General features: G+C 66.2%; 46 protein-coding genes, 1 tRNA gene, 2 pseudogenes and 1 riboswitch. Of the genes and pseudogenes, 26 read left to right on the top strand and 23 right to left on the bottom strand.

The features are described 5' to 3' along the window. The 5 genes and pseudogenes from Q8M13_RS02940 to Q8M13_RS02920 form a co-directional block, all read left to right on the top strand. Positions 1–512 (top strand): annotated as a pseudogene (locus Q8M13_RS02940) (P-type conjugative transfer protein TrbL); the annotation flags it as partial. Further along, positions 512–1195 carry a conjugal transfer protein TrbF gene (gene trbF / locus Q8M13_RS02935; protein ID WP_305298119.1) on the top strand — a complete coding sequence of 228 codons (684 nt, stop codon included), beginning with the start codon at positions 512–514 and terminating at the stop codon, positions 1193–1195. The pseudogene Q8M13_RS02940 and the gene trbF, both read left to right, overlap by 1 nt. Then, a complete protein-coding gene (trbG, locus tag Q8M13_RS02930) occupies positions 1192–2241 on the top strand; it encodes a P-type conjugative transfer protein TrbG (protein WP_305298118.1) in 1050 nt (349 codons plus the stop codon). Before trbF ends, trbG begins: the two co-directional genes overlap by 4 nt. Further along, positions 2238–3464, top strand: coding sequence for a TrbI/VirB10 family protein (locus Q8M13_RS02925; protein WP_305298117.1), 1227 nt, complete (start codon positions 2238–2240; stop codon positions 3462–3464). Before trbG ends, Q8M13_RS02925 begins: the two co-directional genes overlap by 4 nt. 1 nt (position 3465) lies before the next feature. Beyond that, on the top strand, positions 3466–3708 hold the full coding sequence (locus Q8M13_RS02920; protein ID WP_305298116.1) for a DUF2274 domain-containing protein: 243 nt from the start codon (positions 3466–3468) through the stop codon (positions 3706–3708). Here Q8M13_RS02920 and Q8M13_RS02915 read toward each other — a convergent pair. The 3 genes and pseudogenes from Q8M13_RS02915 to Q8M13_RS02905 all read right to left on the bottom strand — a co-directional run bounded on the left by Q8M13_RS02915 (position 3681) and on the right by Q8M13_RS02905 (position 5033). Continuing rightward, entirely contained in the window at positions 3681–4355 is a 675-nt protein-coding gene (locus Q8M13_RS02915) for a LysR family substrate-binding domain-containing protein (protein WP_305298115.1), read from the bottom strand. The two genes, Q8M13_RS02920 and Q8M13_RS02915, sit on opposite strands and share 28 nt — an antisense overlap. Positions 4356–4463: 108 nt before the next feature. Next, positions 4464–4571, bottom strand: a pseudogene (locus Q8M13_RS20925) (LysR family transcriptional regulator); the annotation flags it as partial. Positions 4572–4886: 315 nt separating this feature from the next. Further along, positions 4887–5033 (bottom strand): type IV toxin-antitoxin system AbiEi family antitoxin domain-containing protein, encoded by a 147-nt coding sequence (locus Q8M13_RS02905; protein ID WP_305298113.1) that lies wholly within the window; start codon positions 5031–5033, stop codon positions 4887–4889. 275 nt (positions 5034–5308) lie between these two features. Here Q8M13_RS02905 and Q8M13_RS02900 point away from each other — a divergent pair. Together Q8M13_RS02900 and Q8M13_RS02895 are read left to right on the top strand one after the other, a co-directional pair. Further along, positions 5309–5384: transfer RNA gene (locus Q8M13_RS02900), tRNA-Asn, on the top strand. Positions 5385–5486: 102 nt separating this feature from the next. Further along, a complete protein-coding gene (locus Q8M13_RS02895) occupies positions 5487–6107 on the top strand; it encodes a peptidylprolyl isomerase (protein WP_305298112.1) in 621 nt (206 codons plus the stop codon). A 9-nt stretch (positions 6108–6116) separates the two neighbouring features. Here the strand turns inward: Q8M13_RS02895 and Q8M13_RS02890 are convergent, their stop codons facing one another. Beyond that, a complete protein-coding gene (locus Q8M13_RS02890) occupies positions 6117–6485 on the bottom strand; it encodes a hypothetical protein (RefSeq protein ID WP_305298111.1) in 369 nt (122 codons plus the stop codon). A gap of 9 nt (positions 6486–6494) precedes the next feature. Next, a complete protein-coding gene (locus Q8M13_RS02885; RefSeq protein WP_305298110.1) occupies positions 6495–7868 on the bottom strand; it encodes a PLP-dependent aminotransferase family protein in 1374 nt (457 codons plus the stop codon). 138 nt (positions 7869–8006) lie between these two features. Between Q8M13_RS02885 and Q8M13_RS02880 the strand changes: the two genes are divergently transcribed. Then, positions 8007–8867: a DMT family transporter gene (locus tag Q8M13_RS02880; RefSeq protein WP_305298109.1), complete on the top strand. Its 861-nt coding sequence runs from the start codon at positions 8007–8009 to the stop codon at positions 8865–8867. A 19-nt stretch (positions 8868–8886) separates the two neighbouring features. Here Q8M13_RS02880 and efp read toward each other — a convergent pair whose 3' ends face one another. Continuing rightward, positions 8887–9456 (bottom strand): elongation factor P, encoded by a 570-nt coding sequence (efp, locus tag Q8M13_RS02875; RefSeq protein WP_305298108.1) that lies wholly within the window; start codon positions 9454–9456, stop codon positions 8887–8889. Between the two features lie 137 nt (positions 9457–9593). Here efp and epmA point away from each other — a divergent pair, with 137 nt between their 5' ends. From epmA to Q8M13_RS02860, 3 genes are all read left to right on the top strand, one after another. Continuing rightward, positions 9594–10655: an EF-P lysine aminoacylase EpmA gene (gene epmA / locus Q8M13_RS02870; RefSeq protein WP_305298107.1), complete on the top strand. Its 1062-nt coding sequence runs from the start codon at positions 9594–9596 to the stop codon at positions 10653–10655. A gap of 62 nt (positions 10656–10717) precedes the next feature. Continuing rightward, entirely contained in the window at positions 10718–11758 is a 1041-nt protein-coding gene (locus tag Q8M13_RS02865; RefSeq protein WP_305298122.1) for a lysine-2,3-aminomutase-like protein, read from the top strand. 84 nt (positions 11759–11842) lie between these two features. Beyond that, on the top strand, positions 11843–12298 hold the full coding sequence (locus tag Q8M13_RS02860; RefSeq protein WP_305298106.1) for a hypothetical protein: 456 nt from the start codon (positions 11843–11845) through the stop codon (positions 12296–12298). Here the strand turns inward: Q8M13_RS02860 and Q8M13_RS02855 are convergent. From Q8M13_RS02855 to Q8M13_RS02825, 7 genes are all read right to left on the bottom strand, one after another. After that, on the bottom strand, positions 12295–12657 hold the full coding sequence (locus tag Q8M13_RS02855; protein WP_305298105.1) for a hypothetical protein: 363 nt from the start codon (positions 12655–12657) through the stop codon (positions 12295–12297). The genes Q8M13_RS02860 and Q8M13_RS02855 overlap by 4 nt on opposite strands. 4 nt (positions 12658–12661) lie before the next feature. Beyond that, positions 12662–13720, bottom strand: coding sequence for a glycosyltransferase family 2 protein (locus tag Q8M13_RS02850; protein ID WP_305298104.1), 1059 nt, complete (start codon positions 13718–13720; stop codon positions 12662–12664). Next, positions 13720–14322: a hypothetical protein gene (locus Q8M13_RS02845; RefSeq protein WP_305298103.1), complete on the bottom strand. Its 603-nt coding sequence runs from the start codon at positions 14320–14322 to the stop codon at positions 13720–13722. Before Q8M13_RS02845 ends, Q8M13_RS02850 begins: the two co-directional genes overlap by 1 nt. Further along, on the bottom strand, positions 14319–15971 hold the full coding sequence (locus tag Q8M13_RS02840) for a hypothetical protein (RefSeq protein ID WP_305298102.1): 1653 nt from the start codon (positions 15969–15971) through the stop codon (positions 14319–14321). The genes Q8M13_RS02845 and Q8M13_RS02840 overlap by 4 nt, the downstream gene beginning before the upstream one ends. A 131-nt stretch (positions 15972–16102) precedes the next feature. Next, positions 16103–17728, bottom strand: a complete 1626-nt coding sequence (locus tag Q8M13_RS02835) for an NAD(P)/FAD-dependent oxidoreductase (RefSeq protein ID WP_305298101.1) — start codon at positions 17726–17728, stop codon at positions 16103–16105. Between the two features lie 46 nt (positions 17729–17774). Beyond that, positions 17775–18557, bottom strand: coding sequence for an SDR family NAD(P)-dependent oxidoreductase (locus Q8M13_RS02830; protein ID WP_305298100.1), 783 nt, complete (start codon positions 18555–18557; stop codon positions 17775–17777). Then, the gene (locus tag Q8M13_RS02825) at positions 18554–18994 is read right to left on the bottom strand and encodes a VOC family protein (protein WP_305298099.1); all 441 of its coding nucleotides are present in this window, start codon (positions 18992–18994) and stop codon (positions 18554–18556) included. Before Q8M13_RS02825 ends, Q8M13_RS02830 begins: the two co-directional genes overlap by 4 nt. A 247-nt stretch (positions 18995–19241) precedes the next feature. On the opposite strand from Q8M13_RS02825, the gene Q8M13_RS02820 reads away from it, so the two are divergent. Together Q8M13_RS02820 and Q8M13_RS02815 are read left to right on the top strand one after the other, a co-directional pair. Further along, positions 19242–20312 carry an efflux RND transporter periplasmic adaptor subunit gene (locus Q8M13_RS02820; RefSeq protein WP_305298098.1) on the top strand — a complete coding sequence of 357 codons (1071 nt, stop codon included), beginning with the start codon at positions 19242–19244 and terminating at the stop codon, positions 20310–20312. Between the two features lie 31 nt (positions 20313–20343). Beyond that, positions 20344–23580, top strand: a complete 3237-nt coding sequence (locus tag Q8M13_RS02815) for an efflux RND transporter permease subunit (protein WP_305298097.1) — start codon at positions 20344–20346, stop codon at positions 23578–23580. Between the two features lie 20 nt (positions 23581–23600). Here the strand turns inward: Q8M13_RS02815 and Q8M13_RS02810 are convergent, their stop codons facing one another. The 3 genes from Q8M13_RS02810 to Q8M13_RS02800 form a co-directional block, all read right to left on the bottom strand. Further along, positions 23601–23897 carry a hypothetical protein gene (locus Q8M13_RS02810; RefSeq protein WP_305298096.1) on the bottom strand — a complete coding sequence of 99 codons (297 nt, stop codon included), beginning with the start codon at positions 23895–23897 and terminating at the stop codon, positions 23601–23603. 73 nt (positions 23898–23970) lie between these two features. After that, positions 23971–25770, bottom strand: a complete 1800-nt coding sequence (locus Q8M13_RS02805; protein ID WP_305298121.1) for an ABC transporter ATP-binding protein/permease — start codon at positions 25768–25770, stop codon at positions 23971–23973. A gap of 49 nt (positions 25771–25819) precedes the next feature. Beyond that, on the bottom strand, positions 25820–26569 hold the full coding sequence (locus Q8M13_RS02800) for a hypothetical protein (RefSeq protein ID WP_305298095.1): 750 nt from the start codon (positions 26567–26569) through the stop codon (positions 25820–25822). Between the two features lie 146 nt (positions 26570–26715). Between Q8M13_RS02800 and Q8M13_RS02795 the strand changes: the two genes are divergently transcribed. Continuing rightward, the gene (locus Q8M13_RS02795; protein ID WP_305298094.1) at positions 26716–27318 is read left to right on the top strand and encodes a TIGR00730 family Rossman fold protein; all 603 of its coding nucleotides are present in this window, start codon (positions 26716–26718) and stop codon (positions 27316–27318) included. A 109-nt stretch (positions 27319–27427) separates the two neighbouring features. Beyond that, on the top strand, positions 27428–28246 hold the full coding sequence (locus Q8M13_RS02790) for an outer membrane protein (RefSeq protein ID WP_305298093.1): 819 nt from the start codon (positions 27428–27430) through the stop codon (positions 28244–28246). A gap of 43 nt (positions 28247–28289) precedes the next feature. Here the strand turns inward: Q8M13_RS02790 and Q8M13_RS02785 are convergent, their stop codons facing one another. The 6 genes from Q8M13_RS02785 to Q8M13_RS02760 form a co-directional block, all read right to left on the bottom strand. Beyond that, on the bottom strand, positions 28290–28814 hold the full coding sequence (locus Q8M13_RS02785) for a GNAT family N-acetyltransferase (RefSeq protein ID WP_305298092.1): 525 nt from the start codon (positions 28812–28814) through the stop codon (positions 28290–28292). Continuing rightward, complete coding sequence (locus Q8M13_RS02780; RefSeq protein ID WP_305298091.1) at positions 28811–30475, bottom strand: NAD+ synthase; 1665 nt, start codon at positions 30473–30475, stop codon at positions 28811–28813. The genes Q8M13_RS02785 and Q8M13_RS02780 overlap by 4 nt, the downstream gene beginning before the upstream one ends. 39 nt (positions 30476–30514) lie before the next feature. Continuing rightward, a complete protein-coding gene (locus Q8M13_RS02775) occupies positions 30515–31570 on the bottom strand; it encodes a histidinol-phosphate transaminase (RefSeq protein ID WP_305298090.1) in 1056 nt (351 codons plus the stop codon). 7 nt (positions 31571–31577) lie between these two features. Beyond that, positions 31578–33983 carry a TonB-dependent siderophore receptor gene (locus Q8M13_RS02770; RefSeq protein ID WP_305298089.1) on the bottom strand — a complete coding sequence of 802 codons (2406 nt, stop codon included), beginning with the start codon at positions 33981–33983 and terminating at the stop codon, positions 31578–31580. Positions 33984–34127: 144 nt separating this feature from the next. After that, complete coding sequence (gene dksA, locus Q8M13_RS02765; protein WP_305298088.1) at positions 34128–34556, bottom strand: RNA polymerase-binding protein DksA; 429 nt, start codon at positions 34554–34556, stop codon at positions 34128–34130. A 99-nt stretch (positions 34557–34655) separates the two neighbouring features. Beyond that, entirely contained in the window at positions 34656–35087 is a 432-nt protein-coding gene (locus tag Q8M13_RS02760) for a flagellar assembly protein FliX (RefSeq protein ID WP_305298087.1), read from the bottom strand. 200 nt (positions 35088–35287) lie between these two features. Here Q8M13_RS02760 and Q8M13_RS02755 point away from each other — a divergent pair, with 200 nt between their 5' ends. From Q8M13_RS02755 to Q8M13_RS02735, 5 genes are all read left to right on the top strand, one after another. Continuing rightward, positions 35288–36394 (top strand): flagellar basal body P-ring protein FlgI, encoded by a 1107-nt coding sequence (locus tag Q8M13_RS02755; protein WP_305298086.1) that lies wholly within the window; start codon positions 35288–35290, stop codon positions 36392–36394. A gap of 77 nt (positions 36395–36471) precedes the next feature. Then, positions 36472–36714: a rod-binding protein gene (locus tag Q8M13_RS02750; RefSeq protein WP_370869925.1), complete on the top strand. Its 243-nt coding sequence runs from the start codon at positions 36472–36474 to the stop codon at positions 36712–36714. Between the two features lie 11 nt (positions 36715–36725). Further along, on the top strand, positions 36726–37169 hold the full coding sequence (locus tag Q8M13_RS02745; protein WP_305298085.1) for a flagellar basal body protein: 444 nt from the start codon (positions 36726–36728) through the stop codon (positions 37167–37169). A 90-nt stretch (positions 37170–37259) separates the two neighbouring features. After that, positions 37260–37428, top strand: a riboswitch (FMN riboswitch). Positions 37429–37524: 96 nt separating this feature from the next. Then, positions 37525–38028 (top strand): 6,7-dimethyl-8-ribityllumazine synthase, encoded by a 504-nt coding sequence (locus Q8M13_RS02740; protein ID WP_305298084.1) that lies wholly within the window; start codon positions 37525–37527, stop codon positions 38026–38028. Positions 38029–38036: 8 nt separating this feature from the next. After that, positions 38037–38462, top strand: a complete 426-nt coding sequence (locus Q8M13_RS02735) for a PaaI family thioesterase (RefSeq protein ID WP_370869924.1) — start codon at positions 38037–38039, stop codon at positions 38460–38462. 40 nt (positions 38463–38502) lie between these two features. Here the strand turns inward: Q8M13_RS02735 and Q8M13_RS02730 are convergent, their stop codons facing one another. After that, positions 38503–40092 (bottom strand): ABC-F family ATP-binding cassette domain-containing protein, encoded by a 1590-nt coding sequence (locus tag Q8M13_RS02730; protein ID WP_305298083.1) that lies wholly within the window; start codon positions 40090–40092, stop codon positions 38503–38505. A gap of 236 nt (positions 40093–40328) precedes the next feature. Between Q8M13_RS02730 and ada the strand changes: the two genes are divergently transcribed. The 6 genes from ada to uvrA form a co-directional block, all read left to right on the top strand. Continuing rightward, positions 40329–41384: a bifunctional DNA-binding transcriptional regulator/O6-methylguanine-DNA methyltransferase Ada gene (gene ada / locus Q8M13_RS02725; RefSeq protein WP_305298082.1), complete on the top strand. Its 1056-nt coding sequence runs from the start codon at positions 40329–40331 to the stop codon at positions 41382–41384. Next, positions 41381–42112, top strand: coding sequence for a 2OG-Fe(II) oxygenase (locus tag Q8M13_RS02720; RefSeq protein WP_305298081.1), 732 nt, complete (start codon positions 41381–41383; stop codon positions 42110–42112). Before ada ends, Q8M13_RS02720 begins: the two co-directional genes overlap by 4 nt. 17 nt (positions 42113–42129) lie before the next feature. Then, positions 42130–42600 carry a DUF1203 domain-containing protein gene (locus Q8M13_RS02715; protein ID WP_305298080.1) on the top strand — a complete coding sequence of 157 codons (471 nt, stop codon included), beginning with the start codon at positions 42130–42132 and terminating at the stop codon, positions 42598–42600. A 61-nt stretch (positions 42601–42661) separates the two neighbouring features. Next, positions 42662–43882 carry a dipeptidase gene (locus Q8M13_RS02710; RefSeq protein ID WP_305298079.1) on the top strand — a complete coding sequence of 407 codons (1221 nt, stop codon included), beginning with the start codon at positions 42662–42664 and terminating at the stop codon, positions 43880–43882. A gap of 72 nt (positions 43883–43954) precedes the next feature. Next, positions 43955–44758 carry an enoyl-CoA hydratase/isomerase family protein gene (locus Q8M13_RS02705; RefSeq protein WP_305298078.1) on the top strand — a complete coding sequence of 268 codons (804 nt, stop codon included), beginning with the start codon at positions 43955–43957 and terminating at the stop codon, positions 44756–44758. 345 nt (positions 44759–45103) lie between these two features. Continuing rightward, a partial coding sequence (gene uvrA, locus Q8M13_RS02700) for an excinuclease ABC subunit UvrA (protein WP_305298077.1) occupies positions 45104–47080 on the top strand: 1977 nt, incomplete at its 3' end.

The following is a 47080-nucleotide window of genomic DNA, read 5'->3' as shown; positions in this document are numbered from 1 at the left end:
TCGCCGCCGGCGCCGGTGCGGTCGGCGCGGTCGCGTCCGGCGGTGCCGCCCTTGCCGGAGGTGCTGCCGCAGCCGCCCGCGGCGGCGCCGCAATGGCTGGCGGAGCATCCACAGCCTACAGCCTCGGCGCCGCGGGCCATTCGGGCGCCAGCGGCGTTGCATCGGGGCTCGCTGGCGTCGCCCGAGCCGGCGGTAGCGCGGCCGTGTCGCCGTTCCGCCGTGCCGCCTCTCGCGCCACCGACAGCATGCGCTCGAGCTTTGATGCCGGCGGTAAGGCCGCGTTCGAAGCCACCGGCGGTTCCTCGACGATGGGTTCGGTCGGCGGTGACGCGGCCGGAGACGGTGGCGGTTCAACCGCCACCTCACCCGCGGGCGGGCCGCCGGACTGGGCGAAGCGCATGCGCCGCTCGCAGCGGGTGACCCACGCCGTCCAGGCCACTGCCCACGCCGTCCGCTCCGGCGACGCCCATGGCGGCGGCTCCTCCGTCAATCTCTCCGAAGGGGACCGCTGATGTTCAAACGACCTTCCACCCACTACGGCAAAGCCATCGAACCCGAGACGCCTTACCAGCGCGCTGCGCAGGTCTGGGACGAGCGCATCGGGGCCTCGCGTGTCCAGGCGAAGAACTGGCGGCTCATGGCGTTCGGCTCGTTGATTCTATCGGCCGGCTTCGCCGCCGCGCTGGTCTGGCAATCGGCGCGCGGCACGATCGTGCCCTGGGTGGTGCAGGTCGACCGGCTCGGCCAGGCCCAGGCCGTGGCGCCGGCTGTTGCCGACTATCGCCCGACCGACCCCCAGATCGCCTTTCACCTCGCGCGATTCATCGAGCAGGTCCGCTCGATCCCCGCCGACGCGATCATCGTTCGGCAGAACTGGCTGCGGGCCTACGACTTCACGACCGATCGGGGCGCGGCTGCGCTCAATGACTATGCGCGCGCCAACGACCCCTTCACCAAGGTCGGCCGCCAGCAGATCGCCATCGAAGTCTCCAGCGTCATCCGCGCATCCCCGGACAGCTTCCGCGTCGCGTGGATCGAACGTCGTTACGAGAACGGCCAGCTCGCCACGACCGAACGCTGGACAGCGATCCTGACGATCGTCGTCCAGGTCCCGCGCAATGCCGACCGGCTCAGGGCGAACCCGCTCGGCATTTACGTCAACGCAATCAACTGGTCACGGGAGCTTGGTCAATGAAGCCGTCTTTCCGTAAAGCCGGAAACCCGGCTTCGCACATTTCCGCAGTCCCGGCTTTGCGCAGAAGAGCATTGCCGATCCTCATGCTGGCAACGACGGCGCTCGCCGGCTGCGCCACCACCAATCCGCCACCGGAGATCTCCTACGACAACGCCGCGCCAGCGGTGCAGACGGTCGATCCGCCCGCGCCGGTGACCGTCGTCGAGATACCGCGGCCGCTGCCGCTGCCCGGACAAATGCAGCGCGTCGAGCCGTCCCGATCGACACCCGAACCAACCGACCCGACGGCACGCGTCAATCAGGCGAACGCCGCGGCCCGCATCCAGCCCGTGCGAAACGGCTTCATCAACTCGATGCAGGTCTATCCGTTCACGCAAGGCGCCCTCTATCAGGTCTACACCGCCGTCGGGCAGATCACTGACATCGCGCTGCAGCCTGGCGAACAGCTCGTCGGCTCCGGGCCAGTCGCAGCCGGCGACACGGTGCGCTGGATCATCGGCGACACGCAGAGCGGCGCCGGGCCGACGTTGCAGGTTCACATCCTGGTCAAGCCGACCCGTCCGGATTTGATGACCAACCTCGTCATCAACACGAACCTGCGCACCTACCATATGGAGCTGCGTTCGACCGAGCGGACCTACATGGCCTCGGTCTCCTGGCAGTATCCGCAGGATCAACTCATCGCGCTGCGACGGCAGAACGCCGAGGCCCAGGCCGCGCAACCGGTCGCATCCGGCGTCGACCTCGCCAACGTCAACTTCCGCTATGCGATCGATGGGGACCGCGCGCCCTGGCGGCCGCTGCGCGCCTTCGACGACGGCCGCCAAGTCTTCATCGAATTCCCGCGCGGCATCGGCCAGGGCGAGATGCCGCCGCTCTTTGTCGTCGGCCCCGAGGGCAATACGTCCGAGCTGGTGAACTACCGCGTTCGCGGCCATCACATGATCGTCGACCGGCTCTTCGCGGCCGCCGAACTGCGCTTTGGCTCCGGTGACCGCCAGAGGCGCGTCCGTATCGTGCGCACCGACGGGAGGCCCGCATCGTGAGCGAGTCCGAGCCCCGGAACGACGAAGGGCCAGACGACGAGGCCCGGCCGCTGACCGGCGAGCCTGCCGGTCCCGCGCCAATGCGGCTGCGCGCGGAGCCGCCGCGCGTCACCCGCCTGTCGCGGAAGGTGCTGGCAGGTCTAGGCCTACTCGCCAGCGTCGGGATCGGCGGCGCGCTCGTCTATGCGCTTCAGACTCGCGATGGCGGTCGTCCGAACGAGGAACTCTACTCGACCGAGAACCGTCCAACCGCTGACGGCATCGCCGGTCTGCCGCGCGATTATAGCGGTGTGCCGCAGCTTGGCCCGCCACTTCCCGGCGACCTCGGCCGACCGATGCTCGGCGCTCAGAACAGAGGCCAACCCGTTCCCACGCCAGGCGTGGCCGCCCCCAATCCTGGCCTCAGCGCGGAGGAGCAACGCCGGCTCCAAGAATTGGAGTCGGCACGAACCGCGCGCCTGTTCGCCGCGACCGAGACCCGCACGGCCAGTCCGGCGCCCGCGGCGTCAACTGGCGCCGTAGCCCCGGCCATCCCGAATCTCACCGGGCTCGGTCTCGCGCCGCCTCCGGCGACGCCGACGGCCCAGGATCGGCAAAACGCCTTCCTCAACGCCGCCGCCGATCGGCGCACCGTCGCGCCCGATCGCATCGCGGCTCCGGCGTCGCCGAACATCCTGCAGGCGGGCGCCGTGATCTCCGCCGCGCTCATCACCGGCATCCGCTCCGATCTTCCGGGCCAGATCACCGCGCAAGTGACAGAGAACCTCTATGACAGCCCGACGGGTCGCATCCTCCTTGTCCCCCAGGGCACCCGCATCATTGGCCAATACGACAACAATGTTCAGTTCGGCCAAAACCGCGTGCTGCTGGTCTGGAACCGGCTGATTTTCCCGAACGGCCGCTCAATCGTGCTCGAGCGTCAACCTGGCGCTGATGCCGAAGGTTATGCCGGCCTTCAGGACGGCGTCGACTATCACTGGTGGGATCTGGCCAAAGCGGCGGGCTTGTCCACGCTGCTGAGCATCGGGGCCGAGCTCGCCACCAACGACGACGATCGCCTGATCCAGGCGATCCGCAACGGCGGGCAGGACACCATCAACGATGCCGGTCAGCAGATCGTTCGCCGCCAGTTGAACATCGCCCCGACCTTGACGATCCGTCCCGGGTTCCCCGTTCGCGTCATCGTCACCCGCGACCTCGTCCTCGAACCCTACGGAGGCTGACATGGCAAAGCTGAAGCTCGGGGTGGTCGCCGACGACAAACCGATCAAGCTCGTGATCGAATTTCCAGCGACCGTTCATCGCGACTTGGTCGCTTACGCGGAGATTTTGGCCCGCGAGACCGGCCATCCGGTAAGTGACCCGGCTAAGTTGATCGTCCCTATGGTGGAGAGATTCATGGCCACCGATCGCGGCTTCGCGAAGGCGCGCCGGCCGCGTCAGTCGCCTGCAGGCAGCGAGGGATAGCGCTCTTGCAGCAGGTTGATGAAACCCGCCAGCGCCGGATTGTCGTTGTCGCGCTGCCAATAGGCCGCGTAGTTGATCCGGCTCGGGCCGATTCCGTCCCGCGCCTCACGGTAGACTACGCCTGTATAAGAGGCCCCTACGCAGGCTTCGCACATCAGGCTGACGCCGAAGCCCGCTCCCACGAGGCTCTTGATGTTCTCGCGGGTGACATCGTGACTGATGACCTTGGGCCGCTCGCCTGGCGCGGCGAGCTTCGCCAGCAAGATGTCCTGGATCTCCGGCCCGGGATCACGCTGGCTGAAAAGGAAGATCTCGTCCTTCAGATCGGTCCAATAGACGATGTTGTTGCCCGCCAATCGGTGACCTTCGGGCAGCGCGACCATGATGCGCTCGCTCCAAAGACTCATGACCTTCCCCTCGCGAGAGATCGGATCACCCGTCACGATGGCGATATCGAGCCGGCCAGCATCGACGCCGGCGAACAGGCATGCGCGTGCGCCTTCATACGTCTGGATTTCGACCTTCGGAAACCGCGACGCATACTCGATCAAGCTGGCCCGCAGGTTCCCCGCCGACAGAGAGGTGTAGAATCCCACCGTGAGACTGCCGGCTTCGCCCCTGCCGATGGCCTTGGCGGTCGCGGCCATATGATCGACCGTTTCGACAAGATGACGGGACGTTCGCAATATTTCTGCACCAGCCGTCGTCAGCCGGACGCCCCCGCTGGTTCGTTCGAACAACACGACCCCCAGACGCTCTTCCAATTGCGAAATGCCGCGGCTCAGAGTCGATTGCTTGACCCCAAGAGCTTCAGCCGCTCGCCGAAAGCTGCGGTAATGCGCAGCGGCGACCGCAAAACGCAGATGTCTCAGTTCGATTTGTGCTTCCAGGGACCGGAACTCCTCCTGTGACTCCGGCTACCTCCAGTCATGGCACCCCCGGAATATGTGTGCCCGGCCGAGCAGCAACCGCCTCACCCAATATGGGAACTGTGCGCCGGATTTTGACTGTCCGAGCGCACAACAGACTCGGATCGGCGGAGCTGCTGACAAGAATGTAGTGAGGCTAGGAAGAGAATGCTATTGCGACGCGTTTGCAGAATTTCCATCCAAAATGGTTCAAACTTTCCTTTTGGTTGCGGCATGGTTCCTTGGCGCCGTGCGAGCGTCCCCCATGCATCAGGCCGCCTGACGATCGGCCGCGCGATACTGGCCATAGCCAACCTTTATAAGCAGCCCCTCTTCACACATGCGGGCCAGGTAGCAGCGAGGTACGCCGATGTCCGTTAGATCGCGGGTCCGCACGACGCCACGCTCATTCGCCAAGGCAACGGCGCGGTCCCTCAGCGAGGGTTTTGGGCCGCCGGCGAGGCGTAGCGCTTCTGCGCGATCCCGGTCACGCTTGCGGATTTTGGGCAGTATTGGCGTAGTTGGGAGTAGCGAAATCGAGAACTCGTAGTTCGCATCTTCGACGACCCCGGCGAGCCACCTTGGATTTTCACTTCAGCCGTAGAGATACTCTTCCCCCTTCCGGGAGCGACTTTGATCGTGGCTGATTGCACACCCGACCAAGGCTGGGTATATCGCCGCCTCCAACGTGATCCTCGATAGCTCAGTTGGTAGAGCAGTCGGCTGTTAACCGACTTGTCGCAGGTTCGAGTCCTGCTCGGGGAGCCACCTTGGATTTCCATTCCAACTGGTAGAGACGCCCGCCCCGCTGGGGAGCGGCGCTTCGTCTTGGCCGATTGCAAGCATGGCTCGCGACGGTAAGCTCGGCTCATGTCCGAGCCCCGACCCATCAAACGCCGCACGTTCCTCGCCGCCGCGGTCGCGACCGCCGCCTCCCCGGCCGTAGCCCAGGCTCCGGCCTCGCCGGTTCGGGTCAAGCTGGAGACCGGCGATGGGCCGATCGTCCTGGAGCTCTATCCAGACAAGGCGCCGATCACCGCCGGCAACTTCCTGCGCTATGTCGACGGCAAGCGATTCGATGGGGCGACCTTCTATCGGGCGTCCAAGGTGCCCAATGCGCCGGAGTTCGGGCTGATCCAGGGCGGAGTGCAGAACGATCCGGCCCGGGTCCTGAAGCCCATCGCCCACGAACCGACCACCAAGACCGGCCTGTCGCATACCGATGGAGTGATCTCGATGGGCCGGACCAATCCCGGCACGGCCACCTCAGACTTTTTCATCGTCTTGGGCGACATGACCTACATGGACGCCGATCCGAAACAGCCTGGCGACAATCTGGGCTTCGCGGCCTTCGGCAAGGTCGTCGAGGGGATGGACACGGCGCGCAAGATCCTGGCCGAACCCACATCCCAGACCGCTGGCGTCGGGGTGATGAAGGGCGAAATGCTGGCCAAGCCGGTGAAGATCATCAGCGCCCGCCGGGTAAACTGAAATCCGCGCTCAGTGCCCGCCTTCTACCCAGGGCACGCCCGCCGCGCGGAACGCCTCCGCCAGCGCCGCTTCCAGGTCCAGCGCCTCCCAGCGGCGCATCGGATTGAGGTGCGCCACGAGATCCGGCAATAGCCGCACGCCGAAGCGGCGGGCCGCGCCGCTCGCCTTGTAGCCGGTCTTGTGCTGGTCGAAGCGCAGGTCCGGATCACGCGAAGTCTGGCCTACATAGAGGCCCCAGGGATCGGCGCGGCGGCTGTCGTGGAGCAGGACGACATAGACCGACTGGCCGCCTCGGGATGCTCCACGGGTGGTCGCCTTCAGCGTGAGGGCGGCCCGCTGCGCCTTCCCCAACCACGGCGGGCCAAGATCTCGAGACACAGCCAGAGCCTAGGCCGCTGGGCGGCGAGCGGCCGCTCCGTCCATCGCCGAGCTGAGGACCTCGTAGACACGCGGATCGGCTGACTGCGCCGCATTGAACCGCAAGTAGCTTCCGGCCGATTGCGACAGGCTGAAAGCGTTTCCGGGGGCCAGCACCACGCCTTGCGCCAAAGCACGCTGGGCCACCTCGCCGGAGTCCAGGCCATCTGGCAGTACGCACCACAGGAACATGCCGGCCGTCGGCTGCGTCCAGGGCGTCAGCCCGAGCGCCACGAGCCGGGCGGAGGTCTCGCCCCGCGCCCTGGCCAGGCGCTCGCGCAGACTGTCGAGATAGCGGCGATGACCGCCGTCCTTGAGGATCGCCAACACCAGCTCGGCCGCCAGATGCCCGCCGCCGAACGAGGTCGCCACCTTCAGGTCGATCAAGCCCTCGATCCAGGCCGGCCGCGCGGCGATGTAACCGCAGCGGGCGGCGGCCGAGAGCGTCTTGGAAAAACTGCCGATGCTGATCACGCGGTCTAGCCCGTCGAACGCCGCTAGGCGCGGGGCCGGCTCGTGTTCGAAGTCGGCATAGATGTCGTCCTCGACGATCAGCAGGTCGTGGCGTTCGGCGAGCTTCAAGATGCGATGGGCGGTGACCGGCGACAGCGAGGCGCCGGTAGGGTTCTGCGGCCCGGAGTTGGTGATGTAGAGCCGCGGCGAGTGCTCTGCCAAGACATCGGCGAACGCCTCGACATCGGGCCCGGTCTGCGTGCAGGGCACGCCGACAACCTTCACCCGGTGCGCTCGCAGCATGGCGTGGAAGTTGAAGTAGCAGGGATCGTCGACCAGCACGGTGTCGCCCGGTTCCAGCAGGAAGCGGCAGACGAGGTCGATGGCCTGGGTGCCCGACTCGGTCAGCATGATCTGGTTAGGTGAAGCCTCGACGCTGTGTTCGGCCATCCGCCGGGCCAGGAGCTGACGCAGGGCCGGCGAGCCCAGCGGCGGTCCGTAGTCGGTGAGGTTCTGTGCGTCGGCCCTGGCCAAGGTCCGCAGACCACGGCGTATCCCCTCCTCCGGCATCCAGGAGACAGGCAACCAGCCGCAGCCCGGCTTGAGGGCGTCTGGGCCGGCCTCCAGAGACTGGCGCGAAACCCACAACGGATCGATGGAGCGATCGCGGCGTGGCTCCAACTCCGAAAGCGCCAAGGGCGGCGTGTGGCCGGCGACATAGAACCCGGACCCGCGCCGAGGCTGGATCACGCCCTCGGCCGCCAGACGGTCATAGGCTTCCACCACCGTGGATTTGGATACGCCCATCGCTGTGGCGAAGGCGCGGATCGACGGCGCCTTTGCGCCCGGCGCCAGGGCGCGGCGGGCGATCCGTTGGCGGACCTCGGACATGGTTCGTTCAACGAGGGTGTGTTCAAGCGCCATCCGTACCGGCCCTATGAGCAATACAGTTTGGCGTAATTGTACTGCACTGTGCCTGGATTGGCCAACCCATCGCCGCGATACCCGCCGCACGACAAGGAGCGTGAGATGGACGTCAGGACCAGCGGCTGGATCAACGGATTTCTCGGGGTCTTCATCTTCAGCGGATCACTGCCGGCGACGCGGGTCGCCGTAACCGATTTCGACCCGGTGTTCCTGACCGCCGCCAGGGCCTCGATCGCCGCCCTGATGGCGCTGGCGTTGCTGCTCGCCCTGCGCGCCAAGCGCCCGGACGCAAGCGACCTTGGCTCGCTGGCCATAATCGCCGCCGGCGTGGTGTTGGGCTTTCCATTGCTGACCGCGTTCGCACTGCAACACATCACCTCGGCGCATTCGATCGTCTTCATCGGCCTGCTGCCTCTGGCGACCGCCATCTTCGCGGTGATGCGAGGCGGCGAGCGACCAAGGCCGTCGTTCTGGCTGTTCGCCGGATTTGGCGCGGCCCTGGTGGGCGGATTCGCCCTGACGCGGGGCGCGGAGGCCTCGACGGTCGGCGACAGCCTGATGATCGCCGCGGTGATCGTTTGCGGCCTGGGCTATGCGGAGGGCGGACAACTCTCGCGCCGACTCGGCGGCTGGCAGGTAATCTGCTGGGCGCTGGTGATCGCCCTCCCCGTTATGCTGCTAATCGGCTGGATCGCCCGTCCGGCGACGCTGATAGGCGTGAGCGCGCCGGCCTGGCTGGGCCTGGCCTACATCTCGCTGTTCAGCATGCTGATCGGGTTCATCTTCTGGTACCGCGGCCTGGCCGAGGGCGGCGTGGCGGCGGTCGGACAACTACAGCTTCTGCAGCCGTTCTTTGGCCTGGCCCTGGCGGCGAGCCTGCTGCACGAGCCGGTAGGCTGGTCGATGGCGGCGGTGACGCTCGCCGTCGTGGTCTGCGTCGCGGGCGCCAAGCGGTTCGCCTGACACCCGCGCATAAGCAGACTTAGTCCTTGGCGCGTTCCTGATAGGAGCCGTCCTCGGTGAGGATGACCACGCGGGTGCCGGCCGCGATGTACGGCGGCACCAGGATGCGCGCGCCATTGGTCAGGATGGCGGGCTTGTAGGAGGACGAAGCGGTCTGGTTCTTCACCGCCGGTTCGGTCTCGGCGATCTCGAAGGTCACCAGACGCGGCAGCTCCATGGCGATCGGAACGCCTTCGTGGGTGGAGAGCTGGACGGTCATGCCATCCTGCAGCCACGACGCGTTGTCGCCGACAACGTCTTCCGACACCACGACCTGGTCGTAGGTTTCGGGCTGCATGAAGTGGAAGCCCTCACCGTCCTGGTAGAGGAAGTTGTAGTTGCGGTCGTCGACGAAGGCGCGTTCGACCTGCTCGGTCGTGCGCCAGCGTTCGGAAACCTTCACGCCGTCGGAGATGCGGCGCATGTTGAGCTGGGTCACCGGCGTGCCCTTGCCGGGGTGGATGTTCTCCGCCGTCAGAACGACATAGAGCTTGCCGTCCATGTCTACGACGGCGCCTTTCCGGAGCGAGCTGGCAGCTACCTTCGTCAAGTGGTTAGTCCTCGAACCTATTGGGGAGCCGAAAAGCGGCCCCGCGCGATTCCGCACGCCGGCGGTTTGTCGCGCACCTATACGATTGGCGGCCAGTTCGCCAGACATGTTCGTTTTCGTCGCAGAGGGAAACCGCCTTGCAGAGCCCTGTTTCGTCCTCCTGGTGGCGCGCCGACCTCCACGCCGAGCGTCGCGGTTTCCTGCTGGCGCGCAATGCGATCAAGCGCGCCTTCCGCGACTGGTTCGAGGCGCAGGGCTTCTTGGAAGTCGAGTGTGCGGCGCTGCAGGTCTCGCCCGGCAACGAGACTCACCTGCACGCCTTCGCCACCGAAGCAGTCGGTATGGGCGGCGAACGCACGCCGCTCTACCTGCACACCTCGCCGGAGTTCGCGGCCAAGAAGCTGCTGGCGGCGGGCGAAACCCAGATCTTCGATTTCGCCAGGGTATGGCGCAATCGCGAGCGCGGTCCCTTGCACCATCCCGAGTTCACCCTGCTGGAATGGTATCGGGCCGGCGCCCCCTATGAGACGCTGATGGCCGATTGCGCGAACCTGATGGCTCTGGCGGCCGAGAGCGCCGGCGCCAGGCTGCTGACCTTCCGCGGCCATGATGCCGATCCGTTCCTGGAGCCGGACCGTGTGACCCTGGCCCAGGCCTTCGATCAGTTCGCCGGCATCGACCTGTGGGCCAGCGTGTCAGCGGAAGGCTCCACCGATCGCGAGGGGCTGGCTGCGGCCGCCAAGAGCGCCGGCGTCCGAGTGTCGGACGACGACAACTGGGCCGACATCTACAGCAAGGTGCTGGTCGAGCGGATCGAACCCAAGCTTGGCATGGGCCGACCGACCATTCTCTGCGAGTACCCGATCAGCGAAGCGGCCTTGGCGCGTCCGAAGGCCGCCGATCCGAGGGTGGCCGAGCGTTTCGAGCTCTATGCCTGCGGCGTCGAACTCGCCAACGCCTTCGGCGAGCTCACCGAGCCCGTGGAGCAACGGCGACGTTTCGAAGCCGAGATGGACGAGAAGGACCGCGTCTATGGTGAGCGCTATCCCATAGACGAGGACTTCCTGGCCGCCCTGCCTCACATGCCGGACGCCTGCGGATCGGCTCTTGGCTTCGACCGGTTGGTGATGCTGGCGACGGGCGCGGAGCGCATCGAGCAGGTGCTCTGGACGCCGCTCGCACCGACGCCGGGGCTATAGGCCGCCGCGCCGTCCAACGCGCCGAATTTGCGGGACGGCCCGGCATGGGCCATATGCGCGCCATGACCGCCGCCTCCACCCTGCGCAGCCCGCAAGCGCTAGCCGACGCCGGCCTGATCGCGCCTGAGCGGCTGCCCGCCCTCGAAAGCGTGGCGGCGCAGTATGCGGTGGCCATCACTCCGGCCCTGGCCGAGCTGATCGATCCGGCCGACCCCGCTGACCCCATCGCTCGCCAGTTCCTGCCCGCCGAGGCCGAGTTGGAGATGAACGATCTGGAGAGCGCCGACCCGATCGGTGACTTCACCCACAGCCCGGTCGAAGGGATCGTCCATCGCTACCCTGACCGCGTGCTGCTGAAGATCACCCACACCTGCGCGGTCTATTGCCGGTTCTGCTTTCGGCGCGAAATGGTCGGCCCCGACGGCCTCAAGCCACTGACGCCCAAGGCGCTCGACGCAGCGCTGGCCTATGTGGCCGAGCACCCCGAGATCTGGGAGGTGATCGTCACCGGCGGCGATCCCCTGGTGCTGTCGCCGCGGCGACTGGCTGAGTTGACGGAGCGGCTGGCCAAGATCGACCATGTGAAGGTGGTCCGCTTCCATACCCGCGTCCCGGCCGTCGATCCGCAGGCGATCACCGACGACCTGGTCGAGGCGCTGAAGTGCCCTGGCAAGGCGGTCTATGTTGCCCTGCACGCCAATCACCCCCGGGAGATGACCGCCGAGGTCCGCGCCGCCTGCGCCAAGTTCGTGGACGCCGGCCTGCCGATGATCAGCCAAACCGTCCTTCTGAAGGGCGTGAACGACGATCCGGCCGTGCTCGGCGCCCTGATGCGGGCCTTCGTCGAGACGCGGATCAAGCCCTACTACCTGCACCAAGGGGACCTGGCGCCCGGCACCGGCCACCTGCGCACCAGCGTGGAAGAAGGCCGGGCGGTGATGCGCGAGATGCGCGGCCGGTTCTCGGGCCTATGCCAGCCGACCTACGTGCTCGACATACCCGATGGCCACGGCAAGGTCCCGATCGGGCCGGACTATCTGGCGCAGGGCGGAGAAGTCGAGGACCCGAACGGCGTGTCGCACCCCTATCCGCCGCGCAGCTAGGGCACCTCGACACCGTTGAGCAAACGCGGTTCTTAGCCTAGCCTCTGCTATCCGCGCACGCGGTCGGCCGAGGGGGGACCTCGCATGGCGTCACGAAATTCGGTCCTGGCCGCGATCGTGCTGGGCGGCCTGGTCGCCGGCACGGTGGATATCGGCGCGGCCATGCTGATCAGCGGCAAGAGCATGGCCTTCATCCTGCAGTTCATCGCCAGCGGCGCGGTGGGAAAAGGCGCTTTTGACGGTGGCACTGGAACCGTGGTGCTGGGCGCGCTTCTGCAATGGGCGATGTCGCTGATCATCGCGGCGATCTTCGTGCTCGCAAGCCTTAGACTGCCCTGCATGCGGCGGCGCTGGTTGGCGGCTGGCCTGGCGTTCGGCGTGGCGACCTATTTCGTCATGACCTATGTGGTGGTGCCGCTTTCAGCCGTCGGCGGCGGCTGGCATTTCTCGCCCCTGCCCTTCATCAAGAACCTGGCGGCCATGCTGGTTTTTGGCCTGATCGTTTCCGCCTTCGCCCGCCGGTACGTGAAGCCAGCTTAGGCGGGGCTCTGGCTCACCACGACGACCAGCCCGGCGAGCATCAGGCCATAGCCAATCGCCATCTGCCAGGAGAACGCCTCCTTGAACATCAGCCACGCCGCCAGCGGCACCAGCGCCGAGCCGACCAGCGAGAACATGTAGGCGCTGGAGAGCGGCACGCGGGTGAGGACGTAGAACCAGAATAGGGCCGTCACGCCGTACCAGGCGAAGGCTCCCATCAACGGCCAGTTCTGCAAGACGCGCAAGATGAATGGCCCTTCAAGCCGGGCATTGTAGATCGACGCCCACTTGAACATCACCTGGCCGACCGGCAGGGCGACGGCGAAGACGGAGCAAAGCAGCGCGTCCTTCCAATGCATCAGTCTACTCGTCGGCTATGCGCTCAAGCGTGCGCAGATAGGGGTGGATGGGACGCGACGGCACGTTCATGACGTCGAAATTGATCGCCTGCAGCAACAACTGCACGCCCACGATCACGGGCAGAGCCGCGGTCATGACCACGCCCGCCGACGCCACCTGACCAGGATCACGCACAGCCAGCCAGTTCAGGCCGTAGAGCGAGCCGAACGCCAGCAGCGCCCCCCCGGCCAGGGTCTCGAGCGTGGCGACGTTGAAGTCCCGGACGAAATATTGGCCAAAGACCCGACGGACGAAATTCCGCAGGTGCCGGAAGAAGAACGGCCCCACCACCGCGCTGATCCGCAGATTGGACACCTCGTCCCCATACCGCGCAGGCATCGGGACGTCGCGGACCACCGCGCGCAGCGTGCCGAGGTGGTAGAGCAGATCGGTCTCGAAAAAGAACCGACGCGCGACGTCTCGTTTGATCACCTGCTTGGCCACGCTCGCCTCGATGGCGGTGAAGCCATTGGTGGGATCAAAGACATTCCAGTAGCCGGTCGAGACCTTGGCGGCGAAGGACAGGACCGCGTTCCCGAACGCCCGCACGCCCGGCATGGTCGTCAGGTGGCTGAGCGAGGTAAACCGGTTTCCCTTGGTGTAGTCCGCCTCGCCAAGCAGGATCGGGGCGACAAGATGCGGCAAGTAGCCGAGGTCCATCTGATCGTCGCCGTCCACCTTGACCAGGATCCGGCCGCCACGTCGTTCCGCCTCGGCGTAGCCGGCCATGACCGCCCCGCCGACCCCGCGGTTCTCGGGCAACCGTACGACGACCACCCGGCCGTCTAGGTCTTGGGCCTCCAGGAAATCGGCCGAGCCTTGCGGACAGGCGTCGTCGACGCAGACGATGCCTTCGATCCAGGAAGGCGCGTGCGAAATCACCTGCAGGATGTGATCGCGAACCTTGTAGCAGGGGATGACCAGCCAGACGCCGGCCTCCCGCAGCGCGGTCTGCAATGGGGCGCTGAAGTCGTGTTGTGGAGCCAGATTGGCGCTCGACAACGCTGAACCAACGCTGGCCATCAGAACGGCTCCCAGACCAGAGCGACTTGGTGAATGAGCACTTCTCCCCCTGCACCATCATCCAAATCGAGGCGGATGTGCTTGATCATCGACTTCATCCAATCATCGCCGCCGGCGCGCAGAGCTTCCATGTCGTACACCAGCACAACGGGGACGCCGGTCGGCGGGACGACAGAGCCCGCGGGACGGCTCATGAAACGCGCGGATTCGGGATGCTGTTCGGTGGCGTAGTAGACCGCCCCATCCCAGTTCGCCGTGGCCTTCACGCGCGTCAACCGCACAACCAGCAAGCTCGCCTCGGATCCGCGTAGGCCGTCGGTGGGAAGACGCAGCCCCGGATCGGAAGCCACGCCCGAAACCAACAAGCCTTGACCCGGGACGAGCTTGGCCTTCGCATTGAGCAACTCGAGACCTATTGGCGCCTGGCTGAAGTCCCAGCTTTTCACAACGCGAGCCGGTTTCTCCCCAAGCATGAGGGTCTGGCTCGCCGCACCCCACTTCACGAGCGAGGCTAAGTCGCGCTCCGACTCGGGATAGTTGGGCTTGTCGCAGGCGGTCAGGACAAAGGCCGCCAGCAGACCCCCAAGGATCGAGCGGCTCATTGCGCAGGCTCCCGGATATAGGCCGCGATCTCCCGGCCGCTGAAGACCTTACGCCACTGTGGACCCGGCGTTCGGTCCCCGAATACGATGGCGCTCTGGGCGTCCAGGAGAGCGGACTCGGGGAGCGGTCCGAGCGGCTCGGTCCGAACGATCACCTTGCCCCGCAGACGTAGGAAGGCGACGTGGCCTTGGTTCCCGTTGTCGATGATCACCACCGCCGGGATGGTGTGGCTGGTGAGCGCGCTGGCGACATGCAGTTCGTGCTCGATCGCCTGCCGCTGCGTCGCGATCTCGCCAACCCAGGCGTCATCGGCCTTCGTCGACAACAGGCCAAGCGCCACGAAATAGGCGGGCCACGCGCGCCGAAGCGGGACGGCCATCAGGGTCGCGAGCGCAACGCCAAGCGTCGCAAGGGTCGCCAGAACCCGCGAGCCGCCTGGATAGCCGAACAGGAACGGCATCACGTCCGGCGAAGCAAAGGCCGTAACCGCCGTGCCGTCCCAAGGGTTGAGCTGCACGCCCAGCGCCAGGACCCCGAGTAGGCCCGCCAGACCGACCAGTATGGCCCCGGCGGCGAGCACGCGGCTCTTGTAGGCGCCGGACGCCTCCCACGTGCTCAGCGGACGGGCGGCCAACAGCCAGAGCATCGGGACGAAGAACTCGAAGTAACGTCCCCAGAGCCGCTTGGTCTCGGTCTCTATCACCGCCATCTTGAACGAGAAGATCGTGACCATGGCCAGGGTTCCAGCCAGGCAGAGGGCCGCAAACAGGAAGGTCAAATCGCCTGCATCGGCGCGACGCCAACCACGCTGGTGGATCACGACCGCCGCCGCGATCACCGGGACCGCGACCAGCACCGCCGTCAAGGACAGCATGGCCGTAGCCGAGAGCGCCGCTATGCCGACCGCGTTCGCGGCCGGCTCGCGGCCGAGGTGTTCCGCATAGGCCGTACCGGAGAAGAAGGTGACCGCCTGTCCCAAGGACTGGCCGTCGATGAGCTCAATGCCGGTTCCGACCACCATGAAGGCGAGCCCGAAGAGCGCTACTCGGCCCAGCAGCAGCCCCAATGGGGTACGGCGGAGCAGCGCCTCGACAAGACAAAGCGCGACATAGGCGGCGACCACGACAACGCCGTGCGGCTTGATCAGCACCAGGCCGCCGGCCAAGCCGCCGACTAGTCCTGCGCTCAGCAAAGGACGTGAGGACGTCCTGTAGAGGACGTAGATGATCAGGCTGAGCAGCCCAGCGTAGACCCCGTCAGGCATCGCCGCGAAAGCGTATCGGTAATAGGGGAAGACCGCGGCGATCAGCAGGAAGCCGAGCGCGACCTTGCGGCCGGTCTCCTTGACCGCGATCAGATACAGCAGGCCCAGGCCGCCGAAATAGGACGCGGCCCCAATGAGCCTCATCCACGGGACGAGGTTCAGCGACAGGGCGTCCACCCATCGGACAAGCCAGAAATAGAGCGTGTTGGCGACCGGCTGGACGGTCTTGTAACGGTCAGGATCTATCGCCAGTTCGCGTCCGTACAGCGCACGGATCAGATAGGCGCCCTCGTCGGCCGCGTAGAGTGGAAGCTCCGCGAACAGCCGATTCACATAGAAGAGCAGAACCCCGGCGCCGGCGCACAGGACGAGAGCCTGGCCCAACCAAGGGACCCATTTCCTAGACCACCCGCGCAATCGCCCAACCCGCTACTAGAAAACCGACGCCCACCCCGGGTTCGACATCAAGCTATAGTAGCGGTCGGGCAAAAATCTACCACGCAACCGTCAACGACCTAGGCGCGTGTCGCCACGATGCTACGCGCCACCGCCTCGGCGACCTTGATGCCGTCAATAGCCGCCGAGAGGATGCCGCCGGCATAGCCCGCGCCTTCGCCGGCGGGGAACAGCTGGCGTGTGTTCAGGCTTTGGAACTCGCCATCGCGCGTGATCCGGACGGGTGAGGAAGTTCGGGTCTCCACGCCCGTCAGCACCGCGTCGTCGGCGCTGAAGCCCGGGATCTGCCGCCCGAAGACCGGCAGCGCTTCCCTGATCGCGGTGATGGCGTAGTCCGGCAGACACGAGGCCAGGTCCGTCGGCGTGACGCCCGGCCGGTAGGATGGGACCACTGCGCCGAGGGCCGTGGAGGCGCGCGCCGCCAGGAAGTCGCCGACCCGCTGCCCTGGCGCGGCGTAGGTCTTGCCGCCGGCCTTAAACGCCTGGGCCTCCCATTTGCGCTGCAGTTCGATGCCGGCGAGCGGATGGTCGGGATAGTCCTTGTCCGGTGTGATGCCGACCACGATGCCGGCATTGGCGTTCCGCTCGTTGCGGGAATACTGACTCATGCCGTTGGTCACGACACGGCCGGGTTCCGAGGCCGCAGCGACCACGGTTCCGCCTGGACACATGCAGAAACTGTAGACTGTGCGGCCGTTCGAGCAGTGGTGCGACAGGCTGTAGGCTGCTGCGCCCAGGTCCTCGTGACCGGCGTTCGTGCCGAAGCGAGCACGGTCGATCCAGGACTGCGGGTGCTCGATCCGGAAGCCGATTGAGAACGGCTTAGCCTCGATATGGACGCCGCGGTCGAAGAGCATCTGGAAGGTGTCGCGGGCGCTGTGGCCGACGGCGAGCACCACGTGATCGGCTTCTATATAGCCGCCGTCCTGCAGGACCACGCCGCGCACCTTACGCACGCCGTCAGGACCAATGGCTACGTCAATGTCCTCGACGCGGTTTTCGAAACGGTATTCGCCGCCCAGCGCCTCGATCTTCTCGCGCATGCTTTCGACCATCGTCACCAGCCGGAACGTGCCGACGTGGGGATGGGCCTCGGTCAGGATCTCGGGCGGCGCGCCAGCCAGAACGAACTCGGTCAGCACCTTGCGGCCCAGATGGCGCGGATCCTTCACCTGGCTGTAGAGCTTGCCGTCCGAAAAGGTCCCCGCCCCGCCTTCGCCAAACTGGACGTTGGACTCCGGGTTCAGCACGCCTTTGCGCCACAGGCCCCAGGTGTCCTTGGTCCGTTCGCGCACGACCTTGCCGCGATCCAGGATGATCGGCCGAAAGCCCATCTCGGCCAGGATCAAGCCGACGAACAGCCCGCATGGGCCGGCCCCGATCACCACCGGGCGGCTCCCGAACTCAGCGGGGGCCTGGGCGACCGGGCGATAGGCGGTGTCAGGAGTGGGCTGGAGGTTGCGGTCCCCGGCGAAGCGGGCCAGGACCAGCGCTTCGTCGCGCAAGACGACATCAACCGAATAGACCATCAGGATCGCGGCCTTGCGGCGCGCATCGTTGGCGCGGCGCGCCACGGCGAACGAGATCAGATCCTCGGCAGGCACGCCCAGGCGCTCGAGAATGGCGGCGGGCAGCGCCGCCGCCTCGTGGCCGAGGGGCAGTTTCAGTTCGGTCAGTCGCAGCATGGCGCCTATGTAGCCGTTAGCGGCCCCAAGGGAAGCCTAGGTCGTTTCAGTCCACCGCCACAGTGTAGTTGAGCGCCAGACGGCCACCGTCGGGATAGATCGTCTGCCCGGTCATGTAGGACGCGTCCTCGCTGGCCAGGAACACGGCCACGCGGCCGATCTCCTCCGGCTCGCCGAAACGCTTTAGGGGCGTACGTTGCAGGACGCGGTGGCGAGCCTCGTCGTTCTCCATCACGCCTTTCAGGATGTCGGTGACGATTGTGCCCGGGCCGATCGCGTTCACCCGGATGCCATAGGGGGCCAGGCCCAGCGCCATGGCCTTGGTCAACTGGTTTATGCCGCCCTTCGAGGTCACGTAAGCGACCTGGTTGGGGATCGCGAGGACGGCGTTGATCGAGGACATGTTAATGATCGAGCCCTTGATCTTGGCGTCGACCATGTGCCGGGCGACGATCTGACCGACGATGAAGGGCGCGCGAAGATTGACCGCCAGGACGCGGTCGAAGTCTTCCAGCTCAGCTTCCAGAATGTCGCCGGGCGCCAGGATCCCGGCATTGTTGACCAGCACCTCGATCCGCCCCAGCAGCGCGGCGGCCCGGATGACCGCCTTGCTCGTCGCCTCGGCGTCGGCCAGGTCGCAACCGATGGCGTGAACCTTTCGTCCGGTACGCTCCGCCAGATCCTGAGCCGCGGCGGTGACCCGCGGCTCATCAAGGTCCAGCAGGACCAGATCACAACCTTCCTTTGCAAAAGCCTCGGCGCAGCCCAGGCCAATGCCACCCGCTGCGCCGGTGATCAGGGCGGTGCGCCCCTCCAGCCGGCCGCTCACCACGCACCCGTATTGGGCATAGACGCCCAGGGTTCGGCCGGCTCCTTGCGCTCGCCCGCCTGCAGCAGTTCGATGGAAATGCCGTCCGGCGACCGGATGAAGGCCATGTGCCCATCGCGCGGGGGCCGATTGATGATCACGCCGCCGTCGGCCAACCGCTGGCAAACCGCATAGATGTCGTCCACGGCATAGGCCAGGTGCCCGAAGTTGCGGCCGCCTGAATAGTCTTCCGGGTCCCAATTGTAGGTCAGCTCGACCATTGGGGCCTTGTTCTGCCGGGCGGCGTCTTCGTCTCCGGCAGCGCAAAGGAAGACCAGGGTAAATCGACCCCCCGAACTCTCGCTACGAGACACTTCGACCAACCCAAGTTTGCGGCAATAGAAGTCCAGCGAGGCGTCGAGGTCGGCGACACGAACCATGGTGTGCAGGTATCTCAAGGCGGAAAGCTTCCTCTGAGGCTGTCAATTCTTGGCGGCGTCTTGGCTTTAGAGACCAAGCAAGGCTGTGCTGCAATCCTGCGGCGCCCGGGGCACATTATCCGCGCTTTGCGCAACCTGTCCGCGATTTCATTTGCAGTCGCAGAACGCTGGCATCACAAGGCGCTACAACCCAATAGGCGGGCCGGGGCGTACGATTGCGATTCAATGCAGTCGCGACCCCATTGCTGCGCGAGGAAACGGCAGGATGCGGCTCAAACCACAGTACCTTTTCGTCGTCATCCTGGTCGGCGTGCTCGCCGTCGCCTTTGCGATCGGCACGATCGTCAACCGCGGCAAGTCAGGCTCGGCCGAAGCCAAGACAACCCAATCGGGCAAAACTGAGCTGCCGACCGTTCAGGCGGTTCTAACGCCCGAAGTGGCGCGGGAATATGACGTCGTGATCCGAGGCCGCACCGAAGCGGCGCGTAGCGTCATCACCCGCGCCGAGTCCGCTGGCGTAGTGGCCGCGACGCCGGCGGTCGAGGGTTCGCTGGTGCGCAAGGGCGCGGTCCTCTGCCGCTTGAACATCGATGCACGCCAAGCCCTGCTGGACCAGGCCCGCGCTAACCTTCGCTCCAAGCAGCTCCAGCACAAGGCCTCGGCCGACCTCGCCGCCAAGGGCTTCCGCTCGCCGACCCAGTTGCTGCAGGACCAAGCCAACCTAGATTCCGCCTCCGCCCTCGTGCGGCAGGCCGAGGTCGGGGTCGAGCAGATGAACATCCGCGCACCGTTCGACGGTGTGTTCGACAAGCGTGAGGCTGAAATCGGCACCTATCTGGCGCCCGGCCAGCCCTGCGGTACGATGATCGAACTGAACCCCTTGTTGATCGTCGGCGACTTGCCGGAGACCGAAGCCGCGAAAATCCGGGTCGGGGCGAGCGCCAACGCCCAGTTGGTCTCGGGCGAAACCCTGAGCGGCCGAGTGCGCTACGCCGCGCGCGAAGCCGATCCGCAAACCCGCACCTACCGGGTGGAGATCACCGCGCCCAACCCGCAACTGACCCGTTCAGGACTGTCGGCGACCATCCACATCGCCTCAGGCGTCGGACCTGCCCATCTGGTGCCGCTGTCCTCGCTGGTGCTTGACGCGAGCGGCGTTCAGGGCGTGCGGTATGTGCTGGCCGACGACAAGGTCGCCTTCACCAAGGTCAATGTGATCCAGGAAACGCCGCAGGGCATCTGGGTGACCGGCCTGAAGGGACCCACCCGCGTGATCACCGTCGGCCAATCGTACGTGGCCGAGGGTCAAAAGGTTCGAGTGGCCGCGGCGCGCTAGGCGCGCCCGCCGCTCTTCAGGAGACAAGCCTATGATCGGACCTCTGATCGACGGCGCGATCAAACGGCGGAAGGTGGTGCTGGCCGTCACCTTGATCGCCAGCCTGTTCGGACTGTTCGCCTATCTGGCGATGCCGCGGGAATCCGACCCGAACATCGACTTCCCGTTCATCGCCGTGGTGGTCCCCTACCCCGGTGTCAGCCCCGAGGACGCCGAGCGCCTGCTCGTGCGCCCGCTCGAGACCGAGCTCCAGACCATTGAGGGCATCAAGGAAATGAACGCCGTCGCCCGCCAGGGCATGGCGATCGTGAACCTCGAGTTCGAAGCCGACTTTGATAAGGACAAGGCCCTGGCCGAGGTCCGCGCCAAGGTCGATCTGGCGCGGGGCGAATTCCCGCCCGACGCCGAAGAGCCGATCATCGAGGAAGCCAACGCTTCGGGCGAGCCGATCATCGGCATCGTGCTGTCGGGCGCCGCGCCCGAACGCACCCTGTTCCAGGTCGCCCGCAGTCTGCAGGACCGTCTCGAAGGCGCGCCCGGCGTGCTGGAGGTCTATCTGAACGGCGGTCGCGAAGAAGTCCTCGAGGTGACCATCGACCCGGTGCGTATGGAGGCGGCCAACGTCAGCCCCGGCGAACTGGCCCAGGTGATCGGTCGCAACAATCAGCTGGTCCCCGCCGGCAACCTGGAATCCGGAACCGGCAAGTTCGCGGTGAAGGTGCCGGGCGTGGTCAACTCGCCCGCCGACATCCTGGCCCTCCCGATCAAGAAGAACGGCGACCGGCTGATCACCGTCGGCGACATCGGCGACGTCCGCCGGACATTCAAGGAAGCGACCTACATCACCCGCTTCAACGGCCAGCCGGCCTTCTCGGTCGATGTGGCGAAGCGCTCGGGCGCCAACATCCTCGACACGGTGAAAGAGGTCCGCAAGGTCGTCACCGAAGAACAGAAGCGTTGGCCCGAAACCGTCAAGGTCTCCTACATCTTCGACCAGAGCGACTTCATCGGCCGCACCCTGGTCGTGTTGGAAAGCGGCCTGCTGATCGCCACCATCCTGGTCATGCTGATCATCGTCGCCACCCTGGGCATCCGCCAGGGCCTGATGGTGGGCGCGGCGATTCCCGCCTGCTTCATGCTGGCCTTCCTGATGCTGAACGCCATGGGCGTGACGCTGAACCAGATGGTGATGTTCGGCCTGGTGCTGGCCGTCGGCATCCTGGTCGACGGCGGCATCGTCGTGGTCGAATATGCGGACCGGAAGATGGCCGAGGGCATGCCCAAGGAGGAGGCCTTCGCGGCCGCCGGCAAGCGCATGTTCTGGCCGGTGATGAACGGCACCCTGACGACGCTCTGCGCCTTCCTGCCCTTCCTGTTCTGGAACTCGATCCCCGGCAAGTTCATGAGCTTCCTGCCCATGACCCTGTTCTACGTGCTGGGCGCCTCGATCTTCATCGCCCTGATCTTCACCCCGGCGCTAGGCTCGATCTTCGGCCGCAAGGCCGCCGTGGACGCCGAACACCTGGCGCAGATCGAGAAGTCGGAACGCGGCGATCCACGCGAGATGACCGGCTTCATGGGCTGGTACGCGCGCACCATCGACACCCTGGGCCGCCACCCTGGCCGCACCATGCTGGCCACTCTGGCCGTCATCGTCCTGGTCGTCTGGGCGTTCAAACTTGAGAACAAGCCCACCGAGTTCTTCCTCCAGCAGGACCCGGAATATGTGAACGTCTATGTGAAGGCCCGCGGCAACCTCTCCCCCGAGGGCCAGGATATCCTGGTCCGGCAGGTCGAGGAGCGCCTCAAGGGCATCAAAGGCGTCAATTCGATCTACACGCGCACCGGCACCACCAGCCCCGGGGGCGGCCCCAATCAGGCGCCGAACGATACGGTCGGCCGGCTGAGCCTGGACTTCGTCGACTACGAGCAACGACAGGAACTGGGGCTCATCGGCAAGGACATCGCCAACGAGGTCCGCAAGCGGGTGACCAATATCCCCGGTATCGAGGTCGAGGTGCGCGAGCCGCAAGGCGGTCCGCCGACCGGCAAGGACGTCCAGGTCGAACTCCGCAGCCAGGATCCGGTCGCTCTGAACAAGGCCGCCGACATCGTGAAGGCCAAGTTCGCCAGCGACCGCCAGCTCTATGAGTTGGAGGACAACCGCACCTCGCCCGGGATCGAGTGGAACCTCACCGTCGACCGTGAGGCCGCCGGCCGCTACGGCGTCGACGTGCTCAGCGTCGGCCAAGCCATTCAGTTTGTCACCGGCGGGGTCCTGGTCGGCCGCTTCCGCCCCGACGACGCCGACGACGAGCTCGATATCCGTGTCCGCTTCCCGCCCGAGCACCGCAATGTCGCGGCGTTTGACTCCCTGAAGATCGCCACCCAACTCGGCCCCGTACCCGCCAGTTACTTCATCAAGCAGGTGCCGGCCCAGCAGGTGACCTCGATCCAACGGCGCGACGGCCAGCGGCTGGTGGTCATCCAGGCCAACACCATCGAAGGCGTCGCCGCCAACCAGAAGATCGCCGAACTGCGTCCGTGGCTGGAGAAGGCCGACATCGACCCCGCCGTGCGCTGGAAGTTCACGGGCGCCGACGAGGAGGGCCGCGAAGCCGCAACCTTCTTCGTGACCGCCATGGCCGTGTCGCTGTTCCTGATGGCGGTGATCCTGCTTTGGCAGTTCAACTCCTACTACGGCGTGCTGGTCACCCTGTCGGCGGTGGCGCTGTCCACGGTCGGAGTGCTGCTCGGCGTGGTGGTGAACCTGGCCCACACCTTCGACTACATTTCCGTGATCATGCTGGGCACCGGGGTGGTCGCCCTGGCCGGCGTCGTGGTCGGGCACAACATCGTGCTGGTCGACACGTTCTACCAGCTACGCCGGGCCGGCTTCCCCGCCGACGAGGCCGCGGTGCGAGCCGCGACCCAGCGGTTCCGGCCTGTCATGCTGACCACCTTGGTGACCGTCGTCGGCCTGCTGCCGCTGATGTTCCAGGTCCACCCGAACTTCCATGGCTTCCATGTGGAGTACAAGGCGCCTGGGTCGGAGTGGTGGGTGCAGTTGTCAGCGGCCGTGGTGTGGGGGCTGTCATTCGCCACCCTGTTGACCCTGATCCTGACGCCGGTGCTGCTGGCCGCGCCCAAGGTCGCCGCACGGCGCTTCAACTGGCTGTGGGGCTACACCGGCGCCCGCTGGTTCCCGCAGAAGACGCGGCAAGACCCGCTGACGACCGGCGACGACCTGCCCAAGGCGGCCGAATAGAACGCCGCGCCGGCCGTCGGTCAGGTTCCCCGCTTCAGGAGCCGCCGGCGGTTGGCGCGAACCTTTCGCCGGTAGAGGGCGACCGCCTTGGAGGGGCCGATATGGGCGGCCGCGCCAGTCATGGCGCCGAACGCCAACTGGCTCTGCACCTCCATCGCGGCCTGGATCTTTTCCGAGACCATCAGCTGAGCCTCAGTAGCGGCGCCTGCTCCGCCGCCGGCGATCTTCATCATTCGCAGAGCGACTACGGTGTTGGCCTCTGTCCCCAGCCGCAGGGCGTTGAGCGACAGTCTTAGCCACGGATTTGCAGCGGTCATGAATGGATCCCCAGAAGAGCCGGGCAGGCTCCACCAGGACTAACCCCGCCGCGAGCTTTCCGTTGCCATGGCCTCAAGCCTCGCGGGTCTGACGACGCCAGAGGGCCGCGTACTCGCCGCCCTTCTCCAACAGCTCCGCGTGGCGGCCGCGCTCGACGATGCGCCCACGCCGAAGCACCAGGATCAGGTCGGCGTCGACAATGGTCGACAGTCGGTGGGCGATGACCATGGTGGTCCGCCCCGCCCTCACCTTGCGCAGCGTCGCCTGGATCGCTTCTTCGGTGGGACCGTCCAGGGCGCTGGTCGCCTCGTCCAGCACCAGCACCCGAGGATCGGCCAGGAGAGCCCGGGCGACGCCGACGCGCTGGCGTTCGCCGCCCGACAGCTTCAGGCCTCGCTCGCCGACCAGGGTGGACATCCCGTCTGGCAAGCCATCGATGAATGGACCTAGCTCAGCAGCGGCGGCGGCGGCCCGAACGTCCTGCGCCGAGGCGTCCGGCCGGGCGAAGGCGATGTTGGCGAAGATCGTATCGTTGAACAGCGCCACGTCCTGCGGCACCAGGGCGACGGCCCGCCGCAGCGCCGCCTGCTTGATCTGGCGCAAGTCGACGCCGTCCAGGGTGATGCGCCCGCTCTGCGGATCGATCAGGCGCAGCGCCAGGCGGATCGCGGTCGTCTTGCCGGCGCCCGACGGTCCGACCAGGGCCACAGTCTCCCCCGGCGCTGCGCGGAAGCTGACGTCCATCAGGCCAGCCGAGCGGGCGTCGTGGCGGAACTCGACATCCTCAAAGACGATCTCGGCCCCACGGCCCGTGGCGAGGGGCAAATCCCGGGCGCCTGGCGCATCGACGATGTCGGGCTTGCGGGCCTTGAGTTCGACCATCTGCTCCATGTCGATGAAGGCCTGGCGGATCTCGCGATAGTTGAAGCCCAGCATATTGAGCGGCCCATAGATGCCGATCAGCAGCAGGACCGCCATGGTGACGTCGCCGATCTGCATGCGGCCAGCCATCACCTCGTGCCCGGCCATGACCGTCATCAGGGCCAGCCCAACGTTGAGCACCACGGACTGGATGCCGTTCAGCATCGAGAGCGAGGTGTTGGCCTTCACGCTTGCCCGGACATAGTCGGACATGGCGCCCTCGTAGCGGGCGACAGTCCGCTCCTCCGAGCCGAAGGTCTTCACGGTCTCGTAGTTCAGCAAGGCGTCCACCGAGAGGCCGGCGGTGCGGCTGTCGGCTTCGTTCAGCTCGCGCCGGTGCGCGAGGCGCCAGTCGGTGATCTTGAAGGTCAGCACCGTGTAGAGGACGATGGTGACGAACGCGGTGAGCGCGAACCGCCAATCCAGCCGCGTCGCCATGACGATCATGGCCAAGACCAGTTCGATCGCGGTCGGGCCGAGGTTGAACACCACGCTTCGCATCAGGAAGTCGGTGGAACGCGCCCCCCGGTCGATGACCCGCGCCATCGCCCCGGTCTGCTTGCTCTGGTGAAAGTCGAGGCTGAGCGCCAAGGCGTGCGCGAAGGTCTCGGTGGCGGCCTTGGCCATGGTCGATTGCGAGACCACGGTGAAGATCACATCCCGCAGATAGGGCGCGCAGGCCGCGACCAGCCGCAGGCCCGCAAAGGCGATGGCCAGCACCAGGAAGTCCGCCCCGACGACCACCGCCTGACCCGAACCCGGCGCGAGCTTGTTGATCGCATCGCCCAATGCCACAGGCGCCCCGACCCCGGCCAGCTTGCCGATGAACACAAGGGCGAGCGAGGCCCCGATCCGCCATTTCAGGCCTGGCGCCCCCGAACGCATGACCAGGCTTCCGAGGTCCGCCATCGAACGCCAGAAGTCGAACTTTACCGAGGCCGGCGCGATCATGTCCGGCGTCGAGAGGCGCCGGCCGGGATGGACGAAGGTCAAATCGTACTCATTTCAGGATTATGGTCGATTGCGCGCCACCGCCGGGCGTCATCCAGTCGATCCGCAGTCCGGCCGGAACGCTCGTGGCTCGGAAGGGACCATTGGCAAGGGGCGGCGCCGGCGTGGTGTCGATATTGGCCGTGTTCTCAGTGGCGTCGCCGAACACGTCGATCTGATGCATACCGCCGGCGAGCGGTTGTTGGGTCAAGGGAGCCGCGTAGCGCCCGCTGGCGTCGGCGCGACCTTCCGCCAGTTGGCGCCCGTCGATGTGAATACTGAGCGCCGCGCCCGCTGGAGCCCGGCCGGACACGACTGCGCCGCCTTCTCTATCGAAATCAACTGCATCCAGGCCGTTCTTACCAGTTCGGCCGACGCGCACAGCCCCGGTTCCGGCGCGAAGCACGACCGCCTCGCCGGCTGGCGTGATCAGGACATAACCTTCAGCCTGGAGCTGACGCGCACCGGCGGTCGCCGATAAGCCAAAGATCCGAGGCTCCGTAGTCGCCGGCAGATCCAGGGTCCAGACGCCCTTGGAATTGGCGGTCGAGAAACTGGCTTCGCCTTCCGGGGTCGCCAGGCGCACGCGCGCGTCGGCCGGCGCGGCGCCAGTCAAAACGAGCTTTGCTCCGTCGGCGCGGGTCGCGGTCACCGACGGCGGCGGCAGATAAGCGGCCTCGACCGGCACGGCGGGAGGCGCCTTGGCGGGCACGATCGCTGGAGCCGCACCCTCTCCGCAGCCCGACAGCGAGACGGCCATCGTCGGCGCGACGAGAAGCGCGACTATGAGAGACGGAAGGCGACGCACGGCTTGCTTGAAACTCCTTAACCCAGGTTCTAGCTAATCGGGCTTTCCCGCCGCGCCCGCAAGCGCGCGGCCAGTTGATTCTCCTGGAGCTTAACCGGATGGGGCACCAGCCCGACCGCCTTGATTCCGTTTGCGTGTTCTGCGGATCTTCCGACGCCGCCGATCCGGCCCTGCTGGCGAGCGCCGCCACCCTGGGCCGCGAGCTGGCTGGCGCCGGCCTGACCATGATCTATGGCGGCGGCGGGGTCGGCCTCATGGGGGCATGCGCGATCGCGGCCCACGAGGCCGGCGGCAAGGTGCTGGGCGTCATTCCGCATTTCCTGAAGGAGAAGGAGCGCCGCCTGGACGTGGTCGAGACCATCGTCGTCTCGTCCATGCACGAGCGAAAGCAGATCATGTTCGAACGGTCCGACGGCTTCGTCGTCCTGCCGGGCGGCATCGGCACGCTTGAGGAGGTGGTCGAGCTGCTGTCGTGGCGTCGGCTGGATCTGCACGTCAAACCCGTGGTGTTCTACAGCCCAGATGGCTTCTGGGAGCCGCTGTTCAAGCTCTTCCAGCACACGGTCGATCACCAACTGACGCCAGCGAGTTTCATGGATAGCTGGACTTCCGTCAGTCGGATCGAGGACATCGTGCCCGCCCTGCTCCGTGCCCAACCGGTCGGCGAAGACGCCGCGCCGGGGGCCGCGCGGATGACCTGAAGGCGATCTCGCCGCGCGAGCGCATCCGAAATCCCGACGGCTTCGTAACCTGTCTTGACCAGTCGATGGCTCCGGCTTGTCGCGGATCAGCAATCTGACGGGATTTTCGATGACAAAGCTGCTTACCACCACCGCCGCCCTCGCCCTGTTGGCGGGAAGCGCGGCCCACGCCCAAGAGGCCGACTGGAGCGGGCTCTATGTGGGAGCCCACGCCGGCTACACTTCCAACGACAGCAGCGACGATGAGACACTGCGCTTCGACACCAGTCTCGACGGCGTCTTCACCGACACGGTGAGGACCGCGGCCGGCGCCAACGCATTCTCCCCGGGCTTCTGCGGCGGGGCCGCCACGAGCTCCCTGCCCGGATCAGGCTGCAAGGAGGATGACGAAGGCTTCGAGTTCGGCGCCCGTCTTGGTTACGATTGGCAGTTCGGCGGCTTCGTGCTGGGTCCGGTGGTCGAGCTTTCCCGGACCAATGTGAAAGACAGCGTCGCCGGGTTCTCCACCACGCCCGCGCAATACACCTTCGAACGGAAGCTGAAGGGCCTGGCCGCCCTTCGGTTGCGAGGCGGCTACGCCTTCGGCGACAACCTGCTCTACGCCACCGGCGGCGTGGCCCAGGGCGACGTCCAGCACAGCTTCACCACGACGAACACCGCCAACACCTTTGTTCAACGCGGCGACGACACCGCGACGGGCTACCAGTTCGGAGGCGGCTATGAGCGCAAGCTCACCCCCGATGTCACGCTCGGGCTCGAATATCTCTACACCAACCTCGATGACGACGACTTCGTCGTGCGTAGCCAGGGACCAGCCGCAGCCAACAACCCGTTCCTGCTCGTCAATTCGTCAGGCACGGACCTCCGCCGAAGCGAGGACGAATTGAAGTTCCACAGTTTCCGGATCACCGCGAGCTATCGCTTCTGATCCGGCGGCGCTCCCCGGCCCCCGTCCGAACGGGGGGCGCCGACTACTTCCTGAACCGTTCGAGCAGCACCGTCTGCCCGTTATAGTCGGCGCGGGCGAACTCGCGGAAACCCGCCTTCTGCGCCACTCGAAGAGACGGGCCATTTTCGGGGGCGATCATACAGACCGTTCGCCGCTCATCGAACCGCGCGTCAGCCCATGCCAGGGCCGCGGCCACCGCCTCGCTTGCATAGCCCTTGCCGTGACCGGAAGGCGACAACACCCAGCCCATCTCGGGCGTGTCGCCGAACGACGGCTCCAACTGACGCTTGAAGTCGGCAAAGCCGAGTTCGCCGATGAACTGCCCGCTGGCCTTCTCGGTCAGCGCCCAGAAGCCGTAACCCATCTCCTGCCAGTGGCCGACGTAGCGCAAAAGGCGGGCCCAGACCTCGTCTCGGGCGAAGGGTCGCCCGCCGATATAGCGTGTGACCTCCGCGTCGCCCCACATGGCCGCGCAGACGTCCAAGTCGGCCTTGGTGTGGCCACGCAAAACAAGGCGCTCGGTCTCGATGAAGGGAGCCGTACTCACTTACGGGTCACTGCATCGCGGAAGCCGTTGACGATCGGATAGCGGCGATCGCGGCCGAAGGCCCGCGCGCCGATCTTCACTCCCGGCGCAGCCTGGCGGCGCTTGTATTCGGAATTATAGAGCAGCCGCTGGATACGCTCGACCGTCTCGGGCGCATAGCCGCGGGCGACGATCTCGTCGAGCGTCGCCTCCTCCTCGACCAGCCCATGCAGAATGGCGTCGAGTTCGGCGTATTCGGGCAGGCTGTCCTGGTCCTTCTGGTCGGGGCGCAGTTCAGCCGAGGGAGCCTTGGTCAGGATGCGCTCAGGGATCGGATCGGCCGCGACGCCATAAGGATCGTTGGCGTTGCGCCATTCGCAGACCGAATAGACGTCAGTCTTGTAGACGTCCTTCAGGACATTGTAGCCGCCGCACATGTCGCCATAGAGCGTGGCGTAGCCAACCGCCATCTCTGACTTGTTGCCGGTGGTGAGCAGCATCAGACCAAGCTTGTTGGACAGCGCCATCAGCGAAACGCCGCGGGCTCGGGCCTGGATGTTCTCTTCGGTCAGGTCGGGCGCCAGGCCCTCGAACTGGGGCGCCAGCATCTGGGCGAAGGCGTCCACGGCCGGAGCGATGGAGATCTCATCCAAACGAACCCCCAGCCGGCGAGCGCAGCCCTCCGCGTCTTCAAGGCTTTCGCGGCTGGTGTATTTCGACGGCAGCATGAAGCAGCGGACCTTGTCGGCGCCGAGCGCATCGGCGGCCACCACGGCGCAGATGGCGGAGTCCACACCGCCCGAAAGTCCAAGCAAAACACCTGGAAAGCCCGATTTTCTCACATAATCGCGCAGACCCAGAACCATGGCGCGATAAATCTCTTCGGGGCCGCTAGGCCAGGCCGCTGTCGGCGCTTCGACGCAGGTCCAGCCGCCCTCGCCCTTTTCCCAGGTCGAGAGGCCGAAGGCCTCCTCGAACATGGGCAGGCTCATGCAGACCTCGCCGGCCCCCGACAGGGCGAAAGAACCCCCGTCAAAGACCAGTTCGTCCTGGCCACCGACTTCGTTCACATAGACCAGCGGCAGGCCGGTCTCGGCCACGCGGGCCTTGGCCACCACCATTCGCTCATCGTCGGCTGTACGGCGATACGGCGAGCCGTTGGGCACCAGCAGTATCTCGGCGCCCTTCTCCTTCAGTTCGCGGCAGACCCGGTGAGACCAGATGTCCTCGCAGATCGGCGCGCCGAACTTGACGCCCTTCCACTCGAAGACCTCAGGACCGAGGCCTGGCTCAAACACCCGCTTCTCGTCGAAGACTCCGTAGTTGGGCAGGTCGCACTTGAAGGCCACGCCCTTCACCTCGCCCTCGGCGAGGAAGGCCAGCGCGTTGTGAGGCCGGCCGGACCGGTTCTGCGGCGGCCAAATGACCCCGATCAGGACGGCCGGGCCGTCCTTGGTCTCCCGGGCCAGACGCTCCACGGCGGCCTTGCCGGCGGCCCAGAAGGCCGGCTTCAGCGCCAGGTCTTCCGGCGGATAGCCATTGATGAAAAGCTCGGAGAAGACCGCGATATCGGCGCCGGCTGCGCGGGCCTGGGCCAGGCGCTCACGCGCCAGGGCCTCGTTATGGGCGATCGCGCCCACGGTCGGATTGGCTTGGATAGCGGCGATAACAAGAGTCGACATGACGTCTCATGTAGCCTCGACCGGCGCCTTGGGCCAGCCTCAGGCCTGGGCTTTCGGCAAGGCCAGCGCGAACGCCGCCATCGCGCGCGGCTCAGCGACCGCCACGCGCGCCCAGCCTGGAGCCCCGCCCGTGAACTGGCGCAGCAGGACGCCGCGCCTCTCCAGCCGCTTAATGACCGCCACATCGCCGAAATTGGCCCAGACATAGCTGCCGGCGGATTTCAGGTAGGGAACGCGATTGGCGTCACAGGCGCGGTAGATCGCCTGTCGCCCCTGCTCCATCGCTCGGTTGGACGCCGCCAGATAGGTAAGGTCCCGATAGCTGACAGCGGCCGCCGCCAAACCCGGTCCGTTGCGTGAGGGAGCCAGAAGGCCGCGGATGGCCTGCGCGCGATCAGGCTGAGCAATGGCATAGCCAATCCTGACCGCCGCCAGGGCGTAGGACTTGGAGAAGGTGCCCACCACCACGACGTCGTGGCCGTCACGGACCAGATCAACCAGGCTTTCGGCGGCCGGGTCCGGAGCCATGTCGATAAAGGCCTCGTCGACAACCACGGGTGCGACCTTCGCCGCGCGGATGCAGAAGTCGCGCAGGGCGCGACGCTCCATCAACAGGCCGGTGGGGTTGTTCGGATTGCAGATATAGGTCAGCCGCACGTCCTGGCCCAGCCCAGCGGCCATCGCCGCAAGATCGATCTGCTGATCGGGAGCCATCGCCACCCGGCGGGTCTGAGAGCCCACCCGGGCGGCATACTTGATGTGGCTGTCATAGGTGAGCGCCGGCGCCAACTGAACCCCGTCGCGGCCCCAAAACGCCGAGATCATCGACAGCAGTTCCAGGGCTCCGGTCGAGATCACCACATGGGCCGGCGTAACGCCATTGGCCGCCGCTATGCGAGCGATCAGCGCCGTCTCCTCGGCATGGGGATAGTGCTCTACGTGGGTGATCGCCTCCCGCAGGGCCGCCTTGGCCTCGGGGCTGGGACCAAACGGGTTCTCGGTGATGTTCAGGGCCGCGATTTCGAGAGCGCCTGCAGCGGACGGAACCGCCGCCAGCGCCAGCCCCGCCATTCCCCGCCGTGTGATTCCAGCCAAGGCCGCCTCAGAACTTAGCGTTCAGGCGGACGTAGTAGAGGCCGCCGTCGGTGTCGTAGACCGCGTTGCGCGAGTAGATCAGGCCGCGCGAAGCCTGGAAGGTCGCCTCGTCGGGATAGGTGTTGAAGATGTTCTCCGCACCGATGGTCACCTTCACCTGCTCGGTGATGGCCGCGCTGGCGGAGAGATCGACGAACGTCCGAGCCCCGAAGGTCTGGATCAAATCGGCCGAGGATTGCGACTGCGCATCGGTCCAGTCGCCGTAGTAGCGGACCCGGGCTGTGCCCTCGAACCGGCCATAGGCATAGGTGGCCGCGACATTGCCGGTGTGCTCGGGCAGCCCATCCTCGATATTGATCCGAGCCAGTTTTGAAACCTCAGTCAGCTTGGATCTGGTGACCTTGGTGTCGTTCCAGTTATAGGCCGCGGTCAGGGTCAGATCGCCGTCAGCCAGATGCGTCTTCCAGGACCCGACCGCGTCGAGCCCCCTGGTCCGGGTGTTGAATGAGTTGGTGAAGTAGCTGACCGAGGTCAGGGAGTCTGCGCCGGGCACGCCGAGCTTCAGGAGTTCGGCCCTGATCGCCGGGGTGACGGTGAAGTTCGGCGAGCTGGCGAAGCGGTCGTCCACCTCGATCTGGTAGTAGTCAAGCGAGCCGGTCAGGCCGTGCTCGGCGCTCCGGTAGACAAGCCCGACCGAGTAGTTGGTCGAGGTCTCCGGCTCCAGCGGCTTGGCGCCGAAGAACTGCGCAACCGGATTGCTGGGCGACAGGCGTCCGGCGGTGAAGAGCTGCAGGGTCGTGGTGTCCAGGCCCTGCGAGGTCCGGGTGCTGTTGAGCTGGCCGGGTGTCGGTGCGCGGAAGCCGGTGGAGACCGCGCCGCGAACCGCCCAGTCTGGGCTGATCTCGTAGCGCGCGGCGATCTTGCCATCCGTGGTCGAGCCGAACTCGGAGAAGTCCTCGTGGCGAATGGCGACGTTGGTCGAGAAGGATTCCGTCCAGGCTAGGTCCAGGTCGACATAGCCGGCGTAACTGGTCTGGTCCCACGACCCGGCCTGGGCGCTGCTGTAGCCTGGGAAGCCGTTGGAGCCCGACGGCAGGCCGGCGACCGCGCCGGGTCCGACCTGATAGGACATCGGGTCGCCAGCCTCGATCTTATAGGTTTCGACCCGGCGCTCGGCGCCGAAGGCCAGGTTGGCGGTCTCGGCCAGGAAGCCCAATTCCAGCGGCTTGTTGAAATCGAGATTCAGGTTTTGCTCGCGCTGGGTGAGTATCCCGGCGCGGAAGGCGGTGGGCGATTGGGGACCGAACGAGGCGTTGATCGTCTCGCTGATGAAGTAGTCGACCTTGTCTTGGCCGAGGGAGGCGTTGAAGTCCCAGGCGAGGCCGTTTCCGAGCTCGCCGCGAAGGCCGGCGTTGATCGCGTAGTCAGTCTCATCCTGACCGAACTTCGGCGAGAAGCCGGCCGGATAGAGCTGGGCGAGGTTCCAACCAGGAAAGGCTGAGCTGTTGCGATAGGCGGTGTCGTTCGACGGGTTGCGCCAGTTGAAGTCGGTGACGCCGCTGCTGTCCGAATAGGTTGCAAAGCCATACAGTTCGACGGCGTCGTTCAATGGCACGGCCGCATCGACGACAAAGCGGGTGGCGTCGCGGTCAGGCTGCCCCCACCGCTGGACCGGGTTCCGGACCCGCAAATTGGGGTTGGCGGCCTGGAAGGCGATGGCGTCGGGACGTTGACGGGTCCGTGATGTCGCCTCGCTGTCTGTGTAGGTCAGGGTGGCGACCAGGTGGCCGCCGTCGCCCAGCGCCCAGCCGGCGCGGAAGCCGCCTTCGTACATCGTCCCGTCGCCCTCGAAATACTGGGCGGCCTGACCAAAGGCCGCGAAACCCGGCTGGTCATTCAGGATCAGATTGATGACGCTGGCGATGGCGTCAGAGCCATACTGGGCCGAAGCGCCGTCGCGCAGCACCTCGATCCGCTTGATCGCGAAGCTAGGCAGCTGGCCCAAGTCGACGCCCTGGGCCCCTCGCCCGCCGAGCACCGCCGAACGGTGACGGCGCTTGCCGTTGACCAGGACCAGGGTGTGGTCGGGTGAAAGGCCGCGCAGAGTGGCGGGCCGCACGAAGGCCTGGCCATCGGCGGCCGGGAGGCGCTGGACATTGAAGGAAGGGACCGCGGCGACCAGCTTTTCCATCAGCTCATCGGAGACCGTGCTTTCCAGCACGGACTCGGAGATCACGTCGATGGGGGCCGCAGATTCAAACGCCGTGCGGTCGGCGCGGCGGGTGCCGGTGACGATGACCGCCTCAAGATCCTCGGCGGAGGCCCGCGAAGCGGCGGCGTCGATTTCAGCGAAGGCCGGTTGAGCCAAGGCTAGGGCGAGCACGGTCCAAGCCGCGGTCGTCATGAGTCGCATAAGAAAATCCCCCGAGAACACTTGGGGGGCTCGCTAACCTGCACTGATGACGGCTCGGCGACGACGCGACTTCAGTCGCGTGAATGATCAGCGACCGCTCGACCGCAAAGAAAAAGGGCGGCTCCGAAGAGCCGCCCCTGAACCTTAGTCGTCCCGGTGAACGCGTTCCCGGCGCTCGTGACGCTCTTGCGCCTCGAGGCTGAGGGTTGCGATCGGTCGGGCTTCCAGACGAGCGACGCCGATGGGTTCACCGGTGTCTTCGCAATAGCCGTAGGATTTGTCTTCAATCCGACGGATCGCCTCGTCGATCTTGGAAATCAGCTTGCGCTGACGGTCCCGCGTCCGCAGTTCGAGAGCTCGATCAGTCTCGGATGTGGCGCGGTCGGCCAGATCAGGATGATTCTCGGTTTCACTTTGAAGATGGACCAGGGTCTCACGGGATTCCCGCAAGATATCCTCTTTCCAATTCAAGAGCTTCTGCTTGAAATACTCAAGCTGCCGCTCGTTCATGAACTCCTCGTCCTCGGAAGGACGATAGTCTGGCTTTTCCGCCAATATAGTGGCCGTGCTCATAGACGCCTCACGCCCCCTGGGTACAACACCCCGACAACACGCGGAGCGCTTATACCAAAACAAATTCTGGTTTCAACGAACGTCGCTCTTCGCGTGCCATCAGGCCGCACGATTCGCGCTCTCAAGCTTCGCGATCTCCACCGCAGCACGGGTTTCAATCTCGTTCAATACACCTTCAAGCTGTTCATCATCCGTACCGAGCCGCTCGTCGCGAACTGCCCGGCGCAGGCGATCCAAATCGTCGATCGAGGCCTCCCCGGAAAGTAGGCCGACCTTCAAATCTTCGAGAACGTCGAGAATCTTACCCGCCCGCCCCACGGCGCGCCGCCGGCGCTCCAACGGGCCGGCCACTTCCTGCAGGGCGAGGATGGCGTCGACGCTCATCACGCCCCCAACGCCGCCTGCCCGCGTCGTTTGGGCCGGTCCGGCGGCCGCTGCTGGCTGGGAAACTTGAAAGCCTTCGCCGCTCGCGCCGCGAGGCTTGCTAGCCCCACCCGCCGATCCGACGCCGCTTGTTCCACTGACTTTCATGCGAGGCCCTTTACCACGCTTCGCAGCAACTCTCGCAGCGCCTTCTTATGGTATGGTTAATGCCGGGCAAATTCTGCCGCCAGACAAGGCGCGCCCCTCGCCCGGCGAACACCACCCATTGATATTGCTTATATTTTCATCTGGCACGCTCGTCGCATAGGGCAGCGCGTACTCATTAGTCCGCAGTGTGCCGGGATCCCATGCGTAGATCGATCCGACTCTTCAGCGCCGTCTTCCTCGCCGCAACGCTGTGCGCCGGTCCCAGCTTCGCGAAGTCGCGGATCAAGGACATCGTGGAATTCGAAGGCGTTCGCGACAACATGCTGGTCGGCTACGGCCTCGTCGTCGGCCTGAACGGCACGGGCGACAGCCTTCGCAACGCCCCCTTCACCCGTCAGAGCCTGGAAGCCATGCTCGAGCGGCTGGGCGTCAATACTCGCGACGCCAACCTGAACACCAAGAACGTCGCCGCAGTCATGGTGACGGCCAAGCTGCCGGCCTTCTCCGCCGCCGGCTCCCCCATCGACGCCTCGGTGTCGGCCATGGGTGACGCCAAGAGCCTGCAAGGCGGCACGCTGCTGGTCACGCCGCTGATGGGCGCCGACGGCCAGGCTTATGCTGTTAGCCAGGGCACGGTGCAGACCGGCTCGATCTCCGCGGGAGGCGCGTCGGGATCCTCGATTTCCAAGGGCGTGCCGACGGCGGGCCGCATCGCCGGCGGCGCCATCGTCGAGCGCGAAATCGGCTTCCAACTGGCCAATATGGGCCAGATGCGCATGACCCTGCGCAATCCCGACTTCACCACCGCTCGCAAGATCGCCGACGTCGTGAACACCCGCTTCCCCGGCGCGGCCCGGGCCGACAACCCCACGATCATCACCATCACCCCGCCCGGCCGCATGGACATGGTTTCGTTCCTCTCGCAGGTCGAGAACATGACCGTCGACACCGACGGCCCGGCCAAGGTGGTGATCGACGAGATCGCTGGCGTGATTGTCATGGGCGAGAACGTGCGCATTTCCACGGTCGCTATCGCCCAGGGCAACCTGACCATCACGGTCCGCGAAAGCCCAGCGGTCAGCCAGCCGGCTCCGTTCAGCCGCGGTCAGACGGCGGTCGTGCCGCAGTCCGACGTCCAGGTGGACGAGGAAACGGGCAAGCAGTTCATCACCCTGCGGGACGGCGCCTCGCTGTCCAGCCTGGTGTCGGGCCTCAACGCCCTGGGGGTCACGCCTCGCGACATGATTTCCATCCTGCAGACCATCAAGGCCGCTGGCGCCCTGCAAGCCAACATCGAGGTGATGTGATGGATCTGACCTCCGCCTTCAGCCTGCCCTCCGCCAAGGGCGTCGCCGATCTGGCGGCCCAGCCCACCGCCGCAGAGATGGCCAAGCGCGGCCAGATCGACAAGACCGCCAAGGATTTCGAGGCTTCGTTCCTGTCGGTGATGCTGAACGAGATGTTCAAGGACGTGGGCGCGGAGGCTCCGTTCAACGGCGGCCAAGGCGAGGCGGCGTTCAAGTCGTTCATGAGCGACGCCATGGCCAAGCAGATGGTGCGCTCCGGCGGGGTCGGCCTGGCCGACACCGTCGGTAAGGAAATGCTGAAGCTTCAAGGTTTGAGTTAGGAGACTTAGTCATGGCGATCTCCGCCACGGACGCGTCCGACCGCGTCGAACAACTGATCGTGCTGACCGAGCGCCTGACCGAGCTGATCGCCCAGGACGCGCTGGCCTTCGAACAGCGACGCCCCCGCGACGCCACTCAGAACATCGAAGAGACCTCCAAGCTCGCCAACGTCTACCGCCACGAATCGGCGCGGGTTCGCGCCAATCCCGGCATGGTCGCCAGTGCGCCGCTGGCCCTTCGCACTCGTCTGATCCGCGCCACCGAGGCGTTCGACGCTGTGCTGGCCCGTCAGGGCCGCGCCCTGGAAGCCGCAAAGACCGTGAGCGAGGGCTTGGTCCGCGCCATCGCCGACGAAGTCGCCGCCCAGCGCAACACCGGAACGGGATACGGCCAAGGGGGCGTCGCCTCTGCTCCCGCGCCCGCCACCTCCATCACTCTGAACAAGCGCGCCTAAGCGGCGGACTAGAAATTCTGCGGCTTAAAACACTTGTTTGAGCGCGGCATTTGGGCCTAGCCTGTGGACGTCGCCGGGCCGTTCCGGCGACCGCGTTCTCAGGGCGGGGTGAAAGTCCCCACCGGCGGTGATGGCGGAAGCTCGCAAGAGCCCATGCACAAGCCCGCGGGCGCCTGGTTGGCTGAAAGGCCCGTCAGGGACAGCAGATTCCGGTGCGAACCCGGAGCCGACAGTTAGAGTCTGGTTATGAGAACCGCCAGTGACGGCCTGCTCCCCGCGTTCGCGCGTGGAGATCCACAGGCCTTCGCTTGCGTCTCCCTGAGTCGTGGTTTTTGCCCAACTCAGGGATCTGACCATGACCCAAGCTGTCACCCACTTCGAAGTCCCCACCGCCAATGGCGCTTTCCGTCTGGCGCGCATCGCGTTCGTCCAGTCCGGCTGGCACAGCGAAATCGTCGACAACGCCTATCAGGGTTTCATCCGCGAGATCGCCGGCCTCGGCTTCAACGAGGGCGCCATCGACCGTTTTGAAACCCCCGGCGCGTTCGAAATCCCGCTGCACGCCCAAACCCTGGCCAAGACCGGTCGCTACGCGGCCATCGTCGCCGCAGGGCTGGTGGTCGACGGCGGCATCTATCGTCATGACTTCGTGGCCTCCACCGTGATCTCCGGCCTGATGCAGGTCCAGTTGACCACCGAAGTGCCGGTATTCTCCGTGGTGCTGACCCCGCATCACTTCCACGAGCACGACATCCATCAGACCTTCTTCCGCGAGCACTTCCTGACCAAGGGCGCGGAGGCGGCCCAGGCCTGCGCCAAGACCCTGTCCAGCCTCGCCAAGCTGGCCGCGGCGGCGTGAGGCGTGGGATGATGCACGAGACCCAATCCATCCCGCCGGGCTTTGAGCGGCACTACCGCCAAAGCCCGGTGACCGACCCGTGGGAGCCGATCTACAGCCGCAAGACCGACGAGGCGGTGATCCTGGGTCTCGTGGCCGAGGCGGCCCACACCAACAGCCGCGGCTTCGTCCACGGCGGGCTGATCAGCGCCTTGGCGGACAACGCCATGGGGCTGTCCTGCTCTCACCGCCTCGGCGGCGAGGCGAGCCTGGTCACGGTCAACCTGACCCTGGACTTTCTGGGGTCGGCGCAGATCGGTCAGTGGCTGGAGTTCACCACCGCCTTCGTGAAGAACGGCGGCACGCTGTCCTTCGCCCAGGCCTTCGTCACCGCCGATGGCCAGCCCTGCGCCCGAGCCAACGGGGTGTTCAAGGTGATGCGAAAAGCCGCCTAAGACGCCGGCGGCCGTGGGCGACACCCGCGGCCGCCACGCCTTATCCCGCTCCCAGTTCGATCTCGCGCTCCACCCCGATCGCCTGGAGGAAATCGGGATCGTGGCTGACGACCAATATCGCCCCGTCATAGCCGCGAAGCGCGGCCTCGATGGCGGCGATCGAGTCCAGGTCGAGGTGGTTGGTCGGCTCATCCAGGATCAGCAGTTGTGGCGGTAGCTCGGCCATCAGCACGCAAGCCAAGGCCGCGCGCAGCCGTTCGCCGCCGCTGAGCGAGGCGACGGTCTTTTCCGCCGCCACGTTGCGGAACAGAAAGCGGGCCAGCGCGGCATAGGCGTCGTTGGCCCCCGCGCTTGGGTTGAGCCGCTGGAAGGCCTCGATCAGGGTCTCATCCTGCCGAAGCATGGCGGTCTGCTGGTCCAGCAACGCCGAGCGGGCGCCCAGTTCGACCCGGCCCGAGGTACGGGCTAGTTCACCCGTGGCCAGCCGGATCAACGTGGATTTACCCGTGCCGTTCGCGCCGGTGACGGCGAGTCGTTCAGGGCCAGTGAGCCTGAACGATAGCCCCGAAAAGATCGGCGCCGCGCCCGGATATGCGAAGCCGACCTCATCGAAGATCAGCACCGATTTGCCGGCCGGAAGCCTCGACGACGGGAGCTCAAAGTCCAGCAGCCTCAGGCGTTCGACGCGCTTTTGCGCCTCCGCCAGGTCGGCGGCGGCCCCATCACGCAGTCGGGCGGCCAGCATGTTCTCACGCCCCGCCGAGTTTTCCGCGCGCTCGGCTTGAGCGCCCAATAGGATCTTGGGTTCGGAGCCCTTGGCCGCGAAACGCCGGCCAGCTGCGTCGCGCTTGGCTTTCTTTTCGCGCGCGGCCTGGGCCTCGCGGCCGACCCGAGCCATTGCGCGCTCGGCCTGTTCCAGATCGCGGACCGCCGCGCCCTCCTCCTCGGCCTTGCGCTCGGCGTAGAGGTCATAGCCGCCACCATAGACCTTCGCCCCCAGGCCGCTCAGTTCGACGATGCGGTCCATCCGGCGCAGCAGCGCGCGGTCGTGGCTGACCACCACCGCCCCGCCCTTCCAGCCGGCCAGGAAATCGGCCACCAAGGCGCGGGCGCCGACGTCGAGATTGTTGGTCGGCTCATCGAGCAGGACGATGTCGGGCGCCTGCACAAGCACGCCGGCCAAAGCCGCGCGCGTCGCCTGACCGCCGCTGAGCGATGCCGCTGATCGCGCCAGATCGACGCCTGCCAAGCCGGCCTGCGCCAGCGCCGCCTCAAGCCGAGCCTCTAGCGACCAATCGGCTTCGGCGAAGTCGGTTTCGTCTCCTCGGCCGGCGGCGATCCGCTCAAGCCGCGCCAGCGGCTCGGCCACGCCCAGCACATCGGCCAGGCTAGAGCCCTCGGGCGGCGCCAGGGCCTGGCGCAAGACCCCGATCCGGCCGCGCACACTCACCGTACCGGAGGCCGGCGGAAGTTCGCCCAGCATCAGGCGCAGCAGCGTGGTCTTGCCCACGCCGTTGCGCCCCACGAGGCCGGTGCGCTCAGCCCCGAAGGCGAGCGTCAGATTATCGAAGAGACCGCGGCCCTCAGGCGTTTTGTAGGAGAGGCCGTCGAGCGTGATGAAGGAAGACATGTGGGACCATGGGCGTTCAGGACGGAATGGCTGTCCGTTGCGCTTTCCATGGTCGCGGTCTCCTTCGGTGAAGAGAACGATATAGGGCCTGCCGCAGACTGGCGCAAATCGGACCCCGCACCGCCAACGCCCTTGCACTTCCCCGCGAGGATGCGGATTTGAAAGCAAGAGGCGGAGTTTCCCACCGGTCGTAGAGGCCTATCCCATCGCTCAAGACGACTGATGGAGCGTTCGACATGCAAACCGCAATCGACACCGACAGCGCCCGCTGGGCCGCTGTCATCGCCAAGAACCGCGCCGCCGATGGCAAGTTCTTCTATTCCGTGCGCACGACGGGGGTCTATTGCCGCCCCTCCTGCGCCGCTCGCCCGGCGCGACGCGAGAACGTCGCCTTTCACCTGACCGCCGGCGAGGCCGAGGCCGCCGGTTTCCGCCCCTGCAAGCGCTGCAAGCCTGACCAGCCGCCGATGGTCGAACGCCAAGCGGCCATGGTGGCCGACGCTTGCCGCACCATTGAAGCCGCCGAAGAGGCGCCCGACCTGGAAGCGCTCGCCGCCCAGGCCGGGATCAGCCCGTTTCACTTCCACCGGGTGTTCAAGTCCGTCGCGGGCGTCACCCCAAAGGCCTATGCGAGCGCCCACCGCGCCGGGCGAGTTCGCGAAGCGCTGACCACCAGCGGCACGGTGACTGAGGCGATCTATGACGCCGGCTTCAATTCCGGCGGCCGCTTCTATGCCCAGTCGGCACAGGTGCTGGGCATGACCCCGACCAGGTTCCGCGCCGGCGGCGAGACGGCGGTGATCAAGTTCGCGATCGGCGAGTGCTCGCTGGGTTCGATCCTCGTGGCGGCGACCGACAAGGGCGTTTGCGCCATCCTACTGGGCGATGATCCAGAGGCGCTGGCGCGCGACCTGCAGGACCAGTTCAGCCGCGCCGAACTGATCGGCGGCGATGCGCAGTTCGAAGCGCTGGTCGCCAAGGTGGTGGGTTTTGTCGAACAGCCGGGCCTAGGCCTCGACCTGCCGCTGGACGTACGCGGCACCGCCTTCCAGCAACGAGTGTGGCAGGCGCTGCGTGAAATCCCAGCCGGCGAAACCGCGGGCTACGCCCAGATTGCCGAGAAGATCGGCTCGCCGCGGGCTGTTCGCGCCGTGGCCCAGGCCTGCGCGGCCAACGCCATCGCCGTCGCCATCCCCTGCCACCGCGTGGTCCGCACAGACGGCGCGCTGTCCGGCTATCGTTGGGGCGTCGAGCGCAAGCGCGCGCTGCTGGACCGCGAGGCCGCGGCATGAGCGCCCTGGCCTCCCTTCCCCCCACCATCGAGGGGCGTATCGCGTCCCTCGACTGGCCCAGCGTGACCCGCGGCCTGGACACCCAAGGCAGCGCAATGATCGAGCGCCTGCTGAGCCCAGAGGAATGCGCCGCTATCTCTGGTCTGTACGCCGAGGAGGCTGGCTTTCGCAGCCGCGTAGTCATGGGTCGACACGGGTTCGGCCGCGGCGAGTACCGCTATTTCGCCTACCCCCTCCCCTCCATCGTCGCGGGCCTGCGCGCCGCGCTCTATCCCCAACTGGTGGAGACAGCCAATCGCTGGAACGCCGCCATGGGGATCGGCGCGCGCTATCCCGACGACCACGCCGCGTTCCTGGAGCGCTGTCACGCCGCCGGCCAGGTCCGGCCGACCCCTTTGCTGCTGCAGTACGGCCCCGGCGACTACAACTGCCTGCATCAGGATCTTTATGGGGAGCACGTCTTCCCGTTGCAGGTGGCGGTGCTGTTATCCGAGCCAGGCGCCGACTTCGCCGGCGGGGAGTTCGTCCTGACCGAGCAGCGCCCGCGCATGCAGTCACGCGTCGAGGTCGCGCCGCTGCGCCAGGGCGACGCTCTCGTCTTCGCCGTCCATCACCGCCCGGTCCAGGGCGCCCGCGGCAGCTATCGCGTCAGCATGCGCCACGGCGTCAGCCAGCTTCGCAGCGGCCGTCGCCATACCCTCGGCGTCATCTTCCACGACGCCCTCTAGCCATCTCGGAGCCAGCCATGTCGTTCATGATCACCGGCCTGCCGGTCGATGAGTTTCGCCCATTGTTCGGCTTGCCGGAACAAGACCTCGCCGCTCGTGGCGTCTTCCGACACATCGCCACCACCCCGATCGGCTTTCCGTGCCGAGTCACCCTTGAGGACGCAGCCATCGGCCAGACGCTCCTGCTGCTGAACTATGAGCATCAAGCCGCCGACACGCCCTATCGCTCGCGTCACGCCATCTATGTCAGTGAGGCCGCGACGCAGACCCGCCGCGCCGTCAATGAAATCCCGGGATGCCTGAGCGCTCGCCCGCATATCTCGCTGCGCGCCTTCGATTGCGCCGGGATGATGACTGCGGCGGAGATCGCGCCGGGCGCCGGTCTGACGCTTGCGATCGAACGAATGCTCGCCGATCCGCAGGTCAGCTACATCCATGCCCACAATGCAGGCCGTGGATGCTTCGCGGCGCGGATCGACCGCAACTGAGGCTTGCGCCGCCTCCCCGGAATGCTGAAGGTTCGCGGGTCATTTCGGGGAGAGGCGTATCGTGTTCAAGTTTGGTCTTCCGCTCGCGGTCCTGTTGGCGAGCGCGGCGCCGGTCTGTGCGCAAACTCCGCCCCAGGTGAAACCTGCGACAAAAATCCTGCACGAGAACCTGATCGTGCTCGACACCCACTTCGACACCCCGGCCAACCAGGCGGTAGGCGGCTTCGACATCCGCAAGCGCAACAACGTCGCCGACGGCAGCCAGGTCGACTATCCGCGCATGGTCGAGGGCGGGGTCGATGGCGGCTTCTTCGCGATCTTCACGCCTCAGGGGCCCAACACCAAGGCCGGCAACGACGCCGCCCGCGACCAGGCGATCATGCGCGGGGTCGTCATCCACGAGATGGTCGCCAAAAACAGCGACGTCTTCGCCCTGGCGACAACGGCCGAGGATGCGCAGGCGATCTCCAAGGCCGGCAAGCGGTTCGTCTATATCAGCATGGAGAACGGCCAGCCTGTGGCCGGCGACCTCAGCCTGATGCAGACCTTTTACGACATGGGCGTGCGGATGATGAGCCCGGTCCACTTCGCCAACAACGACTTGGCCGACTCGGCCACCGATCCGAAGGGCCCGATCCACGGGGGTCTGAGCGCCAGCGGCAAACAGTTCGTGACCGAGGCCAACCGCCTGGGCATCCTGCTCGACGCCAGCCACGCCTCCGATCAGGTGCTGGACCAGATGCTGGACCTGTCCAAAGCCCCCATCATCCTCTCCCACTCGGGCGTGCGAGCCATCTACAACCACCCGCGCAACGTCTCGGACGACCTGTTGCGCAAGCTGGCGGCTAAGGGCGGCGTGGTCCAGATCAACGCCTTCTCCAACTACATGAAGGACATCACGGATAATCCGGCCCGCAAGGCTGCTCTCGTCGAGCTCACCAAGACCTACGGATCGCCGCGCGACGTCGCGCCCGAGAAGCGCGAGGCCTATCGCAAGGCCCGGCAGGCGATCGACGCCCAATACCCGCCCACGCGCGCCGATATGGACGACCTGATGCGCCATATCCTGCACGCCGCCGAGGTGGCCGGTAAGGATCACATCGGCATCTCCGGAGACTTCGACGGCGGCGGCGGCATCGCCGGGTTTGAGGACATCACCTACTTCCCCGCCCTGACCGAACGGCTGATCGCCGCCGGCTTCAGCAAGGAAGACCTGGCCAAGTTCTGGGGCGGCAACGCTTTGCGGGTGCTGAAACAGGCCGATGAACTGAAGGCGAAATAGCCGCTACTCCCGCCGCTTGCCTGACGTGGCGGCGGCGGGCGCAGGCTCTGCGGAGAACCCGTGGAGCCTGACATGTACGAGCATCTCGATCTGCGCGCCGACGGCGACGTCATCTGGGCCACCATGAACCGGCCCGAGCGGCTGAACGCCCTCAACCGCAAGCTTGTCGAGGAATTGCGCGACTTCTTCGTGGGCCTCTACTGGCGGCGCGATGCGCGGGTCGTGGTGCTGTCGGGCGCGGGCGGCGCCTTCTGCGCCGGGCTGGACCTGAAGGAACGTAACACCCAGGCGCCCGGCGGCCGCTCGGTCGGGGCGGGACTCACCGCCCAGCGCGAGATCAGCGAGATCGTCATCGCCATGCGCCGTTGCCCCCAGCCGATCATCGCCTGCGTCGACGGCGCGGCCAGCGGCGGCGGCTTCGCCTTGGCATTGGCCTCCGACGTCCGGATCGCCACCCCGCGCACCCGCATGAACGCCGCCTTCATTCGCATCGGCCTGTCGGCCTGCGACATCGGCGTCAGCTACTTCCTGCCTCGGATGGTCGGCTCGTCGGTGGCGGCTGAGTACATGCTGACCGGACGCTTCATCGGCGCCGAGCGCGCCTACCAGCTTGGCCTGGTCAGCCGCGTGGTCGCGCCCGAAGCAATGGAGGCCGAGGCGCAAGGCTTCGTCGCGGATATGCTGCACGCCACACCGCTGGGCCTGCGGCTGACCAAGGAAGCGCTGAACCATGCCATCGACGCCCAGGGCCTGGAGGCGGCCGTCGCGATGGAGGACCGCAACCAGATCCTCGCCAGCCTCGACGGCGACTTCGGCGAGGGCGTCGCCGCCTTCCTTGAAAAGCGACCGCCCCGCTACGAACGCCGCGACGGCTGAATCGGCGCGAGGACGCTTCGTCGCGTCTTGTACGCCATCCGCCGCAAGGCGTTTGCGGTCCGGCGCGCGAGAGGTTGAAGCTGACCCGTCTCCCGAGGAGCCGGAAATGCACGCCTTTGTCCTCGCCATCCTGTTGCTGCTCGACGGCGCTCGCGAGCGCCATCCCGACTAGACAAACAGTGTCAGGCTGCTGACATGTTTTGGCGCAAGCGGCGCTAGTTTGGCGCGTTAAACCACCGCGGCTCGTTTGTTCACACAATGTTCCTGTGTTATCCGTGAGTCTCGGAACTACATTAGACGAGGCCCGCTGAGCTGATCGGCGGTCGAGAGCGTTTCCGGAAAAACATGGCCGAACAGCTGAACTTCATCCGCGTGCGCGGCGCGCGTGAGCACAACCTCAAAGACATCAGCGTGGACATCCCGCGCGGAGAACTCGTGGTCCTGACCGGGCTGTCGGGTTCGGGCAAAAGCTCGCTCGCGTTCGACACCATCTACGCCGAGGGCCAGCGGCGCTATGTCGAGAGCCTCTCGGCCTATGCGCGTCAGTTCCTGGAGCTGATGAGCAAGCCGGACGTCGATCTGATTGAAGGTCTCTCGCCCGCCATCTCCATCGAGCAGAAGACCACCAGTCGCAATCCGCGCTCGACCGTCGGCACCGTCACCGAAATCCACGACTATATGCGTCTGTTGTGGGCGCGGGTGGGCGTGCCCTATTCGCCCGCCACCGGCCTGCCCATCGAGAGCCAGACCGTCTCGATGATGGTCGACAAGCTCACCGCCCTGCCCGAAGGCGAGCGGCTCTACCTGCTGGCCCCGGTGGTGCGCGGCCGCAAGGGCGAGTACCGCAAGGAAATCGCCGAGTGGCAGAAGTCAGGCTTCCAGCGCCTGAAGATCGACGGCGAATTCTATCCGATCGAGGACGCCCCGACCCTCGACAAGAAGTTCAAGCACGACATCGACATCGTCGTGGACCGCCTGGTCACGAAGAACGGGCTGGAAAGCCGCTACGCCGACAGCCTGGAAACGGCGCTGAAGCTGGCGGACGGCATCGCCGTGGCCGAATGGGCGGACAAGGCCGAGGGCGAGGCCGAGCCGCGCCGGATGCTGTTCTCCGAGAAGTTCGCCTGCCCGGTGTCCGGTTTCACGATCAGCGAGATCGAGCCGCGGCTGTTCTCGTTCAACAACCCTTACGGCGCCTGCCCGGTATGCGATGGCCTCGGCGCCAAGCTCGCCTTCGACGCCGACATGATCGTGCCGGACAAGGACAAGACCCTGCACAAGGGGGCCATCGCGCCCTGGGCCAAGGGCCCCTCCCCGCTCTACACCCAGACCCTGCAGGCCCTGGCCGGCCACTACGGCTTCTCCATGGACATGCCGTGGTGGAAGCTGCCCGAGGGCGCCAAGACCGTGGTGCTGTATGGGTCGGGCACCGAGAAGATCAAGTTCGTCTACGACGACAACGCCCGGAAATACGAGGTCAACAAGACCTTCGAGGGCGTGCTGCCGAACCTTGAGCGCCGGTGGCGCGAAACCGACTCATCCTGGGTTCGTGAGGAACTGGGCCGCTACCAGTCCGAAACGCCCTGCGAGGCCTGCGAGGGCTACCGCCTGAAGCCCGAAGCCCTGGCGGTGAAGATCGCGGGCAAGCACATCGGCGAAGCCAGCCGCCTGTCGATCCGCCATGCCGAAGAGTGGTTCACGAGCCTGGACGGCAGCCTGACCGACAAGCAGATGGAGATCGCCCGCCGGATCCTGAAGGAGATCAATGATCGCCTGCGGTTCCTGGTGAATGTGGGCCTGGACTATCTGAACATGAGCCGCGCCTCCGGCACCCTGTCGGGCGGCGAGAGCCAGCGCATCCGCCTGGCCAGCCAGATCGGCTCAGGCCTGACCGGCGTACTCTATGTGCTGGACGAGCCCTCGATCGGCTTGCACCAGCGTGACAACACCCGCCTGCTGGAGAGCCTCAAGGGCCTGCGCGATCTCGGCAATTCCGTCCTCGTCGTCGAGCATGACGAGGAGGCGATCATGACCGCCGACTATGTGATCGACATGGGTCCGGCCGCCGGCGTTCATGGCGGCGAGATCATCGCCCAGGGCACGCCCGCCGACGTGATGGCCAATCCGGACAGCATCACCGGTCAGTACCTGTCCGGCGCACGCGAGATCGAGATCCCCGAAGAGCGGCGCCCGATCTCCAAGAAAAAGGTGCTGCGCGTCGTCGGCGCGACCGGCAACAATCTGAAGAACGTCACGGCCGAGATCCCAGCCGGAACCTTCACTTGCATCACCGGCGTGTCCGGCGGCGGCAAGTCGACCTTC

This window comes from Phenylobacterium sp. (assembly GCF_030681155.1).
Taxonomy (GTDB): Bacteria; Pseudomonadota; Alphaproteobacteria; order Caulobacterales; family Caulobacteraceae; genus Phenylobacterium.
This window is presented reverse-complemented; position numbering and strand designations above follow the sequence as displayed.

Bases quoted from the DNA above. Each gene is read 5' to 3' on its own strand.
- Q8M13_RS02920 (WP_305298116.1), top strand. From the start codon at position 3,466: ATGGCAAAGCTGAAGCTCGGGGTGGTCGCCGACGACAAACCGATCAAG.
- Q8M13_RS02865 (WP_305298122.1), top strand. From the start codon at position 10,718: ATGACCGCCGCCTCCACCCTGCGCAGCCCGCAAGCGCTAGCCGACGCC.
- Q8M13_RS02855 (WP_305298105.1), bottom strand. From the start codon at position 12,657: ATGCATTGGAAGGACGCGCTGCTTTGCTCCGTCTTCGCCGTCGCCCTG.
- dksA (WP_305298088.1), bottom strand. From the start codon at position 34,556: ATGAGCACGGCCACTATATTGGCGGAAAAGCCAGACTATCGTCCTTCC.
- Q8M13_RS02730 (WP_305298083.1), bottom strand. From the start codon at position 40,092: ATGTCTTCCTTCATCACGCTCGACGGCCTCTCCTACAAAACGCCTGAG.
- Q8M13_RS02735 (WP_370869924.1), top strand. From the start codon at position 38,037: ATGATGCACGAGACCCAATCCATCCCGCCGGGCTTTGAGCGGCACTAC.
- Q8M13_RS02770 (WP_305298089.1), bottom strand. From the start codon at position 33,983: ATGCGACTCATGACGACCGCGGCTTGGACCGTGCTCGCCCTAGCCTTG.
- Q8M13_RS02850 (WP_305298104.1), bottom strand. From the start codon at position 13,720: ATGGCCAGCGTTGGTTCAGCGTTGTCGAGCGCCAATCTGGCTCCACAA.
- Q8M13_RS02815 (WP_305298097.1), top strand. From the start codon at position 20,344: ATGATCGGACCTCTGATCGACGGCGCGATCAAACGGCGGAAGGTGGTG.
- Q8M13_RS02880 (WP_305298109.1), top strand. From the start codon at position 8,007: ATGGACGTCAGGACCAGCGGCTGGATCAACGGATTTCTCGGGGTCTTC.
- Q8M13_RS02715 (WP_305298080.1), top strand. From the start codon at position 42,130: ATGTCGTTCATGATCACCGGCCTGCCGGTCGATGAGTTTCGCCCATTG.
- Q8M13_RS02740 (WP_305298084.1), top strand. From the start codon at position 37,525: ATGACCCAAGCTGTCACCCACTTCGAAGTCCCCACCGCCAATGGCGCT.
- Q8M13_RS02705 (WP_305298078.1), top strand. From the start codon at position 43,955: ATGTACGAGCATCTCGATCTGCGCGCCGACGGCGACGTCATCTGGGCC.
- Q8M13_RS02745 (WP_305298085.1), top strand. From the start codon at position 36,726: ATGGCGATCTCCGCCACGGACGCGTCCGACCGCGTCGAACAACTGATC.
- Q8M13_RS02860 (WP_305298106.1), top strand. From the start codon at position 11,843: ATGGCGTCACGAAATTCGGTCCTGGCCGCGATCGTGCTGGGCGGCCTG.
- Q8M13_RS02805 (WP_305298121.1), bottom strand. From the start codon at position 25,770: ATGATCGCGCCGGCCTCGGTAAAGTTCGACTTCTGGCGTTCGATGGCG.
- trbF (WP_305298119.1), top strand. From the start codon at position 512: ATGTTCAAACGACCTTCCACCCACTACGGCAAAGCCATCGAACCCGAG.
- Q8M13_RS02885 (WP_305298110.1), bottom strand. From the start codon at position 7,868: ATGTCCGAGGTCCGCCAACGGATCGCCCGCCGCGCCCTGGCGCCGGGC.
- Q8M13_RS02720 (WP_305298081.1), top strand. From the start codon at position 41,381: ATGAGCGCCCTGGCCTCCCTTCCCCCCACCATCGAGGGGCGTATCGCG.
- Q8M13_RS02810 (WP_305298096.1), bottom strand. From the start codon at position 23,897: ATGACCGCTGCAAATCCGTGGCTAAGACTGTCGCTCAACGCCCTGCGG.
- Q8M13_RS02835 (WP_305298101.1), bottom strand. From the start codon at position 17,728: ATGCTGCGACTGACCGAACTGAAACTGCCCCTCGGCCACGAGGCGGCG.
- trbG (WP_305298118.1), top strand. From the start codon at position 1,192: ATGAAGCCGTCTTTCCGTAAAGCCGGAAACCCGGCTTCGCACATTTCC.
- Q8M13_RS02820 (WP_305298098.1), top strand. From the start codon at position 19,242: ATGCGGCTCAAACCACAGTACCTTTTCGTCGTCATCCTGGTCGGCGTG.
- Q8M13_RS02755 (WP_305298086.1), top strand. From the start codon at position 35,288: ATGCGTAGATCGATCCGACTCTTCAGCGCCGTCTTCCTCGCCGCAACG.
- Q8M13_RS02760 (WP_305298087.1), bottom strand. From the start codon at position 35,087: ATGAAAGTCAGTGGAACAAGCGGCGTCGGATCGGCGGGTGGGGCTAGC.
- Q8M13_RS02795 (WP_305298094.1), top strand. From the start codon at position 26,716: ATGGGGCACCAGCCCGACCGCCTTGATTCCGTTTGCGTGTTCTGCGGA.
- Q8M13_RS02845 (WP_305298103.1), bottom strand. From the start codon at position 14,322: ATGAGCCGCTCGATCCTTGGGGGTCTGCTGGCGGCCTTTGTCCTGACC.
- Q8M13_RS02750 (WP_370869925.1), top strand. From the start codon at position 36,472: ATGGCCAAGCGCGGCCAGATCGACAAGACCGCCAAGGATTTCGAGGCT.
- Q8M13_RS02780 (WP_305298091.1), bottom strand. From the start codon at position 30,475: ATGTCGACTCTTGTTATCGCCGCTATCCAAGCCAATCCGACCGTGGGC.
- ada (WP_305298082.1), top strand. From the start codon at position 40,329: ATGCAAACCGCAATCGACACCGACAGCGCCCGCTGGGCCGCTGTCATC.
- Q8M13_RS02895 (WP_305298112.1), top strand. From the start codon at position 5,487: ATGTCCGAGCCCCGACCCATCAAACGCCGCACGTTCCTCGCCGCCGCG.
- Q8M13_RS02790 (WP_305298093.1), top strand. From the start codon at position 27,428: ATGACAAAGCTGCTTACCACCACCGCCGCCCTCGCCCTGTTGGCGGGA.
- Q8M13_RS02915 (WP_305298115.1), bottom strand. From the start codon at position 4,355: ATGGCCGCGACCGCCAAGGCCATCGGCAGGGGCGAAGCCGGCAGTCTC.
- Q8M13_RS02800 (WP_305298095.1), bottom strand. From the start codon at position 26,569: ATGGCCGTCTCGCTGTCGGGCTGCGGAGAGGGTGCGGCTCCAGCGATC.